This is a genomic window from Streptomyces sp. NPDC088554, assembly GCF_044752945.1.
GTDB lineage: Bacteria > Actinomycetota > Actinomycetes > Streptomycetales > Streptomycetaceae > Streptomyces.
Map to the genome: position 1 here is coordinate 1 of NZ_JBIVMF010000003.1, position 54,987 is coordinate 54,987.

Sequence of the window (54,987 nt, forward strand, 5' to 3'; positions counted from 1 at the left end):
GTGCGATAACGCACCAGCCGGGTCTCGACCAGCTCCCCCTCCCCGGCACCACCCCAGCCACCCGGAGCCAGCCACATACCGGCGCGCCGGAAGACTTCGCGTTCGTGGGCGAAGTAGATCCGGGGCAGTTCGATGTTCTCGCGGGCGATGTACTGCCATATGTCCAGCTCGGTCCAGTTGGACAGGGGGAAGACCCGGACGTGTTCGCCGGGGGCGTGCCGGCCGTTGTAGAGCTGCCACAGTTCGGGCCGCTGGCGGCGGGGGTCCCACTGGGAGAACTCGTCGCGCAGGGAGAACACCCGTTCCTTGGCGCGGGCCTTCTCCTCGTCGCGGCGTCCGCCGCCGAAGACCGCGTCGAACCGTTCGGTCTGGATCTTCTCGGTGAGGGGCAGGGTCTGGAGCGGGTTGCGGGTGCCGTCGGGGCGTTCGCGCAGTTTCCCGGTGTCGATGTACTCCTGTACGGAGGCGATGTGGAGCCGCAGTCCGTGGTGGGCGACGGTGCGGTCGCGGTATTCCAGGACCTCGGGGAAGTTGTGGCCGGTGTCGACGTGGAGCAGGGTGAACGGTACCGGCGCGGGCGTGAACGCCTTCAGTGCCAGGTGCAGCATGACGATGGAGTCCTTGCCGCCGGAGAAGAGGATCACCGGCCGTTCGAACTCGCCCGCGACCTCGCGGAAGATGTGCACGGCCTCGGACTCCAGCGAGTCCAGATGACTGAGCGCGTACGGGGCGTCCGTGCCCTCGGCGACGGCGGCGACGGTGGTGTTCACACGAGACCCCTCTCGGTGAGCAGCGCGTGAAGCGCGGCGGCGGACTCCTGCACGGTCTGGGTGTGGGACTCGATCCGCAGGTCCGGCGACTCGGGAGCCTCGTAGGGGTCGTCCACCCCGGTCAGCCCGGACAGCTCGCCGGCCGCCTGCTTGGCGTACAGACCCTTCACATCGCGTACGGAGCACACTTCGACCGGGGTGGCCACATGGACCTCCAGATAGCCGGTGCCCTTTGCCGCGTGGCGCTCGCGTACGGCCGCACGGCTGTCGGCGTACGGGGCGATCACCGGGACCAGCGCCTTGACACCGTTGGCCGCGAGCAGTTCGGCGACGAAGCCGATCCGTCGCACGTTGGTGTCCCGGTCCGCGCGGTCGAAGCCGAGGCCCGCGGAGAGGAACGCGCGGATCTCGTCGCCGTCGAGCACCTCGACCCGGTGGCCCTCGGCGCGGAGCCGTCCGGCCAGCTCGTACGCGATGGTCGTCTTGCCCGCGCTCGGCAGTCCGGTGAGCCAGACCGTGGCGCCCTGCTCCGTGACACTCAAGCTTCTCTCCTGGTCGTCGGTCATCAGTGCAGCCCGCATTCGGTCTTGGACCGGCCGGCCCAGCGTCCGGCGCGCGCGTCCTCGCCCGCCAGCACCCTGCGGGTGCAGGGCGCGCAGCCCACGGAGGCGTAGCCGTCCATCAGCAGCGGGTTGGTGAGGACGCCGTGCTCGACGACGTACGCGTCCACGTCGTCCTGGGTCCAGCGGGCGATCGGCGAGATCTTCACCTTGCGGCGCTTCTCGTCCCAGCCGACGACCGGGGTGTTCGCCCGGGTCGGGGACTCGTCGCGGCGCAGCCCGGTCGCCCAGGCGTCGTACCCGGTCAGACCCTCTTCGAGGGGCTCGACCTTGCGCAGGGCGCAGCACAGGTCGGGGTCGCGGTCGTGCAGCTTCGGACCGTGCTCGGCGTCCTGCTCGGCGACGCTCCGCCGGGGCGTGAGCGTGATGAGCCGGACGTCCATCACCGCTTCCACGGCGTCGCGTGTCCCGATGGTCTCGGGGAAGTGGTAGCCCGTGTCGAGGAAGACCACGTCGACTCCGGGGCGTACCCGGGAGGCGAGATGGGCGACCACCGCGTCCTCCATCGAGGAGGTGACGCAGAACCTCGCGCCGAAGGTCTCCGTGGCCCAGGTCAGGATCTCCAGGGCGGTCGCGTCCTCCAGGTCGCGTCCCGCCCGTTCGGAGAGCGCCCTGGGATCGTCCGTCTCCGTCGGTGCCGTCATATCTCTTCCCCTCCGTCCCCGTGTCGCAGCCCACGGGCGAGCAGCCCGAGGAACTTCAACTGGAAGGCCCGGTTGCACGCCCCGCATTCCCAGGCGCCATGACCCTGCTCATGGGGACGCAGGTCCTCGTCGCCGCAGTACGGGCAGTAGAAAGGGGCCGCTCGCTCGCTCATACGGTCCTCCCGCGCCGCCGGTCGAAGGTGGCCGTCATGACAGCGCCTCCTCGGAGGCCCGAGCGGCCCAGGTGGCGAAGCGCTCGCCGGCCTCGCGCTCCTTCTGGAAGCGTCCGAGGACCCGCTCGACGTAGTCGGGCAGCTCCTCGGAGGTGACCTTCAGCCCGCGCACCTTGCGGCCGAAACCGGCCTCCAGGCCCAGGGCGCCGCCCAGATGCACCTGGAACCCCTCGACCTGCTCGCCCTTGCCGTCCAGCATCAGCTGGCCCTTGAGACCGATGTCCGCGGTCTGGATACGGGCGCAGGCGTTCGGGCAGCCGTTGATGTTGATGGTGATCGGCTCGTCGAACTCCGGGATCCGGCGCTCCAGCTCGTCGATCAGGGTGGCGCCGCGCTGCTTGGTCTCGACGATGGCGAGCTTGCAGTACTCGATTCCGGTGCACGCCATGGTGCCCCGGCGGAACGGCGACGGGGTGACCCGCAGATCCAGTGCTTCGAGGCCGGCGGTCAGCGACGCGACCCGGTCCTCGGCCACATCGAGGACGATCATCTTCTGCTCGGCGGTGGTGCGCAGCCGGTCCGAGCCGTGGGCCCTGGCCAGCTCGGCGATCTTCGTCAGGGTGACGCCGTCGACCCGGCCGACCCGGGGCGCGAACCCGACGTAGAAGAGCCCGTCCCGCTGCCGGTGCACCCCGACGTGGTCGCGCCACCGCGCCACGGGCTGCTCGGGCGCGGGCCCGTCGACGAGCGCGCGCTCGAGGTACTCCTCCTCCAGGATCCGGCGGAACTTCTCCGTACCCCAGTCGGCGAGGAGGAACTTCAGCCGGGCGCGGGTGCGCAGCCTGCGGTAGCCGTAGTCGCGGAAGATCGAGATGACCCCGGTGTAGACGTCGGGGACCTCCTCCAGCGGCACCCAGGCGCCGAGGCGCTGGCCGATCTTGGGGTTGGTGGAGAGTCCGCCGCCCACCCACAGGTCGAAGCCGGGGCCGTGCTCGGGGTGGTTCACGCCGACGAAGGCGATGTCGTTGATCTCGTGGGCGACGTCCAGCGACGGCGAGCCGGAGATCGCCGACTTGAACTTGCGCGGCAGGTTCGAGAAGTCGGGGTTGCCCACGATCCGGCGCTGGATCTCGTCGATCGCGGGGGTGCCGTCGATGATCTCGTCCTCGGCGATCCCGGCGACGGGCGAGCCGAGGATGACGCGGGGGGTGTCACCGCACGCCTCGGTGGTGGAGAGCCCCACCTCTTCCAGCCGCCGCCAGATTTCGGGGACGTCCTCGATCCGGATCCAGTGGTACTGGATGTTCTGCCGGTCGGTGAGGTCGGCCGTACCGCGCGCGAACTCCTGCGAGATCTCGCCGATGACCCGCAGCTGCGCCGTGGTCAGCCGCCCGCCGTCGATCCGTACCCGCAGCATGAAGTACTTGTCGTCCAGCTCCTCGGGCTCCAGGATCGCGGTCTTGCCGCCGTCGATCCCGGGCTTGCGCTGGGTGTAGAGGCCCCACCAGCGCATCCGGCCGCGCAGATCGTTGGGGTCGATCGAGTCGAACCCCGCCTTGGAGTAGATCGTCTCGATGCGTGTCCGCACGTTGAGACCGTCGTCGTCCTTCTTGAACTGCTCGTTGCCGTTGAGCGGAGTGAAGTGACCCACGGCCCACTGGCCCTCGCCGCGGTGACGGCTCACCTTGCGACGGGGCGTGGGGGCGGACGGCTTTTCCGGGGTGGCGGCCATGACGAATACGTCCTTCGAGACATGCAGGAGCGCGGCTTTGAGCCACGCACTCACGTGGGAGACACGAGGATGCGCGGCAGGAGCAGGGAGAGTGATCGCGGCAGTGCTGGGAGTCCTCAGCAGGCCGGACAGATGGCGCTGGACATGCGGCCGAGGTCGACGTGAAGCCGACTCACCAAGGCAATTCCAGCGCGTGACATGAAGGAAGCGTGTCACGCGGATCTCGGGGCAGTCCACCATCTTCCAACATGTGGACACAGTCGTCTCGCATATCGAGAACGGACCTTCTTCGCAGTGTGCCCGTACGGTCACGGTGGGCCCGTACGCCCACGGCGGTCATGACGCCCACGGCCCGCCATGACCGGTCATGGCGGGGCATGACCGATTCCTTCAAGACCGTCCGGCCCCGCCCTTCCTACGGTGGAGCCATGACCACCACACCACATATTCCCCGTTTCGACTCGGTCGGCCTGGTCGTCTCCGACATGGCCGCCTCCCTCGCCTTCTACCGCCTGCTCGGCCTGGACCTCCCCGCCGACGCGGACACGGCCCCCCACGTCGAGGCGTCCCTGCCCGGCGGACTGCGTCTGCTGTGGGACACCGAGGAGACCGTACGGTCGTACGATCCCGGCTGGACCAGGCCCACCGGCGGCGAGCGGACCGGCCTCGCCTTCCGCTGTACGGGCCCCGCCGAGGTGGACGCCACGCACGACGCGCTGGTCGCGGCCGGGTACCGGAGCCACCTCACGCCGTGGGACGCCGTCTTCAGTCCTTGCCGCTCTTGTCGCGTCCGGTGATCCGGGACCGCAGGTCCTCCGGCGGCAGGAACTTGGACCAGCGCTCGGGGAACTCGGAGGGCATGTCGGGGTCGGTCACGTCGTCGTCCTGCACCCCGTCCGTCCCCTGCGGGTCGACGGTCGCGCGGGCGACCAGCTCGGCGGCGTGGGCGGCGCGCAGCCGGTCGTTGGCGGCGCGGGCCGCCGCCGTGGCGACCGAGGGCCAGACCCGGTCGATCGCGGCGTTGACGGCGGCGCCGACCAGGACGGCGAAGGCGGAGACCCCTATCCACAGCAGTACGGCGATCGGCGCGGCCAGCGAGCCGTAGATGGTGGGGCCCTCGACGGCGTTGGTCAGGTAGATACGGAGCAGGAAGCTCCCGAGCACCCACATCCCGAGGGCGACGAGCGCGCCGGGGACGTCCTCTATCCAGGGCGACCTGGCCGGTACGGAGACGTGGTACAGCGTGGTCAGGAAGGCGATGGACAGCACGATCACCACCGGCCAGTACAGGATGGAGACGACCTCCGTCCCCCAGGGGATCAGTTCGACGACCCGGTCGGGGCCGACGACCGCGAGCGGCAGCACCACGGCGCCGATCACCAGGGCCACCAGGAAGAGCAGGAAGGCGAGCAGCCGGGTCGCGACGATGCCGCGCCGGCCGTCGAGCCCGTACATCACGGTGATCGTGTCGATGAAGACGTTGACCGCGCGGGAGCCCGACCAGAGGGCGATGGCGAAGCCCAGGGACACCACATCGGGCCGGCCGCCCTGGGTGATGTCCTCCAGCAGCGGTTTGGCGATCTGGTTGACCCCCCGGTCGGAGAGCACGGTGCCGACGGCCGCCAGCGCGTTCTTCTCGAACGAGGCGACGGTGGCGGTATTGGTCCAGTCGTCCACGTAACCGAGCAGCCCGATCAGCCCGAGCAGCAGCGGCGGCAGCGAGAGCAGCGTGAAGAACGCCGCCTCGGCCGCGAGCCCCAGAATGCGGTACTCGATACACGAGTTGACGGTGTCCTTCAGCAGCAGCCAGGCCATCTTCCGCTTGGAGACGTTGCGGTAGAGGACTCGGGCCCGGTGGAGCCGACCCGTTGGCGGCTCGGGTGTTTCTTTTGCTGCCTGCACCTCCTTACCGTATCGGCATGGCAGCCAGCACCCACACAGTGACCAATCAGGTTCCGCCCCTGGTCGGATACGACGTTTTCGGTACGGACCAGGTCCTCACCGAAGCCGTCGAACGGCACAGCGCCCCCGCCCTGCTCGACACCGTCCGCGCGGAGCTGACGGCGCTCGGCACGGCGGCCGGATCCGCCGAGGTCCAGGAGTGGGGTGCGCTGGCCAACGAGAACCCGCCGAAGCTGCGCACCCACGACCGGTACGGCAACCGGATCGACGAGGTCGACTTCCACCCGGCCTGGCACCAACTGCTCGGCGGGGCCGTCTCCGCCGGGCTGACCGACGCCTGGGGACGGCCGGACGGCCACCTGCGGCGCGCGGCCGGTTTCCTGGTGTGGTCCCAGGCGGAGGCGGGCCACGGCTGCCCGGTGTCGATGACCCACGCGGCGGTGCCCGCGCTGCGCGCCGAGCCGGAGCTGGCGGCCGAGTGGGAGCCGAGGCTGACCTCGCACCGGTACGCACCGGGGCTGCTGCCCGCCGCCGCCAAGGCCGGTGCGCTGCTCGGGATGGGCATGACGGAGAAACAGGGCGGCAGCGACGTACGCGCCAACACGACGGCGGCGCTCCCGCTGGACGTGGCCGGGGAGTATCTGCTCACCGGGCACAAGTGGTTCTGCTCGGCGCCGATGTGCGACGGCTTCCTCGTCCTGGCACAGGCGCCCGGCGGGCTCACCTGCTTCCTCGTGCCCCGGGTCCTGCCGGACGGGACGCGCAACGTGTTCCGTATCCAGCGCCTCAAGGACAAGCTGGGCAACCGCTCCAACGCCTCGGCCGAGGTCGAGTTCGACGGGACCTGGGCCCGCCGGGTCGGCGAGGAGGGGCGCGGGGTGTCCGTCATCATCGGGATGGTGGCGGCGACCCGGGTCGACTGCGTGCTCGGTTCGGCCGCGCTGATGCGCCAGTCGGTGGCCCAGGCGGTGCATCACGCCACGTACCGGAGCGCGTTCGGCGGGGAGCTGATCGACAAGCCGCTGATGCGCAACGTACTGGCGGATCTGGCGCTGGAGTCGGAGGCGGCCACCACGCTCGGGCTGCGGCTGGCGGCGGCCCAGGACGCGGACACCGACGCGGAACGGGCCTTCCTGCGGCTGGCGGTGCCCGCCGCCAAGTACTGGGTGACCAAGCGCTGTACGCCGGTCGTCGCCGAGGCCCTGGAGTGTCTGGGCGGCAACGGCTACGTCGAGGAGTCGGGCCTGCCCCGGCTGCTGCGCGAGTCCCCGCTCAACTCGATCTGGGAGGGCTCGGGGAACGTACAGGCCCTCGACGTGCTGCGGGCGCTCCAGCGGGAGCCCGACGCGCTGAACGCCTTCCTCCAGGAGATCGGCCGGGCCCGCGGCGCCGATCACCGGCTGGACGCCGCGATCAAGGACCTGCTGACCGAACTGGCCGACCTGTCGGGGATCGAGGCGCGCGCCCGGCGGCTGGTGGAGCGCATGGCGCTGGTGCTCCAGGGCTCGCTGCTGGTGCGGTGGGCGCCGCCCGAGGTGGCGGATCTGTTCTGCGCGTCGCGGCTCGGCCGCGACTGGGGTACGGCCTTCGGCACGCTGCCCGCCACCCTGGATCTGGCCTCGGTGGTGGAGCGGGCCCGGCCCGTCTGACCGGGGCGCGAGTGCCAGAGGGGGTGCCGCGCCGACACGGCACCGCCTCTGACGTGTAGTCATTTTCGAGCGGTCGCGGGTCATCTGCCAGAGTTGCAAGCGGTTGCACGACCGATGATCAGAAGATACCGCTGGTTACAGGGGGGTGGCTCGATGGGGAACGTACCGTCGGGGGGCGTACGGCAGGGGAACCCGAGGCTCGATCTGGCACGGCTCATGGCCATGGACCAGGTGAGGGCGGCCCAACTGCTCCGGCAGGCACGGGACGCCGCCCTCGCCGGAAAACAGCCGCCGGTCGCTCCCCGGCCGGTGATCGACGCGTCCTGGCAGCGGGTGCTGCGGATGGGAATCGACCCCGAGCGGCCGCTCGACGAGGTGGCCACGCTGGAGCGGGACGAGCTGGAGCACCGGCGCCGCGCCTCCGCGCTCGGCGAGACGGTGCGCATACTCAGCGAGTCCCTCGGCGGGATCGTCGACGCCTCGCGCCAGATCATGGTGGTGAGCGACGCCGAGGGCCGGGTCCTGTGGCGGGAGGGCAGCGTCGGGGTGCTCCGCCGAGCCAGCGGGATCCGGCTGGAGGAGGGCGCGGCCTGGTCGGAGCGGGCCACCGGGACCAACGCCATCGGTACGGCGCTGACCCTGCGCAGACCCGTACAGGTCCACTCCGCCGAACACTTCCTGGACACCCTGCGCGACTGGACCTGCGCGGCGGCCCCGGTGCACGACCCCCGGGACGGGCGGCTGCTGGGCGTCGTCGATGTGAGCGGCCCCGCGGGGGGCTTCCACCCGACGACCCTGGCGCTGGTCAGCTCGGTCACCCGGCTCGCCGAGAGCGAGTTGCGCGAGCGGCACGGCCGGACCGTCGAGCGGCTGCGCTCGGTGGCGGCGCCGATCATGTGCCGGCTGGGCGGGCGCGCCCTGGCCGTCGACGCGCACGGCTGGACGGCGGCCGTCACCGGCATGGCCCCCATGGACCGGCTGCCGCTGCCGAAGTCATTCCGGGCCGGCCGGGTCTGGCAGCCCTCGCTGGGCATGTGCACGGTGGAGCCGCTGCCCGGCGGCTGGCTGATCCAGGTGGACGAGGAGCGGCGGCCCGGCGGCGAGCCGAACCGCGTGGTGCTGGACCTGAGCCGCCCCCGCCGCTGGTCGGTCGCCGTGTCGGGCCCCGCCGGAAGCTGGTCGCAGGAGCTGACCCCGCGCCACGCCGAGCTGCTCTACGTACTGGCGGTACGCAGGGACGGCCGCAGCGCGGCGGAGCTGGCCGCCGACGTCTTCGGCGACCCGACCCGCACGGTGACGGTACGGGCCGAGATGTCCCGCGTACGCCGTCATCTGTCGGGGGTGCTGGCGCACCGGCCGTACCGGTTCAGCGAGGAGGTGGAGGTGGAGGTGGTCACCCCGGAACGCCTCGCGGACCTGCTGCCGCACTCCACGGCCCCGGCGGTGCTGAACGCGCGGGGCCTGCCGTACCCGTCCTGACCGGGGTACCCCTCTGACCGGCGTATCCCTCCTGACCGGCTTGGAGTACGAATCGGCCATATGTTCTCCTGGGCGTATGACCATCGCCGCGACCTCTGTGACCACCTGGCACCTGGAGCAGACCTCCCCCGCCGACCTGCGGCCCGCCACGCGGACCCCGGGTGAGGTACGGATCGTACGGGCCGAGGTGCCCTCTCCCGAGTACAGCCGGTTCCTGTACGCGTCGGTCGGCCAGGACGTCAGCTGGACCGACCGGCTCTCCTGGCCCCCCGAGCGCTGGCACGAGACCCTGAACCGGCCCGGTGTCGAGACCTGGGTGGCGTACGAGAAGGGCACCCCGGCCGGATACCTCGAACTGGAGGCGCAGCCGGACGCGACGGTCGAGATCGTCTACTTCGGCCTGCTCCCGGTCTTCCGAGGCCGCCGCATCGGCGGCCACCTGCTGTCGTACGGCGTCGCCCGCGCCTGGGACCTGGCCGAACGCTGGCCCGAGCTGACCCCCACCCAGCGGGTCTGGCTGCACACCTGCTCCAAGGACGGCCCGCACGCGATGGACAACTACCTGCGCCGAGGTTTCCGGCTCTTCGACACGAAGACCGAGCCGGACCCGGCCGCCTGAGCGCCCGGGTCCGCCGGGGTCCGTCCGGGTCCACTCTGCCGGTCAGCCCCGGGCGAGCCCGCCATCGCCGCCGACCGCCGTGACGAAGGCGGCCCAGGCGGCGCGGGAGACGCGGGCGGCGGGGAGGGTCCGGTCCTTGGTGTCGCGGAAGGCGATGCCGGTGGTGGGTAGCGGCGCGACTTCGACGCACCTGCCGTCGCCGGCAGTGTAGGAACTCGTGCGCCAGGCGGCGGACGTGAGATCGGCAGCGTACTGATTGGCCAGCTCATTCATTTCTGCCCAGCTCTTTCTCGATGTCTTCGATCAGCTTCCGGCTATCGTCCTCCGGGAGCGCGGCCCTGGACAAGCCGATAAGCAGGCGGCTCAAGCGCTTGAGGACCAGCGGATCGTCACGGTAGACGGCGGTGTTCTCTGCCGAGTCAGTGAAGGCGACGTCTGCTTCGGAGTCTCTGCCTATATCCGAGCTGAACAGGATGAACGTCCCTGTGGTGATTCCCCTTTCACCCGCATGGAAGGGGATGACTCTGATCCGGACGTTGTCCGATGCGGAGACGTCAAGCAGATGCCGCAACTGTCCGCGCATGACATCAGCGCCGCCGACGAGCATGCGCAGAGCTGCCTCGGCGAGCACAACGTTGAGGATCAACGGTTCTTTCTCGTGAAGTCGTTCCTGCCGACGCATCCTCACCTCGACGAGGCTGTCCACCTGGTCGGGACCGAAAACGGAGACGCCGATGCCCGTCACCGCGCGTGCGTAGTCGTCGGTCTGGAGAAGCCCGGGGATCAGGGTCGACTGATACTCGGAGGACTCGACTGCCTCCGCCTCGTACGCAAGGAACTCGGCGTAGTTGAGGCTGATCACATCGCTGAACGCGTGCCACCAAGGTGGGACGCGTTGGCGTCCCTTGATCATCAGTGACGTGAGTTCGGAGAGCAACGGCTCCTCAACCGAGAACAGCTCCATGAGCCCGTCGAAGTCCTTCTTCGTGCAGCCGCGTTTTGCGTTCTCTATACGACTGACCTTGGAGTTATGGCAGTTGAGGTGTGCTCCAACCTCTTCAGTGGTGAGCCCGTGCTGATCGCGAAGCTTATGCAGCGCAGCGCCCAGCCGTCGGCGTGCGGTAAGCGGGCTCACGCTGGCAACAACCGCCATCGCTCCTCCATCTCCCTTGTCCGTGAATGTGGTTGAGGCTACCGCTTCGTCCCCCTCCAGCTAAGCGGTCTCCCTCTAACGGGTGGCGCCACGCATTAGTTTGGCAGATCTGCCACGCAATGGCTTGACGTTCCGATGAAGCGTCCCACACCATGAGGCGCTGTCACGCAGTGCACTCAAAGCGTGACCAACCGTTGATCAACTCTGCTCTGGAGTCGAAGAGGGCCTGGAGGCGTCATGTCACCCCCCAACACACAACGTCCCGATCACCAGTACCGCTTACTGCTGACCGTCCGTCCGGCCGAACTGCCCGGTATCCGGCGCAAGATCGGTGCCCGGCTGGGCTGTTGGGGACTGGAGGACCTGGCGGGTGACACCTGCGTGATCGTCACGGAACTGCTGGCCAATGTGCACCGGCACGCCGACGGCCGGGCGGTGTTGCTGCTTCAGAAGTGGCCGGACCGGCTCGTGATCACGGTCAGTGACCGGTCCGGGGAGTTGCCCGTGGTCAAGGAGCCGGACTGGGCCGCCGAGTCGGGCCGGGGGCTGTGTGTCATCGCGGCGCTGGCGGACTGGTGGAGGGCCGAGCCCACCGCGACGGGCAAGGACATCAGTGCGTCGCTGATGTACCCGGAGACGGTCAAGGTCCCGTCGTGAACGGGGAGTTCACCCCGGAAGAGCTGTGGGAACTCGCCGCGTGGGCTACCGGTTACTGCTTCCGGTGCGACGAATACACCGAGGTGACGGTTGTCGGGGAGTCGGTCACGGACGCCGGAACCAGCTCGTTGAGCGCGTGCAGGTTGTGCCACTGGCGGCTGTACGAAATGCACTGGCTCAGCGTCCTCCGTACGTCCGGAGCACCGCAGCCGCAGCCGTTGTCGCCGTAGCCCGTCCACGAATCGGAGAACTGACGTGATACCCGAGACGCCGGAGTCCGATCGGCACAGCCTGCGCATCGGAATGATCGTCTTCGACAAGCGACAGGACATGGTCGCCGAAGTCATCGCTTTCACCGGCCCGTTGGTCCACCTGATCCGCCCCTCGGGGCTCCACTGGTACACGTCCTGGGTCTCGCTGCGGCCCGGGACACCGTACGAGCGACGCCAGATCGCGGCCCTCGCCAAGTTGCACCGTCAGCGCCAGCCGAGGCGGTGACCCGTCCCGGGTGAGTGCTGGGGCGGCGGGCTGTGCGAGCGGCCTTGGATCGCCGCAGGATTCAGGGGAAGCGAAGGGGGTAATTTCAGTCACGTGTCCGCATCGGCTTCGCTACGCTTCATACCTCAGCGTCCGGAAAGGCAGGGGTCCTGTGGCGTCCCAAGTAACGATCAATGAAGGTGTGTTGTGGGTGGATGGTGAGGCGTATCCGCTGCGCAACATCTCCCACGTCGGCCAGAGACAGCTGACCGTCGACAAGGCCGCCGCGTGGAAGCAGTTCATCCTCCGGACCATCGGCTGGTTGATCCTGGGCGGCACTCTCGCCGCCCTGATGGACAACGTGGGAACAATCATTTTCCTCGCCGTCGAGGCGCTTCTGATCTGGAAGTTGGTCTCAGCCCTGGGGAAGCCCCCGGTATACGGCCTGGTCCTGAACACCTCCGGCATCCAGCATGAGGCCATCTGGTCCACGCGGCATGAGGAGATCCAGCAGCTGGTCTACGAGATCACCAAGGCGATCGGCAACCCCGACGTCGCGCAGACGATCATCAACGTGGAACACGTGGTGCAGGGCGACGTCATCAAGCAGTACGGCGCGAACGCCATTGGCAAGGCCGTTCACAGCGGCAGCGGAAGCATTGGGGGATCATGAGCGGCGACTATATTCAGCAGTACGGCGCGGGCAGCATCGGCAAGGCCGAGCACACCGGTTCCGGTGACATCGTGGCCGGAGGCAAGACCGTCGGCTCGACTGCGGGAGGGCCCGCGGTGGAGGCCCTCCTGCGGGAGATCGAGAAGCTGCGCCCGCACCTGGGCGAGAACGACCGGGCAGAGGTGGACGCGGCGGCCGACTCGATCGCCGAGGAGACATCGTCGGAGGGCCGGCGTGGCCTGGTGCAGCGCATCTCGGGTATCGCGGCGCTGGTTGGCGAGGTGGGCGTACCGGTGATCACGGCTGCGAGGGCACTGCTGGCGGGCTGAGGCGGCCGGTCGGTCCGAGTTCCCGAAGCAATGGGGCGTGTCCCGGGTGTGCCCGGGACACGCCTTGGCCGTACTGGGGGCAGTGCGGCCATGGGACGTGCTGGTGGGGGACCGCTCTTAAAGATCCCAGTGCCAGGCATGCCCGTCCGGAGCCGTGTAACTGACCGTTTGGCTGTCCGGCGTGGCGCTGATGGTGAACCACTCCCGGCGTGGCCTGTGGAGACCGAGCCAGTGTTCACGCGCCTTCTCGATCGGCTCCCACAGGTCCCGCCGCCCGGAGACGATCACTGTCGCGCCAGGTCCCGAAGCGCGGTCCGAGACGCGCGCGTATGACTCGTCGTGTGGGTCGAAGAGGGTGGTCACGTGGGTGCCGTCCGGTTCGCGGTGGTGGTCGCGAACCATGCTCTCGGACATGTGCGGTTGGGCGAAGAACGAGAAGGTCCAGTCGTCCAGAACACTCCCCGACACGTCCGACGTGCGCTGTGTGCCCGTCATGGACCTCGGAATCTTCGGGGCTTGCCAGGAGTCGGACAGCAGAGGCATGAACGAGGCCGGTGTGTGCAGGACCCGTCCGGCCGCCGTTCCGTCGGAGAACTTCTGGAGCCAGGCGATCGAGCCCCCGGCGGTGGTCGCCCTGGATACATGCGGTTCGCACGCCACCGTTCGGGCGGGTAGGTCAGGAATGGTGTGATCCGTGAGGGTCCTCGGTTCCACGGGGTGGGGCCGGGATTCCATAACGCGTGCGTGATCGCTGTACGGGTCGTAGATCCGCCCGGCGAAGCAGCCAGCACGGAAGGCGGCGTCTCCGTGGTCACGGCAGGGACATCGCCGAACCGGTAGAACTCGATCGTGGCGACATCATCCTCTGAGTACTCCCATGTGCCCCCCTCGGGCACACTTCCGTGGTGGATACCGAGAGACGGGCCGCGCACCAGGTGCGCGGCCCGTCCGGGGTGGGGGGAATGCAGTGGGGAAGGGTTAGAAGACGCTCACGCCATAGGTGTTGAGGGCCTCCACGACCGGCTGGAAGAACGTGGTGCCGCCGGAGGTGCAGTTGCCGCTGCCGCCCGAGGTCAGGCCCAGCGCGGTGGTGCCGGCGAAGAGGGCGCCGCCGCTGTCGCCGGGCTCTGCGCAGACGTTGGTCTGGATCAGGCCGGAGACGATGTCACCGCCGCCGTAGTTGACGGTCGCGTTGAGCGCGGTGACCGTACCACTGTGGAGGCCGGTGGTGGAGCCGCTGCGCTGTACTCTCTGGCCGACGGTGGGGTTGGCGGCCGAAGTAATGTCCTGGTACGAGCCGTTGTACAGGGAGACCCGGCCGTCGGCGAGCGCCGAGGTGCTGTTGATCAGGCCGTAGTCGTTGGTCGGGAAGCTGCTGCCGGCCCGGGAGCCGAGCGTGGCCGTCTGTCCGGAGTTGGTGTACCAGGTGGAGCTGACGTCGGTGCAGTGGCCCGCGGTCAGCGCGTAGTACGTGGAGCCGCTGCGGACGTTGAAGCCGAGGGAGCAGCGCCCGCCGCCGCCGGCGTAGATGGCCTCGCCGCCCGCGATGAGCTTGGAGAACGTGCCCTCGGTGTGCTTGATGGTGATGCCTGCGGCGGTGTCCGCGACGGATGCCTTGATCCGGTTGATCTCGGCGTCGGTGACCGTGTTGTCGACGGTGACGACGATCTTGCCGGACGCCTTGTCCGTGTACCAGGCCGTACCGGCGATGTCCGCGTCGCCGACGGCGTCGTTGGCGACGGCCAGCTGGGCCGTGGTGGGGGCGGGGGCCGGCGCGGGCAGGGCGACGGCGCTCGGGGCCGCAAGCGCGACAGCGGTCACCAGACCCGAGGCGACGGCGATGAGCCGTGCTCGTCGGGATGCCGCGCCGAGGGGGGAGAAGCGCTTGAAGGTCACAGAATCCTCCGTAAGTGGGGGAAGTACGCGGCCCGCTGGGTGGGCGGGCCACAGTTGTGCGGTCGTGCACCGTCCTTCGTTTTAGCCGTGCACCTGTCAAAACCGCACGTCTGAAGCCTCGGCTCCGTTTGCTCCGGAGACAAGGCCGACTTCTGGCCCTGGGTGATGGACCGAGCGTCACCGGGGTGAATTCGGGACGAATTTCCGCGCCGGGTGCCGCCGTGGCCCGGGTGGGACGGGTCCGCTGTCCTGCTCGGTGGGGGCTATACGTAACACCCTGGGCGCCACGGGGATTTTCGGTGGGAGATGGTCAATGTCCTTTCCCTGCAAGGGCTTTGGCGACTGACGCCATTCGGCCATGCGGTAGGGATGGTGCGATCGCACATAGGTCGCCATGGGTGGTGAGGGTGTGACGTGATGAGTCTTGTGTTCCGGGATGGTGAGGGCGGACGGCCGTTGTCTACGCGCGGCACTCGTCCACTTGTGCGAGGTACCACCGAAATGCACCCGAGTTGATCATGGCCGAATCTTTACCATCTCAAGGGGGAACGGATACGGAATGCCGCCGAACCGCCCGCGCTTCGCCGCTCCTGACCACTCCTCGGCGGCCGGTGACCCGTACCTGACGACCCGTACCTGATGCGTACGGACGAGGCGCGGATCAGGTACGGATCACGGCCGTTCCGGAACGACCCCTACAGTGCGCTGTACACCGCGTCGATCAGCGCCATCTTGCGCGGATCGTTCGCGATCTCCGACCCCATCCGGTTCGGTACGTAACCGATGGCGACCCCGCCCTCCGGGTCCGCGAGCCCGAAGGAGCCGCCGAAGCCGTCATGGCCGAGCGCCCTCGGGTTGGGACCGTAGGCTCCGTTCGGACCGCTCAGCCAGAGCCCGAGGGCCAGCTCCGTCTCATGGCCGAAGGCAGCCCCGACCAGCCGGTCGTAGCACTTTCCCTGGCCCGCGCGGACCCGCTCGACGGTCTCGGGGGAGAGCACGCGGTGGCCGCCGGACAGACCGCGCGTGGCGAGGATTCCGTACAGCCCGGCGATCCCGCGCGCCGTGGCGTGGCCGTTCGCCGCCGGGATCTCGGCGGCCCGCCAGGCGGCCGTGTTGGCCTCGTCGGCGCCGGTCACCGGGTTGCTCAGAGCGGCCAGTACGACCGGCTCCAACTGGGCGTAGATGGCGGCCTGTTCGCTGCTGATCGGCGCCGGGGTGTGTACCAGTTCGGCGACGCGCCCGGCCTCCTCCTCGGGCAGTCCGATGGTGAAGTCGATGCCGAGCGGCTCGGCTATCTCCTGGCGCAGGAACGCGCCGGGCAGCAGTCCGGTGACCCGCCTGATCACCTCACCGACCAGGAAGCCGAAGGTCAGCGGGTGATAGCCGGACTGAGTACCGGGCTCCCACCAGGGCTCCATAGCGGTGATCCGGGAGGTCGTCAGCTCCCAGTCGTAGAGCTGCTCCAGCGAGTGCGGTTCGCGCAGCGCGGCCAGCCCGGCGCGGTGCGAGAGCAGCTCCCGTACGAGGACGGACTCCTTGCCCGCCGCCGCGAACTCCGGCCAGTACGTGGCGACCGGCGCGTCCGGGTCGAGGAGCCCCCGGTCGATCAGCAGATACGCGCACAGGGCCGTCGCGCCCTTCGTCGTCGACCACACGTTGGCCACGGTCTCCCGCTCCCACGGCCTGCTGCGCGCGGTGTCGGCCCAGCCGCCCCACAGGTCGGCCACGCTCTCCCCGTCGACCAGTACGGTCACGGCGGCGCCCAGTTCGTCGCGCTCGCGGAAGTTCTGCTCGAAGGCGGCGCGTACGGCGGCGAACCGTTCGTCGCAGTGCCCCTGGATCCGGGGTACGGGCTGTGTCATCGGTCGCTCCATGGTTCCGGCCAGGCCGGGTGGCCTGCGGTGATCCGGCTGCTCGGAACGTACCGACTGCTCGGATCGGTGCGGAAGGTGGGGTGCCGGTACAACGGGCTTGTGTTCAAGGGTAGTTGGTGCCTTCTGTCCCCCCGCGGTCCGCTCGCGGTGCCGGGAGGGCGCGTCGTCGTCGGCGCACCGCGCCGAGCGCTGCACGTCGCCCGCCGTCGCGGATCCGTGGTGATACTGGTGGAAAGTCCGTGATCCGCGGTCCGTGATCCGCAGCCCGCAGCCCGCAGCCCGCAGCCCGCAGCCCGCAGCCCCGAGACTTGAACCCGATCCCCCTGAACCCCGACCCCTCGAACCCCGAACCCCAAGGAGGAGACCGCCATGAGCGACCTCCAGATTCTCGCCGTCGTGGCCGTCCTGCTGGTGGCGCTCACTCTCGGTGTCGCGATCACCCTGACCGTACGGCTCGTCCGGACCCGTAAGGCGCTGAGCGAGGCGGGCCTCCCGGTCACCAAGCGCTGGGTGTTCTGGGCGGCCCTCGCCTATCTGGTGTTCCCGGTCGATGTGCTGCCCGACCCGGTGTTCATCGACGACATCGGGGTCCTGCTGCTGGCGCTGCGTTCGATGCGCTCCTCGGCCGGCTCCTCGGCCAAGGAGGGGGAGCGGCTGCCGGCCAAGGGATGATCGCATCGCGCTATTACAGTTTCAGCGGATGTCCATCCCGGCACGAGAGGTTTCAGTGACTCAGCACGCGTACCCGGACGGCAAGGGTGTCCACGGACTCGGCAGCGGTGCCCATGGCGACGACTGGTGGCGGGAATCCGTTGTCTACCAGGTCTACGTCCCCAGTTTCGCCGATGCGGACGGCGACGGAATGGGCGACCTCCGGGGCATCGCCGACCGGCTCGACCATGTCGCGCGGCTCGGCGCGGACGCCGTCTGGCTCACGCCGTTCTACCGTTCCCCGCTGGCGGACGGCGGCTACGACGTCGCCGACTACCGGGACGTGGACCCACGCCACGGCACCCTCGACGACTTCCGTGCGCTGCTCGCGCGGGCGCGGGTGCTCGGGCTGCGGACCATCGTCGACATCGTGCCCAACCACTGCTCCGACCGGCATCCGTGGTTCACCGAGGCGCTGGCGTCCGCGCCGGGATCGGCGGCGCGCGACCGGTTCGTCTTCCGGGACGGCCGGGGCGCGGACGGCGCCGAGCCGCCCGCCGACTGGCAGTCGAAGTTCGGCGGCGCGGCCTGGACACGGGTCCCGGACGGTCAGTGGTACATGCATATCTTCGCGGCCGAGCAGCCTGATCTGAACTGGGAGAACCCGGACGTCGTCGCCGACTTCGAGCGCACCCTGCGCTTCTGGCTCGACCTCGGCGTGGACGGTTTCCGTATCGATGTCGCCCACGGGCTGCGCAAGGACCTCGCCCCGCCGCTGCGCGACACGCGCGGTGGCGACAGCGTCTCCCTCAACTCCCCGCCCAGCGGCGAGAACCACCCCTTCTGGGACCGCGACGAGGTGCACGACATCTACCGCGTGTGGCGGAAGATAACCGACTCGTACGTCCCCGCCCGGATCATGGTCGCCGAGGCGGGCGTCAGCGCAGCCCGGCTGCCGCTCTACACCCGGCCCGACGAACTCCACCAGGCGTTCAACTTCTTCCATCTGCGCTGCCCGTGGGATGCCGACTCCTTCCGGAACGTCATCGACACCTCCCTCCGGGGCGCGGCCCCCACCGGATCCCTGCCGACCTGGGTGCTCTCCAACCACGATGTGGTACGCCACCGCACCCGGTACGCGCTGCCCGCGGGCACCGATGTCCCCGCCTGGCTGCTGACCGGTGGCAACACCCCCCGGCCCGATGAGGAACGCGGTCGTCGCCGCGCGCGGGCCGCCGCGCTGCTGACTCTGGCGCTGCCCGGTACGACCTACCTCTACCAGGGAGAGGAACTGGGGCTGCCCGAGGTGGCCGACCTACCGGAGGACGCGCTGCGCGACCCGATGTGGGAGCGCACCGGACACGCCCTGAAGGGCCGCGACGGCTGCCGGGTGCCGCTGCCGTGGACGGCGACGGGATCCTCGTACGGCTTCGGACCCGGCGGCAGCTGGCTGCCGCAGCCCGAGGGGTGGGGCGACCACTCGGTCGAGGCGCAGACGGGCCGGCCGGACTCGTTCCTGGAGCTGTACCGTACGGCGCTGGCGCTGCGCCGGGGTTTCCGCGGCGACGAGAGCTTCGCCTGGCTGCCGTCGGCCCCGGGCGAGCTGGCTTTCGCGAAGGGCGCGGGCCTGGTGTGCCGGGTCAATCTCTCCGGTGAGCCGCTGCCCCTGACCCTGCCCGCCGGTACGAGCCTGCTGCTGTCCAGCGACGCGCCGGCGACGACCGAGGACGGGAGCGGCCCGCTGATCCCCGTGGACACGGCGGTCTGGCTCGATGCCCGGGGGATGTGACCCGTACCGCCGTACTGAACCGACGGTCCTGAACCGCGCTGAACACACTGAACCCACTGCCGTACTGAACCGCGCCGACCGTACGGCGAAGGCCCGTCGGCCGGGTGCGGCTGACGGGCCTTCGTGCGGGGTGCCGACCTGGCGGGGAGAGCGGCCCCGTCATGTCGCGTACGTACGCGTGGGTTACGGCTGGGCCGGGGCGTACTTCGGGTTCTGGCCGTGCGCGTTCGGGGCCTGCTCACCCTCGAGGACGAGGAAGACGAGGAAGACGATCCAGCCCACCAGCGGTACCAGGTTGATGAGCAGCCACCAGCCGCTCCGGCCGGTGTCGTGCAGACGGCGCACGGAGACGGCGAGGGTGGGGACGAGGATGCCGAGGGAGTAGACGTTGCCGAGGAAGTTCACCCCGAGCACGGTGTCGAGGATGGCCAGTACCAGGGCGGCGAGGACGCTGAAGAGGGTGAACATCCAGTATTCCTGGCGGCGCGCGCGCCCGCTGAACGCGGCGTAGTTCTTCAGGACATGCAGGTACCAGTTCATGTGATTCCCCCAGGGACGCAGAAGTGCGAGAAGGCGTTTTAAGCCAAGGTGTGCAGAACATAAGTGGCTTGAACTGCACGGGTCAAGTTGTTATCGAACGCCCCTCGGGCACCTCCCGCCCCGATGCCTCCCGCTCCCCCTCGCGGAGATCCGCGCGGGAGTCGGAAGCGCCCGGATCCATCCGGAAACGGCGGGAAATCGGCTACCGGTGGAAGCCTCTCCCGCGCTCGTGACGGACACGTGAACGGCTACGGAAAACGTCGGTGTGTTTTTCCGCGAAGTCCCCGGTGGCGGCCTTGCCGGAGCCCATCTCCCCACCGGCCGGAGGACAACGGGTTTCACGTTGTCGCGATCAACTCCGAACAAGACGGCCGTGGCGCACGTAATGAACAGGCAAGCAGGCCGGAACGGGCGCGATGACGGACGAAGGACGGACGAGATGACCGCAATCACCAAAAGCGGGCGGAGCACCAGTCGAAGGCGCGGTGTCGCCCTGCTCACGAGTGGAGCGCTGGCCGCGGGAGCGGTGACCGCCTTCGGCGTGGCAGCCCTGGCACCGCAGGAGGCGAGCGCTTCCAGCCACCGCGAGGCCCCCCTGATCTCGGGGACGCCGCAGTACGACAACACGGATCTGTACGCGTTCGTCAGCCCGGACCACAAGGACACCACGACGATCGTGGCGAACGTCCTGCCGTTCCAGGAGCCGACGGGCGGCCCGAACTTCTTCCCGTTCGCCAACGACGCCCAGTACGACATCCACATCGACAACAACGGCGACGCCCAGGACGACCTGGTGTTCCGCTACACGTTCAAGGACCACCGCAAGAACGAGCACACGTTCCTGTACAACACGGGCGTGGTGAAGAGCCTGTACGACGAGACCCTCAACTTCACCCAGACCTACGAGATCGAGCTGCTGCGCCTGGAGCACGGCAAGGTCGTCTCGAAGCACGCCCTCGCCAAGGACGTACCGGTCGCCCCGTCCAACGTCGGCAAGGCGTCGATGCCGGACTACGAGAAGCTCCGCAACCAGGCCGTCAAGAAGATCACCGGCGGCTTCAAGACCTTCGCGGGCCAGGCCGACGACCCGTTCTTCGCCGACCTGCGCGTCTTCGACCTGCTGTACGGCGCGGACCTGTCGGAGGTCGGCAACGACACTCTCAAGGGCTACAGCACCAACTCGATCGTCCTCCAGGTGCCGACCTCGTACATCCAGGAGTCGAAGAAGCAGCCGATCGTCGGCATCTACACCACGACCCAGCGTCAGAACGCCTACGGCGACTACGCCCAGGTCTCCCGGCTCGGCATGCCGCTGGTCAACGAGGTCGTCAACCCGCTGAAGGACAAGGACAAGTTCAACGCGTCCAAGCCCGAGAACGACGCGGACTTCCTGAAGAACGTCACCGAACCGGAGCTCCCCAAGCTCATCGAACTGATCTACAAGATCAAGGCCCCGGCCGAGCCGCGCGACGACCTCGTCTCGGTATTCCTGACCGGCGTCAAGGACCTCAACCAGCCGCCGTACGTCAAGCCGTCCGAGATGCTGCGCCTCAACACCTCCATCGAGCCCGCCAAGGACCCGAAGCGGCTCGGTGTGCTCGACGGTGACACCGCCGGCTTCCCCAACGGCCGTCGGCTGTCGGACGATGTGATCGACATCGCGCTGCGCGTCGTCGAAGGTGAACTCCTCGGCCAGAAGACCGACTTGAGCGACGGCGTCGACGCCGACGACAAGGGCTTCGAGAAGAAGTTCCCGTATGTCGCGCTGCCCACCTCCGGCTCCGATGTCCGGGGCTCCGGAGCGGAGACCAAGTCCGCGGCCGGGTTCGCGGGCGGGATGACCTCGTTCGCCTCCGGCTGGAGCAACGACAAGGTGATGCTCGTCTCCGCCGCGTCCGGCGCCCTCGTGGTGATGGTGGTCGGTGGCGGAATGATGTTCCTGCGCTCGCGCCGCGCCGAGCGTCAGTTCCGCTGACCCCGGCTGTCCGGGCGTCCGGGCCGTGAACCGGCCGGGCCGCCCGGCCGCTCCGCGGCCCGGCCCGGCGCCGTAACCCATCACCCCACGGCATGGCCGGGGCCCCACCGAGAACACTGAGGAAGGCGAGAGGCGATGCTCGTACGGAAGCCGCGGTTCACGCGGGTGCGTGAACAGGGTGAGGCCACCGGCCGGACCCCGCGCCGGCGCTGGCGGATCGCGGCGGTCGTGGCGGTGGCCATGGGTCTCACCGCCACCTCGGTGGTGCTCGGAGCGGGCGGGGGCACGGACACGGAGACCCGGGCCCGCCCCGCCCTCGCGGCGGACGTACCCGTCGAGCGGCTCGCGGCGGGAACCCTCACCCAGAGCATCGAGTCCCTCCAGAAACACCTCAGGGCACAGCCCGAGGATGCCACCGGCTGGGCGACGCTGGGCGCCGCCTATGTCGAACAGGCGCGCACCAGCGGCGATCCGACCCGCTACCCGCAGGCGGAGAAGGCGTTCGCGCGGTCGCTGAAGCTGAAGTCCGCCGCCGACAACGACACCGCGCTCGCCGGCCGGGCAGCGCTGGCCGCCGCCCGCCATGACTTCGGTACGGCGCTCGCCGAGGCGGACCGGGCGCTGCGCGTCAATCCGTACAGTGAACGCGCCCTGTCCAGCCGGGTCGACGCCCTCGTCGAACTCGGCCGCTACGCCGAGGCGCGCGAAGCCGTCGAACTCGCCGACCAACGGCGCCCCGGCATACCGGTCTTCACCCGGTTCGCCTATGTCCTGGAGCTGACCGGCGACCCGAAGGGCGCGCGCGAGGTGCTGCTGCGCGCGCAGAACTCCGCTTTCGGCAACGCCGATGTGGCGTACGTCGCCACCGCGCTCGGCCAACTCGCCTGGAGCCAGGGGCAATACGACCGGGCGCTCGGCCACTACGCGGCCGCCCTGCGCGCGGAACCCAAGAACCTGGCGGCACTTGAGGGCCGGGGCCGCACCTACGCGGCACAGGGAAAGACCGGGCGCGCGCTGGCCGATCTCGAAGAGGTCGTCCAGCGCTACCCGCTCCCCGGTCAACTCGCCGCCCTCGGCGAACAGCTGGAGGCGGGCGGAGACCGCGACCGCGCCGAGGAGAACTACGAACTCGTCAGTATGTGGACGAAGTTGGCCCGCGCCAACGGCGTCGCCACCGACTTGGAGTCCGCCCTCATCGAGGCCGACCACGGCGACAGGGCCGAGGCGCTGAAGTCCGCGCGCGCCGAGTGGTCCCGCCGCGAGAGCGTCCACACGGCCGACGCGCTCGCCTGGGCACTCCACGCCAACGGCAAGGACGAGGAAGCCCTGACGTACGCGAAGAAGGCCACGGCGAAGTCGCCCGGCTACCGCAACGCGTCGTTCCTCTTCCACCGCGGCATGATCGAACGAGCGCTCGGCGACGACAAGGCCGCACACCGCGATCTGACGGCCGCGCTCGACCTGAATCCCGGCTTCTCGCCCACGGGCGCACGTGAGGCCACCACCGCACTCGCCGCCCTTTCCGGGGCCCGGGGGGAATCATGAACCGCCGTACCGCCGCTTCCGCGCTCGCCACCCTGGTGGCGGGGACGGCCCTGGCCCTGCTCCCCGGCCAGGCCGCCCAGGCCCACCCGCTGGGGAACTTCACCGTCAACCAGTACGACGGTCTGGTGGCCGCCCCCGGGCAGCTGCGCGTGGACCACGTCGAGGACCTGGCGGAGATCCCCACCGCACAGGAACACAACCGGATCGACACCGACGGGGACGACAAGCTCTCGTCCGGCGAACTGTCCGCCTGGGCCCGCGCCCGTTGTGACACCGCAGCGAAGGACGCCCGCCTCACCATCGGCGAGAAGGACACCGCGGCCGTCTCCGCGGGCAGCGCCAAGGCCGAAGTCCGCCCGGGACAGGCCGGGTTGCAGACCCTGCGGGTGACCTGCGAGCTGACGGCCCCGCTGCCGGAGGACGGCGGCGCCCACATCGCGTACCGTCCGGCCGCCGCCGCGACCGGCACGGGCTGGCGGGAGATCACCGCGCGCGGCGACCGGATGACGCTCTCGGGGACGGAGGCACCGGAGAAGTCGGTGTCCCGGCGGCTGACCGCCTACCCCGACGACCTGCTCTCCTCGCCGCCCGAGGTGAAGGAGGCGTCCTTCACCGTACGCACCGGCGGACCCGCGCTCGACGGGAGCCGGGACGAGGAGACCGGCTCACCCGTGGCGGGCGTCCTGCCGCGCGGCGCCGACCGCTGGGCGCAGGCGCTGACCAGTCTGGTGGCCCGGCACGAACTGACCTTCGGCTTCGCGGCGCTCGCGCTCGGCGCCTCGCTGCTGCTGGGCGCCATGCACGCGGTCGCCCCCGGCCACGGCAAGACCATGATGGCCGCCGCCGCCACGGCGGGCGGCCGCAGCTCCCTGCGCGATGTGCTGACCCTCGGCATCTCGGTCACCCTGACCCACACCCTGGGCGTCTTCGCCCTGGGCGGCCTGATCGTCGCGGGCTCGGCGGCGGCGCCCACGGTGGTGTCCTGGCTGGGCATGGCGAGCGGGGTCCTGGTGATGATCGCGGGCGCGATGCTGATCCGCAGGGCGTGGCGCCGGCGGCACCTTTCGCATGGACACAGCCACAGCCACGGACACACTCACGGCCACAGCCATGACCACGGCCACGGTCATACGCACGAACACGAGCCCGAGCACAAGCGCGGTGGTGAGGACACCGAACACGCGCTCACCCACCCGGTCGGCCACCGCCACGCACACAACGGCCACGCACACGCGCCCGCAGCAGCGGTGGCGACGCTCACGGCGGACCACACGCACGACACGCATGACACGCACACGCACACCCACGAGAAGAAGGACAGCGCGCCCCACAGCCACGGTCACAGTCACGGCGACCACGGCCACAGCCACGGCGACGGTCACACCCACAGCCATGTCCCCCCGGCCCCCGGTCTGCGCGGGATCGTCCTCATGGGCTTCGCCGGTGGACTCGTCCCGAGCCCGTCCGCCGTTGTCGTCCTGGTGGGCGCCGCCGCCCTCGGCCAGGCATGGTTCGGGTTCCTGCTGGTCCTGGCGTACGGCGCCGGGCTGGCGCTGACCCTCGCCGCGGCCGGTTTCGCGGTGGTACGGCTGCGCGAGACCACCACCCGCAGGCTGGCCGAGCGGCCACGCGGCCGGATCCTTTCGCTGGTCCACCGTGCGGCCCCGATGTCCTCGGCCATGATCGTCTTCATCCTCGGCTGCGGACTGCTGCTCAGGGGCGCGCTCACCGGCATGGCCTGAGCGGCCCGGACCCCACGGCCGGCACACCACCACGACCCGCAATCTGCTGGCGATGCCCGGCGGCGGTGTGCTCATCGACACCCCCGGACTGCGCGGCGTCGGGCTCTGGGACGCCGAGGAGGGGGTCGGGCAGGTGTTCTCGGAGATCGAGGCACTCGCCCGGGGGTGCAGGTTCCACGACTGTGCCCATACGGCGGAACCGGGCTGCGCGGTGCTCGCCGCCGTGGCGGACGGTTCGCTGCGGGAACGGCGGCTGGAGAGCTACCGCAAGCTGCTGCGCGAGAACCAGTACATCGTCGCCAAGACCGACGCCCGGCTGAGGAGCGAGCTGCGGCGCGACTGGAAGCGCAAGGGCGCGGAGGGCCGCGCGGCGATGGAGGCCAAACGGGGCCGGGTCCGCTGACGGCGGCCCGACCACCGCTGAGCCGGCCACCGCTGAGCCGGTCCCCGCCCCCGGGGACCGCTCGGTGCCTCAGTCCAGGCCCCAGCTGTGGATCTTGCGGGGATGGATCCGGATCAGCTCCTCGCTGAAGTGCGGCCCCAGCTCGTGCGGACCGGTCAGCAGCTCCGCCTCGCCCCGGATGTCCACCCCGCGCACCGTCCAGGGGGAGAGGCTCACCACATCGTCCACGACCAGTGCCACCCGTGGATTGGCCTGGAGATTGCGCCACTTCTTGGTCGTGCCCAGGGCGAAACCACCGATCAGGATGGTCCCGTCCTCCTGGGGGAAGAAGCCGACCGGGTTGGCCTGCGGCTGCCCCTTGGGATCGACGGTCGCCATCCGTCCCAGCCGCTGGGTCCGCAGATACGCGCGCTCGGCCTCGCTGAATTCGGTCATGATCCCGAGTCTCTCAGGCCCCGGTCCCTCAGGCCCAGAACACCGCGCCCAGCCACGCGCCCACCACCAGCAGACACGCGAACAGCTCGACCAGCAGCGAATAGCCCGCCGCACGCATCACCGTACGGGCCGAACCCCACCCCGCCCGGTGGCCGCCCAGCCGTACGCGCTCCGCGCCGTACACCCCGCCGAGGAACCCCAGGATCCCGCCCACCACCGGCACCACGAAGAACCCCACGATCCCGGCCGCCCCGCCCACCACCAGCGTGCGGTGCGGGGCGCCGGTCCTGCGCGTCCTGCGGGCCGGGAGCAGGGCGCGCAACGCCTGGTTGAGGAGCAGCAGCGCCGTCGCCCCGATCAGTACGCCCCAGGCGGTACGGCTGGTGTCGGTGAGCGCCCACCAGAGCACCGCGGCCCAGACGATCGCCTGCCCCGGCACGCCCGGGACGAGTACCCCGCACAGCCCGAGCAGCATGACGAGGCCCACCAGTACGAGCTGCCACACTTCCATCTGCCAACTGTGCGGGATCCGGCTCATTCCCGCAGGTCGCGCGCCACCCAGTCCTTCTCGTACGCGTGCCAGCCGAGCTGGAGCCTGGTGGTCACGCCGCTCAGCTCCATCAGCCCCTTCACCCGGCGCTGTACGGTCCGCAGCCCCAGGTCCAGCCGCTTGGCGACCCGGGCGTCGGTCATCCCGGCGAGCAGCAGCGACAGGATCTCCAGATCGGTGGCGTCGGGACCGGGAGGACGCTCCTCGACCACAGGGCCGTACGGGCCGCCCCGCACACCGCCCTCTTCCCCGGCCGCCTCCCCGTCCTCGGCTCCCCGGAGGCGCAGCGGCAGTCCCTCGCGCCATGCCGCCTCGAAGAGCCCCAGCAGCGACTCCAGCAGCCCGCTGGCGTGGACGACCAGCGCCGCCGGTTCCGTACCGCCGCGCGTCAGCGGCACCATGGCCAGGCTCCGGTCCGCGATCACCAGCTTGGTCGGGACGCGTTCGGTGACCCGTACCCGCTCGTCACGGTGGAGGGCCGCGGTCAGCTCGCTGATCCCGGTGGGCAGTGAGAGCACCTCGCGCTCGATCACCACCCGGAACGTGACCCCACGGGCCGCCGCCCGCTCCTCCTCGGCCTCGTTGTCCCGCCCGGCCACCGCCATGGGCTGCCCGGTGACCAGGGCACAGACCTCGCGGGTCGCGCCGAGCTGGAGCTGACGGAACCGGTGCGCCACCGCGCTCGCGCCCGTGACGACCTCGATCAGATCGTGTACGGCGGTCTCGGTGCTCTCCGCGCGGTACTCCTCGGCGAGCACCACCGCCGCCAGCTCGGCCTGTTCCAGCTCATGGCGGTGCTGGGTGAGCAGTGCGCCCAGGGCGACGGTGGGCGGCGCGGCCACCCACCGTCCCGTACGCGCCGAGGACTGTGCGGCCAGCCCGTGCCGCTCCAGCTTGCGCAGGGCCCGCTCGGTGTCCGGTTCGGGCAGCGCGAGCCGGTGGGCCAGATCCGCCACCTCCGCGGCGCCGATCGCCACCAGCGCGCGGTACGCGGCTTCCTGCCTCGCGTCGAGACCTATCGCTGCCAGCACCCCTGAGACCCCTCCCTGTCGACCGGCCCGCCGCCCGGACGTGCCCGTTCCCCGGCGGGACTGTGGCGGATACCGGCCACGGCGTAAACCCGCCGCCCCCATCATCCCTGTAGGGCCCGCGACTCTGCGAGGGTGGGCGCCATCACAGCGGCAACAGACCTCGGTCATATGCCTTATGGGCAGTGTTGACCCGGTTCCGCCCGGGACGGTGATACGTCGGGCCGTGCGCCCACGGATCCGCCCGCGGCGCGCCTGTGATGGTTCGCCGGACGTCCTTCCCGTGGGGGGTGGGGTCGTCCGGCGGACCCACTAATTTCCGGATGCCCCGTTCACGTACCCCCGGCACGGTCGACAATGGTTGCATGAGCCAGCAGGGGGAGAAGCCCGCCGCCGACGCCGCCGACGACTGGTGGCCCCGGTTGTACGAGGAGACCGCGCCGGACACCGGCCCCGACACGGCGGAGACACCGCGCTTACCGGCGGAGAGCCCACGGAACCCACCGGGGCGTGCCCGGACCGGCGACCGGCGGCCCGCCGACGACCCCGAGCCCGCCACGCTGCCCGCCGCCCACGCCGACCGGCTGGACGAGCTGGTCGCCGACACCGTCCTCGACGGCGCGTCCTACGGGACGTACACCCTGCGGGCCGTGTCCGTACGGGGGGACTCCGCGCGGTACCGGGGCGAGCCCCGGCGGGACGCGCTGCTCACCGCCCGCTTCGGGGAGGGCCCCGGCGCGCTCGTACTCGTCGCCGTCGCCACCGGCGCCCGTGACTCCGAGGGCACGCACCGGGCCGCCGCCGATGTCTGCCACTGGATCGGCGCCGCTGTCGGACGCAGCCACAGCAGGCTCTCCGACGACATACGGGCGGGCCGCAGGGGCGACCTCAAGTCGGGGCTGCACCGCCTCACCGACCGGAGCTTCGGCAAGCTGCGCGCCACCGCCGCCGAACGGGGGCTGGAGCCCGAGGAGTACACCGCGAGCCTGCGCTGTCTGCTGCTCTCCGCCGACCCGGAGTGCCGGATCCGGGTGTTCTTCGGGATCGGCGCCGGCGGCCTCTTCCGGCTGCGGAACGGCGCCTGGCACGACCTGGAGCCGCTGCTCCCCCCGCCCGCCGTCAGGGGCGAGCCCGTCGTGAGCTACGGCTCCCCGTCCTCCGTACCGGCCGAGACCCCGGCGGGGGACCGGCCCACCACGGAGCCGGCAATCGCGAGGACCGGGGCTTTCGCCCTCGACGCCCCGCCGCCCGCGGCCGAGCCCTTCCGGTTCCGCGCCTCGGTGGCCCGCCCGGGGGACACGCTCCTGCTGTGCAGCACCGGTCTCGCCGAACCGATGCGCGGGGAACCGGCGCTCGCCGGGGAGCTGGCCGACCGCTGGGGCGGCAAGGAGCCGCCGGGGCCCGCCGGTTATCTGGAGGACACCGGGATCCGGGTGAAGGGCTACACCGACGACCGTACGGCGGTGGGGGTCTGGGAGACGTAACGCCCGCCGGGACGGCTTCGTGACGATGAGGTGACGAACGCCATGAGTGGCCCCTTGGGGGTGGGGCATGCATCTCTTGTACACACGGGGGAAACAGCGCCATCACCGGTACAGGCCGAGTTCGAGTGATTCGAGCGGGGGGACAGAGTGATGAGAGGGCTACGACGGAGAGTCGGAGGCGCGGACCTCGCGGCGGTACCCGAAGTGCGGCACGCCCTGCGGGAGATGCTGCGGCACTGGGAGGAGCGGGATTCCGCCGAGGTGGCCGAACTGCTCATGAGCGAGCTGGTCACCAACGCGCTGGTCCACACGGAGACCGGGGCCGTGGTGACGGCGACGGTCGCCGACTCCCACCTGCGGGTGGAGGTACGGGACTTCGTCGCCGCCCTGCCCCACCGGCTGCTACCGGACCGGCCGGCGCCCGACGACGCCACTCATGGGCGGGGGCTGGCCCTGGTCCGGAGTCTGGCGGACGACTGGGGGATACGCGCCAGGCCGGTCGGCAAGGTGGTCTGGTTCGAGCTGAACGGCGAAGCCGCGTAAGGAAGACGAGGTATGGAAACCGGCCTGCGGGGGTAGATCGACAGGCGGGACGGGATGGGGCGGGCGCATCGGAAGCTATCGGGAAACGGAGACAGCGCGGGGGCGGGGGCGCCACAGGGTTCAACAAGTGACGGATCGACGGGACCGGCGGGGGGGCAGCCGGATGGCGGGGAACGAAACAGCGGACCGGCATGACAGTCGTTCGTCACACCGGTCCGGTTGCCCGTGCGGGCGGTAGAGCTCAGCCGAACTGCTGCTCCATCTCCTTGAGCTTGCGCTCCAGGGAATCGAGCCGCGGCAGGGCCTGGGTGTCGTCCTCAGCGGTGAGATCCACGGTACGGGTCTCGCCACCCTTGACGGGCTGGAGAGAGAGCCGAGAGCGCTGAGGCAGCTGTCCCGGCTCTGGTATGGCAGGCTCCGCGGCGGCCTCGACGGCCGGCTGGGAGCCAGAACCCCCGTTCGCGGGAGGCAGCGCGACCTGACGGCCGCTCCGGCCCCAGGCGCGGTGCTGACGGTTGAGCGCCTTGATCTGAGCGCGCTCCATCTTCTCCTGCTCCCGGCGCAGGCGTCGGTTCTGCTCCTTCTGGCGGCGGTCGTCACGGACCTCGTCGACCGCCTCGTCCAGCGTCCGCACACCCTCCAGGAGCATCAGCGACCAGGCGGCGAAGGTCTCGCGGGGCGCGCGGAGCCACCGTACGATCCGGATCTGCGGCAGCGGGCGGGGGACGAGCCCCTGCTCGCGCAGTGCCGCGACCCGGGTCTGCTTCAGCGCGCGGTCGAACAGCACCGCGGCCGAGAGGGACATGCCGGCGAAGAAGTGCGGAGCGCCGGCGTGGCCGAGACCCCGGGGCGCGTGCACCCAGTTGAACCAGGCGGCCGCTCCGGCGAACGTCCACACGAGCAGACGGGAGCCGAGCGCCGCGTCGCCGTGGCTGGCCTCACGCACCGCGAGCACGGAGCAGAACATGGCCGCGCCGTCGAGGCCGAACGGGACGAGATACTCCCAGCCGTCGGTGAGGCCGAGGTTCTCTTGGCCGAAGCCGACGAGGCCGTGGAAGGAGAGCGCCGCCGCGACAGCGGCGCAGCAGAAGAGCAGCGCGTAGGAGGCGACGCCGTAGATCGCTTCCTTCCGTCTGCGGCGCTCCTCGGTGCGTTCCCAGGAATCCTCGGCGGCCGAGGACTTCTGTCCGGCGCGCTTGCCGCGCGCGAGCAGAGCCACCGCCACCAGGATCCCGACGAGCAGCACGACGCCGGGAAGCAGCCAGTTCAGCGATATGTCGGTCAGTCGCATGCGGTGTTCCTTGCATCGCAGTAGGGCGTTTGGGACGCCATTTTGGCGGAAGTGCGGTGCCTCTCAGGGGGTTTTGGGACAAGAGAACACCAACGAGGCGGTGCGGCACACAAATATGCACGATCGGCTAGCGTTACCGTTCGGCAGGCGACTGTCATGTTCGATTAATATCACCCCTGCGGGTGGCGTGGAATTCGAGGTGACGCGGGGTCAAACTCTCGCACTGAGCTTGCGAACCCGGTCGTCGTCGCAGGTACGCGGACACGTGACACAGGTGTCCGCGGGGCGCAGGGTGTAGAACAGGCAGCAACTCGCCCGGTCACGGGTCGGCAAAGTTTCGCCGTTCGGTCCCGTCAGCTCCCGGAAGCCCGCCGTCCCGACGTACGGCTCGACCGCGCCCGGCAGCAGTTTCTCCAGCTCGGCCATGGCGAACCGCTCCTCGCCGAGCAGATGGGCGATGTACCAGAGCCCCTCGGCGATCTCGTCGGTCGCCATGCCCCACAGCGCCCGCTTGCCGCGCCGCATGCGCGGGGCGAAGCCGTCCAGGATCGGTTCGAGATGCTCGGCGACGGCCGCCCGCACCTCGGCACGCAGCGCCTCCTCGTCCGGTACGACCCGGGCGCCCGGCAGCGCGGCGGCGGGGTCGTCCGGGAGGCAGGCGAACGCGCCGACCCGGACCGCCATCCGGCCCAGGGCGCGCTGGAAGGAGACGGCCCCGACGGGCATCCGGGGCACCCGGCGCAGCAGGAACCAGGGCACGGTGATCAGCAGACAGGCGGGCCAGGCGTAGCGGTGCAGCGCGAAGCCGGCGACGACATCGGGGCGCGCCCGCTGTCCGTAGTCCCGCTGGATCTGCTCCTCGTCCCAGGTGAGGAAGGTGTCGAGAGCGGGGCCGCCGGCCGCCAGATCGGCGGCGCCCACCCAGCCCGCGCCGAACGGGGGCTGCTCGCCGTCGCCGAGCTGGACGACACCGAGGGAGGGAAACACCTCGGTCAGCCGGGCGTACGCGTCCGTCACGGGAGAGGCGAGGAGGCCGGGCAGCACTGCGGGGACGGTCATGCAGGGGACCACCGAATCGGGATCGTGTGCAGGTAAGCCTTACCTTACCCGAGGTGATCGAGGTGTGAACCACGGCCCGGTCGGCCTATCGTGCATCCGGAGGAGCCGGACCGCCCGAGAGCGGGGCTGACCGGGCGGCGGAGGAGGACCCGAGTGGAGCAGAGCAGAGCGCGTGACACCCCCGCGCCGCCGCCGTACGCCCCCGGGCTGTGCGTCGGCGTACCGTACGCGCCCGGCGGGGCGGTCGCCCGTCACGTACCGGAACAGGCGCGGGCGGTGGTACGGGCCGACGGCCCCGGGGCCGGTTGCGTCCCCGGCGGGCGCGCTCCGGCGGGCGCGCCGGAGCAGGCGCGCGGGGAGCACACGCACAGTGAGCCCCCCGCGCTCCCGCCGGCGGGCGGTCATTCCGTACGCCGTCATTCCGTACGCGGACAGATCCTGGCCGCGCTGCGGGCCGCGCTCGCCGGGGGCGAGCTCATCCCGGGCGAGGTCTACTCGGCGCCCGCGCTGGGGACGCGCTTCGGGGTCTCCGCGACCCCCGTGCGGGAAGCCATGCAGCAGCTCGCGCTGGAGGGGGCGGTCGAGGTCGTGCCCAATCGGGGGTTCCGGGTCGCCGAGCGCGGTCCGCGCGAACGGGCCGAGCTGGCGGAGATCCGGGCGCTGCTCGAAGTGCCGGTGATGCTGCGGCTGGCCCGTACCGTGCCCGCCGAGCGGTGGGCGGAGCTGCGACCGCTGGCGGAGGCGGCCGGGGCGGCCGCGGCCACGGGGGACCGGGCCGCCTACGCGGAGAGCGACCGCGCCTTCCACCGCGCGATGCTCGCCCTCTCCGGCAACCGCCAGCTGGTCGCGCTCGCCGACGATCTGCACCGCCGCTCCCAGTGGCCGCTGGGAGCGGTCGCGGCGTGCCACGCCGATCCGGTCGCGGACGCGGCGGAGCACACGGCGCTGCTGGACGCGCTGACCGCCAGGGATCTGACGGCGGTGGAGACGTTGGTACGGGAACATTTCGCGGGTGCCGAGGGCTGAGAGGGCGTCGGCGGCCCGGGTGGGTCAGCGGGCCCTGGCCGCCTGGGCGGCGACGGCGGCCGTCAGCAGCTCGGCGTCGAACAGGGGGCCGTCGGCGAGCCGGTGGGCTCCTGCGTAGGCGTTCAGCATGGCCTTCGTGGCGCGCAGGGCCGAAGGGGAGCGGCGGAGCAGCGGCTTGGTCCAGCGGTCGATGGTGGCGTCGAGCTGGTCCTCGGGCACGACTTTGTGCAGGATGGCCAGCTCGGCGGCGGTGGCGGCGTCGAACTTCTCGGCGGTGAGGAGCAGTTCCCGGACCCGGGCCGCTCCGGTCTCGTACAGCATCCGCGCCGTGATCCCGCCCCAGGCCGGCGGAACACCGAGCCCCAGCTCCGGTATCCGGTAGTGGCTGGTGTCCGTGCCGACCCGCAGATCGCAGAAGACCGCGAGCCCCAGCCCCGCACCCACCACACCGCCGTGCAGCCGCGCGATGGTGACGACCCCGGTGTTCGCCAGCAGGTCGCACATCCGGCGCGCCTTGTTGGCGAGCGCGCGCATGCTCGCGTTGCCGGTCTCCGGGGAGAGCAGCGAGGGGAACTCGGCGCGGTCTCCGCCGAGGCAGAAGTCGGCGCCCGCTCCGGAGAGGATCAGCACCCGGAGGGTGGGGTGGTCGTCGAGCGCGCCGAGGACGGTGAGGAGTTCGTCGAGGAGCAGGCCGGATAGGGCGTTTCCCGTCTCCGGGCTGTTCAACCGCACTCTCACCACCGCATCGTCGGACTCGACATGCAGGGCCTTGAGATCATCAATCATGTTTTTCTTGGTTCCTGACGGACGGTTCTTGAGGCGGGGCGGTGATGAAACGATTCTTCAACTTCTGCCGAACTCGGCTCAGGATGCCGTCACCATGAGGTGATTGAGTCGGCGGAAGGAGACCCGGGGCTCCCAGGAGGGCGGTTCGCTCATGCGCAGCCGGGGCATCCGCTTGAGCATCGAGGTCAGCAGCAGTTTCCCTTCCAGCCGGGCCAGCGGGGCGCCGAGGCAGTAGTGGATGCCGCTGCCGAAGCCGAAATGGGAGGGCCTGCGGCGGACGTCGAAGTCCTCGGGGTCGGTGTACTGCCGCGAATCGTGCTGGGCGGCCCCGACCATCAACTGCACCATCTCGCCCTCGCGTACCCGGGTGTCCCCCAGCACGGTGTCGTGCGGCGCTATCCGGCTGATCGCGTGGATCGCCGGGTCGTACCGGAGGGTCTCGTCGACCACATTCGGCAGGTACTCGGGATGGGCGCGCAGCCGGTCCAGCTGCTCGGGGTGGGTCAGCAGCAGCCGGACCATGCTGGACAGCAGATGTTCCGTGGTCTCCAGCGCGGCGACGATCACGAAGACGGCCATGGAGTGGGCCTCCTCGTCGGCCCTCTCCCGGTCCGGCTCCAGGGTGTCCCAGGTCGCGATCCACGAGGAGATCGGATCGTTCCCCGGCGCCGCGCGACGTTCTCGTACGACCGCGGTGAAGTACTCCTGGAGGCCATGGGCGGCCGCGTCCGCCCGCGCCAGCTGGCTGGGGGACGGGAAGAATTCCTGGCTGAGAGTCTGATCGTTGGTCAGGGACCTCAACAGAGAATAATCCGAGGCAGGAAGTCCCAGCCACTGTCCGATCGACATGACGGGCAACTTGTCGGCGACCAGGGAATTGAAATCGGCCGGGCCTTCGAGCAATTCCTTCTCGAAATGATCGAGGACTTCCTCGATATTACCTGCGATCGTTTTCTTGATTTCTGCCAGTGAGGTTCGGTCGAACATGCTGCCCGCCGAACGCCGCACTCTCGTATGCTGTGGCGGATTGAGCATGGGAAGTGATTTCGCCGTCTGCAGCGAGGCCGGTGTGTTCCAACGGGCCGTGTTTCCCTGGCTGGTCCGCCACTGGGTATCCGGCACTCTCCACGTTCTGCTTCTCAGGACCTCGTCGCAGAGAGCGTACGAGGTGACGAGGTGTCCGCCCCAGGGGGAGGGGAATATGTCGCCGAGATTCCTCAGCTCCGCGTAGAGGGCCTGAGGGTTCGACTGGCCTTTCTTGGTGCGTAGTCGAGAGAAGAGAGAGGCCACGGTGCGGCGGTCGACGGCTGGCATGGTCAGGGTGGGTTCCACGAGGATCTTTCTCTCAAAGGATCACGTAAAGGTTCCAGCCCTGACTACCCTTCGCGCGGAACGCCCATGCGGCTACGGCCGCCCCTGTGGTGTTGCGGACATCACCCCTTCCACCAGGAGAGGAATCCGCTCCAGAACGCCCCCTTCTGGGGCCGCCGCTGCTCGACTACCGGAGTTTTCGCAGTGAAACGGGCATCGATCGGGAAACGCGTGGCGGCCGGATTTTCCCTGCGTATCGGGGTGAACCGGGCGGGGAGTGCGGTGAGCGCGCGGTGGAGCGGACCCGGCCGCCAGGTCAGCGAGGTGACCGGAACGCTCAGCTCGATGTCCGGCAGCTTGTTGAGGAGCTTCTCGATCGTCAGGATGGAGATCAGCAGCGCGGGATCCTTGGCGGGGCACGCGTGCGGGCCCGCGCCCCAGGCCAGATGGGCGCGCTTGCTGAGCGTCTGACGGCTCGTGGAGAGATTCGGATCGCTGTTGGCGGCGGCGAAACTGATGAGGACGGGGTCTCCCGCGTTCAGGTTCGTTCCCGAGAGATCCACGTCGTACGTCGGGTAGTGGCCGGCCCAGTTGGCTATGGGCGGGTTGTTCCAGAGCACGTCGTTGATGGCGTCCTCGACCAGCAGGCTCGCGCCGTGCGGGCCCCCCGCGTACTTCTCGTCGGAGAGCAAGAGCCGCAGAGCGTTGCCGATGAGGTTCTGGGTGGGCTCGGCGCCGCCGCCGATCAGGGTCATGATCTCGGAGATCAGCTCTTCGTCCGTCAGCCGTCCCGGATGCTGCATCAGCCAGGAGGTGATGTCGTCGCCGGGCTGGGCGCGCTTCAGGGCGATCAGCTCCATCAGCGTCTCCGTCAGCAACGCGATGGCCTTGTCCGCCTCGACGCCGTCCATGAGGCAGGAAATGCTGAAGACCAGCTGGTCGCCCAGTTCCGCGGGGCAGCCGAAGAGTTCGTTGAAGACCAGCAGCGGTACCAACTGGGCGTAATCGGCGACCAGATCCACTCGGCCCCGGCCGTTGAACTGGTTGATGAGGTAGTCGGAGACCCGGTCGACATGCCGGCTCAGCCGGTGCGTGTCTATCTTGGCGAACGTCTCCGTCACCACCTGGCGGTGCCTCATGTGCTCGGCGCCGTCCGAGTAGAGCGAGTTCGGCCGGTAGAGCATCATGGGGACGATCGCGCTGTCCAGAGGGACCTCGCCCGCGTTGAGCGCGCGCCAGCGCCGCGCGTCCCGGACGAAGGTCTCCGGGTTCTGGAGGACGTGCAGCGCCGCCGCGTAGTCCGTGACGAGCGAGGCCTCCACGCCGGGCGACAGCTCGACGGGGGCGGCGGGCCCGAACTGCCGCAGGTACTCGTAGAAGGCGTTCGGGTCGGCGGCGAATTCGGGACCGTACAGAGGAACGCTCTTGCCACTGCCGTGTGCCGGGCAGCCCGGTGGTGGGGAGGGGAAGTCCGAAGGGGATTGCATGGGCCGGGCTCCTAGGCGAGGCGTGACTGGAGATAGCGGACGAGCGAGATGAGCGCGTTCGCCGAGGAACGCTGGTCGCGCGCGTCGCAGTTGACGAGAGGTGTCTCGGGGAGCAGATCGAGTGCCTCCCGGATCTCCTCGTCCGCGTGATTCGGGCGGTCGTCGAATCGGTTCACCGCGATGGCGTACGGGATGCCGTAGTGCTCGACCAGGTCCATCACGGGGAAGGACTCCTCGAGGCGCTCCGGATCCACCAGCACCAGCGCCCCGAGCGCACCCCGGGACATATCCTCCCAGACCTGTACGAAGCGCTGCTGCCCCGGCGTCCCGAAGAGATAGAGGACCAGCCGCTCGCTGAGCGTGAGCCGGCCGAAGTCCATCGCCACCGTCGTCGTGGTCTTGCCGATGGTGCCCTTGAGGTCGTCGATTCCCGCACCCGCCTGCGTCATGACCTCTTCGGTGCGCAGCGGCGGAATCTCGGACATCGTCCCGATGAATGTGGTCTTTCCTACGGCGAAATGACCGACCACCAGGATCTTCGCCGCGGTCTGCACCGATTCGCGCAGATAGACACTGTCATCCAAAGCGGGCTTGAAGGCCATGCAGCACCTCCTCCAATATGTTCCGGTCGACGAGCTTCGCGCCAGGGATCGGGGCCCGGGTGATGAGGTACCCCCCCTGGGTGAGATCGGACAGCAGAATCTTGACGACGCCCACCGGGAACTGGGTGTGCCCGGCGATTTCGGCGACCGAGAGATGGCCCCCGGAGCACAGCTCCAGAAGGCGGCGCTTCTCGGGGTCGAGATGCTGGGTCGACGGAGAGTCGTGCGCCGTTGTCACCAGGGTGATCAACGAGAACTCGTCATCGTCCAGCAGGCTGCGCCCGTTTGTGATGACATACGCCGGAACTAATGGGGTGGCGGCCTGTTCCAGATCCTGTTCATCCGGTGTCGTCATGCCTTGGTGTCAGCAATCTCGCGAGGGGGACTGGTCAGGGATTTGCCGAGCTGGCCGACGAGCTGTTGCATACGGAAGGTGATCTCGGCCATGTCGACCTCGGGCGTCGCGGAGACCGCGAGATAGGCACCCTCGCCGGCGGATATGAGGAAGACCCAGCCGTGGTCGAATTCCACCAGGGTCTGCCGCCACTGCCGCCGCTGGTTTCCCGGCGCACCACAGAAATCCACCACCGTACGGCTGAGCGACTGCATTCCGCTCATCGCGGCGGCGACTGTATCGGCCTGGTCCTTGCCGACATCCTTCGACCGGGCCATGAGGAGGCCGTCGGCGGAGACAAGAATCGCGTGCTGTGCTTCAGGAACTTCCAGGGCACTGTCAAGCATCCATGACAGGTCGTAATTCACTGAGTCTCATGCCCTTCGCTGCTTGCGTTGGTGGAACGGCGGCCGGACTGCGTGCCCCGCTGGAACGCTCCCATGACGGAGGCGGCCTGCTCGCTGGAGCGGGTGGGGGTGTCCGTGTCTGTGGTGTCGACGGTGGGGACGATGGAGATCGCGCCCCTGCGACGGCGTTTCGGCAGGCCGCCGAAGGTGGTTGACGGCGCCACCGGGTTCTCCGCGGGGGGCATCGGGGAAGACGCTGCCACCGTGGGGAACTCCTTGGGCTTCGGCTCGGGCGCTGGCTCGGGCATGGACGTGAGGAGCTCCTCCGGAAGAAGGACGACCGCGCGCACGCCACCGTAGGGAGAGGTGGAATCGACCGAGACGGTGAAGCCGTAGCGGGCGGCGAGCACGCCGATCACGGCGAAGCCGAACTGCGGCGGATTGCCGAGCCCCGAAACACCGGGAGAGCGCTCGCTGGACAGGAGCTTGGACGCCCGGTTCTTCTCTTCCTCGTTCATACCGACACCGGCGTCGTCCACGATGATGCAGACGCCCTTGGGCACGGGCCGGATATTGATCTCGATCATTGTCTCGGGCGCCGAATAACTCGTGGCGTTGTCGAGCAGTTCGGCGAGCGTGAGCGCTACGGGCTCAACGGCGCGGCTGACAATGGCGAAATTGCTCTGGGCCCGGATTTCGACCCGGGTGAAGTGCCGGATACGGCCCTTCGCGCTGCGGACCACATCGTAGAGGGAGGCGGCCGCACGCTGTCGGCCGAGCCATCCGTCGCAGAGCACGGCGATGGACTGGGCGCGCCGCGCGAACTGCGAGTTCATGTGGTCGATATCGAGGAGGTCCTGGAGAATCTGGAGTTCTCCGTACTTGTCCTGAAGCTTGGTGATGGCCAACTGCTGCTCGCTGGCGAGACCCTGGAGCGTCCGCATGGCGGACTTCAGGGCCGTTTTCGTGGACTCCTCGGCCCGGTCCTTGGCCTCTTCCACCGCCTCGGTGTAGTGCTCCTCGAGGTTGGTGTAGTGAGTCTTGAGCTCTTGTTTCTCCTTGCGCAGCTCAGCAATTGTCTTTCTACCGCGAATGATCGCGGCCGCGGCGACGGGAGTACCAGCGATCAGACCCCAAAGCGCTGGATCCTGGAGATATTGCGTCATAAGGCTCTCTTCGGGCGACTGGGCCACCGGGTGCTGAATGTCTGGGGAATGCATACGAGCGCGCCCGCGTATGACAGACATCTTGCAGCCGCGGAGGTGTGGGATCGGCCGCGCACGCTCGCCGGGCCGGACTGCCTCAAAAGGCCCGGCTGATGGCATAGTTTTCCCCCGGGGTGGCGGATTTCTGGGCCGATGCGCTGACTTTCCTGTTGCCATAGCGGGTTTGGCACCGCTTGGCAAGCTTGGTGATCTTAGCATCACGCGATGATCCGGTGATCATGTGATCTGTTCCTTTTTTGCTGTCTGACGGTTATTCAGCAAACCTCCCGTTTGCGGCTGTTGATGCTCGTTCTCGGCGGCTCCGGGGCGTGTGAAGGCCAAGGGTGATGTCTGGTTGTCGGATGAATCGCCCCTTATGCGCCCCATCGGAGCACGTGCCACGGGCACAGTCGTGATGAGGTCGTGATGAGGTCGTGCGGGGAGCGTGCGAATACGCGCACCCCCGTGCGCCCCGGACATGGCCGTGGTGCGGGACGGGAAACGGGGGCGCGGGGGCTCGTGGCACGGCAGCCGGCGCCGTCCTGGAGTTTTGGCGCGGTACGCCAGTCCGTCCTGGCTGCCGGGCCGAGGCGCCGGCCGGGGGCGTCAGACGGCGGGGGCGGACGGTGGTACGAGCTGGTCGGCCAGCCAGGTCGGCACCCCGCCGAGCAGCCGGAAGAGCCGGGCGGCCTCCGCGCGCAGCCGGGTTGCCTCCGGCTCCGGTTCGGCGTCGGCGAGGGCGGCCAACGCCGGTGCCGTACCGACGAGATAGCCCAGCTCCTCGCGGATCCTCAGGGACTCGGTGAAGCCGTGTCTGGCCTCCGCCAGCTCGCCGTCCCGTAAGGCCAGCCCGGCCAGATGGCGCCAGGTGAAGGAGAGCAGCAGTGTCTGGCCGTGCGCCGTCGCGGCGGCGTGGGCGCGGCGGTAGGCGGCGCGGGCGGACTGCGGCGAGCCGGCGAGATGCTCGGCGACCAGCCCGCGCCGGAAGTCGAGCAGCGCGCGGCCCGGGGCCGTCGGGTGGAGCAGGGCCGCCGCCCGGCCGAGCGCCGAGCGGGCCTCGTCCGCGCGGTCGCGTACGCCGAGGACGGTCGAGGCGTAGGCGAGATGGCCGCGTTCGCAGGCGGCGGCGCCGCGTTCGTGGTCCTCCTGGGCGGTCGCCTCGGCGGAGCGGAGCGCGTCCTCGGCCTCGGGCCAGCCGCCGCCGGTGAACAGACAGCGCTCGACGAGCAGCGCGGCCCGCTGGAGCGCCGGGGCGGGGGCGGTGGCGTGCGGGGCGAGCAGGGCCGCCGCGTCGGTCCAACAGCCGCGTGAGCGCAGCCGCCATATCGCGGTCTGGAGAGGATCGTCACCAGAGATGGTTCCGGAACCAGACATGGCGGAATACGCCACATTGCCCTCCCCGAGCGCGCCATTGTGCTGTTGGGTGTGGACGCATCTCAACATGGATCAGTACGCCCGGCCAAGGGGACAGGTGAAAAAATTCACAATCCCGAGGCGGCCGGGGGCGGTTCACCGTGCGGGCCGGTCACGCTTCCCGACACCGCCGTACATCCCGGGCGACGGCCCCGGAACCGCCCCCACCTGGGACGACAGGGCGGCGGCCCGTCCGGTCCGGTCGCGGCCACGGAGCGCCCGCACCGGGCCCGGCGGGAGATCGCCGCAGAGAGCGATGAGGCGTGAACTCGGCGCGCGCGACCGGCGCGTGTCGGCCGGGACGCGTGCGTCGCTCATCGGCAGGGCCGGGGGGACGTGCCCGTCAGCTCATCCGCAGGGCCAGGAAGAAGTCGAGCTTGTCCTCCAGCCGCGCCAGATCACGGCCCGTCAGCTGCTCGATCCTGCCGACCCGGTACCGCAACGTGTTCACATGCAGGTGCAGCCGCGCCGCGCACCGCGTCCACGAGCCGTCGCAGTCGAGGAACGCCTCCAGCGTGGGGATCAGCTCCGCGCGGTGACGGTGGTCGTAGTCGCGCAGCGGGTCCAGCAGCCGGGCGGTGAAGGCCCGGCGCACGTCGTCGGGGACGAAGGGCAGCAGCAGGACGTGCGAGGCCAGCTCGTGATGGCCCGCCGCGCCGACTCTCCCCGGCCGTGCCGCCGCCACCCGGCGGGCGTGCCGGGCCTCCTCCAGGGCGCCCCGCAGCCCCTCCGCCGAGTGCACCACCGCGCTCACCCCCACGGTCAGCCGGCCGTCGTCGGCGAGCCCGGCCGACAGCGGCGCCCGTACGGTGGCGAGCAGCGTGTCCGCGTGCAGACCGGCCGCCGGTACGGGGGCGTCCGGCGCGCCCGCGTCCGGCGTCGGAGCCATGGGCAGCGGCACCAGCGCGACCGCCTCCTCGCCGGTACGGGCCACCGCGATCCGGTCGGAATCCGCCCAGGGAATCGCCTCCGCGCCCACCGGATCGACCAGGATCTCCTCCAGCAGCGACCGGGCCGCCCCGGAGTCCGTGACCGGGCCGTCCGCCGGGTCCGCCCCGTCGCGCGCCCACTCGACCCGGGCCACCACGACCTGCCAGCGCGGCGCCGTGCTCGCCCCCGGCAGGAGTACGGGCGCGGCCACCCGCAGCCGCGCGGCGATCTCGGCGGGGGCCGCGCCCGCCTGGACCAGCTCCAGGACCTCCTGGGCCAGCCGGCGCCGTACCGTACGGGCCGCGTCGCGGCGGTCGCGTTCGACCGCGATCAGCTGGGTGACGCCCTGGAGCAGATCGAGCCGGGCGGTCGGCCAGTCCGCCGGATCCGCCTCGACCGCGAGCAGCCAGTCGGACAGCACGGCCCCGCGCGCGTCCGGCGCCGGGCCCGCCGCCGTACCGCCGCGGCCGGTGTTCCGTACCGGGAACAGGGCGTAGACCGTCCCCTCGATCGCCGTACGGTACGGGCTGCGGCGGCCCGCGCGGACGGCGGCGAGCTGGAGGCCGGCGAGCGCGGCGGCCCGCGCGGTGGGCAGCGGCCCGTCCCCGGCGCCCGCGATCGTCCGGCCGGTGGGGGAGAGCACCCAGGCCCGCAGATCGAGATCGGCGCGCAGCAGATCGAGGACCACCTCGGGGCCACCGCCCGCCGGGCCCGAGGTCATCAGCCTGCGGTGCCGGTCCACGACCGCGGCCAGATCCCCGGCCCGCTCGCCGGAGACCTGGCGGACCACATGCTCGGTGATCGTCGCGAACGCCACGTTCTCGTCGACCGCGAAGAGCGGCAGCCGGTGGCGTACACACGCCGCGACCAGATCGGCCGGGACGTCGCCCAGCTCAGCCTCGCCCGCCGCGAGCCCGGCCACCCCGGCGCCCGCCAGGATCCGGACGAACGGCTCGGAGTCCTCGGCCGCCCGCCGCCAGGCGAGCCCGGACAGGACCAGCTCGCCGCCGGACAGATAGCGGCTCGGGTCGCGCAGATCGGTGGTCATCACCCCTCGGATGGTCCGGTCCAGCTCCTCCGCGCCGCCGAGCAGCCGCAGCCCCAGCGCGTCGGTCTCCAGCAGTGCGCGCAGCCGCATCTCGTCGCCGCCGATCTCTCTTGTGGTTTTGGGGGTCCCGGGGTGGCCGGACACGCCTGTGGGCAGCCGAAAGGGCCACACGTTTCGGGTGGAAGACCTTTTCGTTACCGCTGTCCCGTCTTTCGTTCGAATCTACAAGACTCGGAAGGCGGCCAGTCAATTCCTTCATGGTTTCGGTGACTGCACCGGGCGGAAGCACTGCTTGTGTACTGGTGAGGACCGAGTCGTCGAGAAGAGAGCCACCCATGGAGTTTCTTCGCCCCGCCAGCTGGCAGGAGGCGCTCGCCGCCAAGGCCGCGCACCCCACCGCTGTGCCCATCGCGGGTGGCACGGACGTCATGGTCGAGATCAACTTCGACCACCGGCGGCCGGAGTATCTGCTCGACCTGAACCGTGTCGAGGAGCTGGCCGGCTGGACGGTCGGCGAGGACAGCGTCGAGCTGGGCGCCTCGGTCCCGTACAGCGCCATCATGGAGCACCTCCGCACACCGCTGCCGGGGCTGGCGCTCGCCTCGCACACCGTCGCCTCGCCCCAGATCCGCAACCGCGGCGGCGTCGGCGGCAACCTCGGCACCGCCTCCCCGGCCGGGGACGCGCATCCGGCGCTGCTCGCGGCGGGCGCGGAGGTCGAGGCCGAGTCGGTACGGGGCAGTCGGCGCATCCCGATCGACGCGTTCTACACCGGGGTGAAGCGCAACGCGCTCGCTCCCGACGAACTGATCAGGGCCGTCCACATCAAGAAGGCGGAGGGCCCGCAGCAGTACTCCAAGGTCGGCACCCGCAACGCCATGGTCATCGCTGTCTGTGCCTTCGGCCTCGCCCTGCACCCCGCCAGCCGGACCGTGCGGACCGGTATCGGCTCCGCCGCGCCCACCCCCGTACGGGCGAAGGACGCCGAGTCGTTCCTCAACGCGGCGCTCGACGAGGGCGGCTTCTGGGACAACGGGAAGATCATCACACCGTCGATCGCCAAGGAGTTCGCCCTGCTCGCCGCGGCCGCCTGCAACCCCATCGACGACGTACGCGGCACCGCGAAGTACCGCCGCCACGCGGTCGGCATCATGGCGCGCCGCCAGCTCGGCTGGACCTGGGAGCAGTACCGCTCCGCCCGGCGCCCCCTCGAAGGAGCTGCATAACCCATGCGCGTCACTTTCACGGTCAACGGGCGCCGGCAGGAGGCCGACGACGTATGGGAGGGCGAGAGCCTGCTCTACGTCCTGCGCGAGCGGCTGGGGTTCCCCGGCTCGAAGAACGCCTGTGAGCAGGGCGAATGCGGTTCTTGTACGGTACGGCTCGACGGCGTCCCGGTCTGTTCCTGCCTGGTCGCGGCCGGTCAGGCCGAGGGCCGCGAGGTCCTCACCGTCGAAGGGCTCGCGGAGTACGCGGGACACCGCGACGGCCCGGCCGGCGGGTCCGGCGCGCTCGCCCCGGTCCAGCAGGCGTTCATCGACGCGGGCGCCGTACAGTGCGGCTTCTGCACCCCCGGACTGCTCGTCGCCGCCGACGAGATGCTGGAGCGCAACCCGTCGCCCTCCGACGCGGACATCCGTGAGGCGCTCTCCGGGAATCTCTGCCGCTGCACCGGCTACGAGAAGATCCTCGACGCGGTCCGCCTCGCCGCCGCCCGCAAGGAGAGCCGCGGAGAGGGGGTGCGGCCCGCATGACCACCACCCCGCGCACCCCGCTCGGTGTTCCCGGCCATCTCACGCAGGGCGCCGCCACCAAGGGCGGCATCGGCGAGTCCACGCTCCGCCCCGACGGCACCCTCAAGGTCACCGGGGAGTTCGCCTACGGCTCCGACATGTGGCACGAGGACATGCTGTGGGGCCACACCCTGCGCTCCACCGTGGCCCACGCCGAGATCCGGTCCATCGACATCGCCGAGGCCCTGGCCACCCCCGGTGTCCACGCCGTGCTGACGTACGACGACCTTCCTACGGCCGTCAAGCACTACGGGCTGGAGCTCAAGGACACTCCTGTCCTCGCCCACGGCAAGGTCCGCCACCACGGCGAGCCGGTCGCGCTCGTCGCCGCCGACCACCCGGAGACCGCCCGCCGGGCCGCCGCGAAGATCCGCGTCGACTACGCCGAGTTGCCGGTCGTCACCGACGAGGCATCGGCCACCGCCCCCGGCGCCCCGCTGATCCACGAGGGCCGCGACGACCACCTCATCGGCCATGTCCCGCCCCCGGAGGGCGAGCATGCCCCGCACCCGAACATCGTCCACCGCCAGCCCGTCGTGCGCGGCGACGCCGCCGCGGCCGCCGAACGCGCGGATGTGATCGTCACCGGTGACTACGTCTTCGGCATGCAGGACCAGGCGTTCCTCGGCCCGGAGGCAGGTCTCGCCGTACCCGCCGAGGACGGCGGGGTCGAGCTGTACGTCGCCACCCAGTGGCTCCACTCCGACCTGTGGCAGATCGCGCCCGTCCTCGGCCTGCCCGAGGACAAGGTCCGGATGACGCTCTCGGGTGTCGGCGGGGCGTTCGGCGGCCGGGAGGACCTGTCGATGCAGATCCACGCCTGCCTGCTGGCGCTGCGCACCGGCAGACCGGTGAAGATCGTCTACAACCGGTTCGAGTCCTTCTTCGGCCATGTCCACCGCCACCCCGCCAAGCTGCACTACGAGCACGGCGCGACCCGCGACGGCCGGCTCACCCACATGAAGTGCCGGATCGTGCTGGACGGTGGCGCCTACGCCTCCTCCACCCCGGCCGTCGTCGGCAACGCCGCGTCGCTCGCCGCCGGACCCTATGTCATCGAGGACGTCGACATCGAGGCGGTCGGGCTCTACACCAACAACCCGCCCTGCGGCGCGATGCGCGGCTTCGGCGCCGTCCAGGCGTGCTTCGCGTACGAGGCGCAGATGGACAAGCTGGCCGCCGCGCTGGACCTGGACCCGGTCGAGTTCCGCCGGCTCAACGCCATGGAGCAGGGCACACGCCTGCCGACCGGGCAGGTGGTCGACTCCCCGGCCCCCGTCGCCGAGCTGCTGCGCCGGGTCAAGGCCCGGCCGCTGCCGCCGGAGCGGCAGTGGGCCGCCGCAGGCGAGGCCGCGGATGTACGGGCGCTGCCGGGTGGTCTGTCGAACACCACGCACGGCGAAGGGGTGGTCCGGGGCGTCGGCTACGCGGTCGGCATCAAGAACGTCGGCTTCTCCGAGGGCTTCGACGACTACTCGACCGCGCGGGTCCGGCTCGAAGCGATCAACGGGGTGCCGGTCGCCGTGGTGCACACGGCGATGGCCGAGGTCGGCCAGGGCGGGGTCACCGTCCACGCGCAGATCGCCCGTACCGAACTCGGGGTCGCCCAGGTGACCATCGCGCCCGCCGACACCAAGGTCGGCTCGGCGGGGTCCACCTCCGCCTCCCGGCAGACCTATGTCACGGGCGGCGCGGTGAAGAACACCTGCGAGCACGTCCGGGAGCGGGTCCTGGAGCTGGGGCGCCGCAAGTTCGGCACGTACCACCCGGCCTGGGCCACCGCCGAGCTGCGGCTCGAAGGCGGCAGGGTCGTCACCGACGGCGGCGAGGTGCTGGCCGAGCTGGCGGACGTACTGGAGGACGAGGCGGTCGACCTGGAGCTGGAGTGGCGCCACCGGCCCACCGAGGCGTTCGATCTGCGGACGGGACAGGGCAACGGCCATGTCCAGTACTCGTTCGCCGCGCACCGGGCGGTCGTCGAGGTCGATACGGAGCTGGGCCTCGTCAAGGTCGTCGAACTGGCCGTGGCGCAGGACGTCGGCAAGGCGCTCAACCCGCTGTCGGTCCTCGGCCAGATCCAGGGCGGCAGCACCCAGGGGCTGGGCGTGGCGGTGATGGAGGAGATCATCGTCGACCCCGTCACGGCGAAGGTCCGCAACCCGTCCTTCACGGACTATCTGATCCCGACCATCCTCGACACGCCGACCATCCCCGTCGACGTACTGGAGCTGGCCGACGAGCACGCGCCGTACGGACTGCGCGGTGTCGGCGAGGCGCCGACCCTGTCGTCCACCCCGGCGGTGCTGGCAGCGATCAGGGACGCGACGGGGCTCGAACTGAACCGGACCCCGGTACGGCCGGAGCATCTGACGGGCGGCTGAGGGCCGGTCGCGGGCGCTCCCCGGGGCGGGGTCCGGGCCTCGTCACGCTCCGCCCCCCGGATCGCACCCGGCCGGGTGTCTCCCGGCCCCCTGCCGCCGCCTCCGTAACCGCCCCCGTAGCCGCCCCGAGGAGACCGACATGCTCGACATCGCACAGGAGCTGACCCGGTGGCTCGGGGAGGGGCGCGAGGTCGCCGTGGCGACCGTCGTGACCGTCACCGGCAGCGGGCCCCGCCCGGCGGGCGCCGCGCTCGCCGTCGACGGCGAGGGCACCGCGATCGGCTCGGTCTCCGGGGGCTGTGTGGAGGCGGCGGTGTACGAGCTGTGCCGACAGGCCCTGCGGGACGGGCGCACCGTCCTGGAGCGGTTCGGCCACAGCGACGAGGACGCCTTCGCCGTGGGTCTGACCTGCGGCGGGACCATCGACATCCTGGTGACGCCGATACGCGTCGACGCGCCGGGCCGGGCGGTGTTCGCCACCGCGCTCCGGGCCGCCGCCGAGGGCCGGACGGCGGCGCTCGCCCGGATCACCGATGGGCCGCCCGCGCTGCGGGGCGGCGCGCTGCTGGTGCGTCCCGACGGTTCGTACGAGGGCGGGCTCGGCGGCGGTCCGGAGCTGGACCGCACGGCGGCGGCCGAGGCGCGCGCCCTGCTGGACGCCGGGCGTACGGGCACGGTGACCGTCGGGGAACGGGGAGCGCGCTGCGGCCGGCCGGTGACGCTCCTGGTCGAGTCGAGCGTCCCGCCCCCGCGCATGATCGTCTTCGGTGCCATCGACTTCGCGGCGGCGCTGGCCCGCGCGGGGAAATTCCTCGGCTACCACGTGACGGTCTGTGACGCGCGGCCCGTCTTCGCCACCCGGGCGCGCTTCCCGGAGGCCGACGAGATCGTCGTCGACTGGCCGCACCGCTATCTGGCCTCGACGGCGGTCGACGGCCGAACGGTCCTGTGCGTACTGACCCATGACGCCAAGTTCGACGTACCGCTGCTGAAGCTGGCGCTCGGGCTGCCGGTCGCGTTCATCGGCGCGATGGGCTCCCGGCGTACCCACGAGGACCGGGGCAGACGGCTGCGCGAGGTGGGCGTCGGGGAGGCGGAGCTGGCCCGGCTGCGCTCGCCGATCGGCCTCGACCTCGGGGCCCGTACGCCCGAGGAGACCGCGCTGTCGATCGCGGCGGAGATCGTGGCGGCCCGGCGCGGCGGCAGCGGGGTCCCGCTGACGGGCGCGCGCACCCCGATCCACCACGAGGGGCCCCGGGCGCGGGGCGCGGTGGTGGGGTCCGCCGCCTGACGCAGGGCTGGTCGGCACGGGCTTTCCGGGCGGCGCCGCTCCCTGCCGTGTCCCCCACGGATACGGCGGAGAACGGCGCCGTCGTCTGCCTTGTGGGCAGAGTCGACGCTCCCTCACCGGGTGCGGCAGCCCGAGCGGGGCGGCATTGGAGGAGCCGCCTCCTCCGGTGTGGGAGCGCTCCCATGAGTCTTGTCGAGTCCTCCGCTCTCGTCAAGGGGAGGCCCGGCCGCGCCTCGGTACGCCTGGCCCGGATGGCCTGTTCGCGCTGGTCCACGGCGCGCGGCCGGGGCGACGTCACCCCGAGGCCCGCTGGACCAGCTCCGTACGCAGCACCACATGCTGCCAGGCGGCCGAGGAGTCGTTCAGGGTCTCCAGCAGGACCCGCGCCATGGTCCGGCCCATCTCCTCCACCGGCTGGCGCACGGAGGTCAGCTGGGGGTCGGTGTGCCGGGCCACCGGGGAGTCGTCGAACCCCACCACGGCCACATCCTCCGGGACCCGGCGGCCCAGCGAACGCAGGGTGTGCAGGGCGCCCACCGCCATCACGTCGGAGGCGGCGAACACCGCGTCGAGCTCCGGGTCGCGCGCCAGCAGTTCGGCCATCGCGCGGCGCCCGCTCTCCTCGGTGAAGTCGCCGTGGGCGACCCGGGAAGGGTCGGGGCCGGTGCCCGAGGTGTCCCGTACGGCCTCCTCGTACCCCCGTAGCCTGCACTGCGCCACATACATGTCCAGCGGGCCCGTGATGGTGCCGATCGCGCGGCGGCCGGACATGGCGAGATGGCGGACGGCGGCGCGGGCGCCGCCCACGTTGTCGGAGTCGACGTAGCTGACGGACTCGTCCCCCGACCTGCGGCCGCTCAGGACCGTCGGCATCTCCATCTCGGCCAGCAGGTCGGGCAGCGGGTCGTCGCCGTGGACGGAGACGAGCAGGACGCCGTCGATGCGGCGGGCGCGGGCGTACTGGAGGAAGCGCTCCCGCTCCTTCTCGTTGCGGACCAGGGTGAGGAGCAGCTGCAGTTCGGTGTCGGCGAGGCCGTCGCCCACGCCGTGGACGATGTCGGAGAAGTACGGCTCGGCGAAGAACCGCTTCTCGGTCTCGGGTATCACCAGGGCGACCGCGTCGCTGCGGCTGCCCGCCAGTGCGCGCGCGGCCCGGTTCGGTATGTAGCCGAGCTGGGCGATGGCCTGTTCCACCAGGTGTCTGGTGGTGTCCTTGACGCGCGGCGAGTTGTTGATGACGCGGGACACCGTGCCCCGGCCGACGCCCGCGAGCGCGGCGACCTCCTCCAGTGTGGGCTGGCCCGTACGTGCCTTCGCCACCATCGTGCGACCTCCTGTCGATCTGGGCCCGTCCCCGGCCGTCCGGTGCCGATCATCCGGTACTGATCGGCCGGTTCCGACCAGGGGGACGCTGGTCGGCGGGCCGGGGTGCGGGCTGTGGCCATCCAACCACTGGGAGCGCTCCCATGCACGGAAAAGCCCGGTCAGGCAGGATAAGGGGCTTCACCGCGGGTCTCCCGGCGGGCGTTTCGGGGCGTCGCGTTTGACGGAATAACAGCTGACGGACCGTCAGTTTCCGTTTGGTGCCGTGCTGTCGTTCTCACTATCATCCGGCGATGATCATAAGTAGACGGTCGGCAGCCGCCGTGTGCGGTCTGGTGGCCACCCTGGCCGTAGGGCTCTTCCCTCCCGCCGCGTCCGCCGCCGACGAACCGGCGGGGACCCCCGCGCCGAAGGTCGATCTCGTCCTCGACGTCAGCGGCTCGATGCGGACCCGCGACATCGACGGCACGTCCCGGATGGCGGCGGCGAAGCAGGCGTTCAACGAGGTGCTGGACGCGGTGCCGCAGGAGGTGGAGCTGGGGATCCGTACCCTCGGGGCCGACTACCCGGGCAAGGACACCAAGGTCGGCTGCAAGGACACCCGGCAGCTGTACCCGGTGGGCCCGCTGAACCGTACGGAGGCGAAGACCGCGATCGCCACGCTCGCCCCCACCGGCTGGACGCCCATCGGGCCCGCGCTCCTCGGCGCGGCCGGCGACCTCGGGGAGGACGGCGACGCCACCCGCCGGATCGTCCTCATCACCGACGGCGAGGACACCTGTGCCCCGCTCGACCCGTGCGAGGTCGCCCGGGAGATCGCGGCCAAGGGCATCCACCTCACCATCGACACCCTGGGGCTGGTGCCCGACGAGAAGACCCGGCGGCAGCTGACCTGCATCGCCGAGGCCACCGGCGGCACCTTCACCTCGGTGCAGCACAAGGACGAACTCGCGCGTCGTGTCACCCAGTTGGTGGACCGCGCCGCCGACCCGGTCGTCAACCCCGTGGCCACTGAGGGCGCTTCGCGCTGCGCGGACGCCCCGGAGATCAAGCCCGGCCTCTACAGCGACCGCGAGAAGTTCTCCGAGCACCGCTGGTACCGCGTCAACGTCCTGCCGGGGCAGGAGCTGCGCGCCTCGGTGAGCGTCGGCGCCGACCGCGCCGTCGACCAGGACTACGGTGTGCTGCTGCGCGCCGTGACCGTGAGCGGCCGGGAGATCGTCCGCGGCTCCGAGGCGGGCGACGGGCGTACCGATGTGATCTCGTCCGGGCTGCGCTACCCGAAGCCCGAGGCGGACGGCGAGGACGACGGCGACGGCAGGCCCGCCGCCGAGGTCGTCTGCCTCCAGGTCGGCAACTCCTTCTCGGCGCCCGCCTCCGTACAGAGAACTCCTGGCCTCCCCGTCGAACTGACCGTCGACCTGGTCGACGCGCCCGACACCGCCGCGGACCTCGCCTCGTTCGGTCTCGGTCGCGGCTGGTGGCTGCTCGGTGTGCTGGCCCTCACGGGTCTGGCCGCCGGACTGCTGTGGGGCTGGATCTCGCGCCTGCGAATCGTCTGGAGCAACTGATGCGTATCACCGGCATGTTCACCGGTTCCCTGCTGGCGGGGGCGCTGCTCCTCGGTACGGCGGGCAGCGCGGCGGCGGACGAGAGCCCGACCCCCTCCGGCGCCTCCCCGGAGTCCGCCGACAGCGCCGACGCGCCGACCGAGGCCGGTACGTCGTTCCGTACGGCCACCGCCTTCCGGCCGGGACAGCGGGCCACGGCCGGCGCCTCCACGGGCGACTACCTGTACTGGGTGTTCCCCGTCGACAGCGCCCAGCGCGCCACCGTGACCGCCAAGGTCACCCTGCCCGAGTCCGCCGCCGCGCGGAAGGGCCCGATGGTCTGGCAGGTGGACGTCTACGACGGGCTGCGCCGCCACCAGCCGTGCGTGTACGGCGCGCGGACGAAGCCGCTCGCCGCCGACGCGTCCTCGGTGGAGCTGCGCTGTGTGCTGCGTACGGTACGGGGCTGGGCCGAGCCCTGGTCCAACGATCCGCTGCCCGGCAGCTACTTCGTCCGGCTGACCGTCCTCGACGCGCAGGAGGAGGATCTCGGCCTGCCCGTACAGACCGAGGTCGAGGCCGAGACCCCGGACCAGGGCGGCGCCCACGCCGTCGACGGCAAGCTGTCCGTACCGCTCACCCCCGGCCGTACCACCGTCGCGCGGAGCGGCGGCGGCGCGTCCGGGGAGGGCGCGCGGCTCGCGGCGTCCGGGGTGGAGCCGGAGGGCGGCTGGTCCTCGGGCCGGTGGTCGGACCGCTGGCTGTGGACCGTGGGCGGCGGGGTGCTCGCCGCGCTCATGGGCATCGCGGGCTACCGCCTCGCCCGGCCCGCCCGGCGCCCCGCGGCGGCCTGAGGGACGGTCCGTACGGAGCGGGCGGTCCGGGTTTCTCCCCCGGGCCGCCCGCTCCGTACGGACGTATACGCGGGTCGGCTCACGCCATGGCGGCGTCCTTGTACAGCGAGTCCAGGAACGCGTCCAGGTTCGTACGGGCCCTGGCGAGCTTCTCCTCCAGCGTGAGGGACTCCTCCAGACGGCGGGCGAACACGGGCGTGCGCTTGCCCCGGACGTACAGCGAGCACGCGAGATCCGCGCACATGTACATCCCCACGGTGTTGCCCTGCCGGCCCGCGACACCGACCTTCGGCGCGGTCATGAGATCGATGCCCGAGGCGCTCTGGGGCGTCACACAGATGGAGCAGATGCTCGACTTCAGCAGCCCCCTGCGCCCGGACGCCGACCCGCGCAGCGCGAAGCCCGTCCATCCGCCGTCGCGCTCCGTCACGAGATAGCCGCGCTCGGGGGCCCCGGGGTCACGCCACCCGAGGAAGTCCAGATCCGCCCACGGAAGCCCGGCGAACTCCCGGGGGAGGCCGAGCCGCTGGGCCTCGCCCTTGGAACAGTTGACGAACGACCCGCGGATCTCTTTCTCACCGAGCGCCTTCATACCGGGAAACTAACAAGCGGGCGGGTCGGGTGTCGCGGGATTTCCGCGTCCCTCGTGTCCTTCGCGTCCTTCCTTTTTTCCGCGGGCCGGCGGGCCGACGTGCCAGTGGGCCCGCCGGCCTTTCGCCGTACGTCCCTACGGCAGCAGCCCCGCCCGCCGCGCCGCCACCACCGCTTCCAGCCGGGTGTGCGCGCCCAGCTTCCGCATCGCCGACCGCAGATAGCCCTTGACCGTCTCGGGCCGCAGCTCCAGCAGTCCGGCCGCCGTCGTATTGGTCGCGCCCGCCGCGACACAGGCCAGCACGTCCACCTCGCGCGGCGCGAGCGTCACCGGGATATCGCGCCGCCGCTCCCCGAGCGGGCCCGGCGCGCCCGCCAGCCGCCCGCAGACGGAGAGCAGCTCCTCGCGCAGCCGGGCGTCGACGATCCGCGGTGCCAGCGCCCGCAGTTCGGTATGGGCCGCGCGGACCTCCTCCCAGGCGCCGGGCCCCGCCACCGGTTCCTGGGTCACCGACAGCAGCCGACGCGCCTCGTCCCGTACGACCAGGGACTGTTCCACGTCCCGCGCGGCGGCGACCACCGCGTCGAAGGTGCGCTCGCCCATCGGCAGGGCGGTGCGCAGGGCGCCGTACAGCACTCCGCGCACCGTACGGCGTACGACCACGGGTACCGCGATCACGGAGCGCAGCCCCTCGGCGGCCACGGCGGCGTCGTACTCATGGCTGATGTGCCGCGCCACCGGGTAGTCGGTGACCGCGCAGGGCCGGGCGAGGGCGATGGACTTGCCGCCGAGCCCGCTCCCCGACGCGATGCCGAGGCCGCGCAGCGAGCTGGTCGCGGTGCCGTTCAGCTCGGCGATCCGCAACTGCCCCACCTCGTACAGCAGCCCGCCGAAGGCCACCGGCAGCCCGGTCGTCCTGCGCAGCCCCAGCAGCGCCGCCCGCATCTCGGCCGCCCCGACCACACCCGGGGTTCCGTCCGCTCCGACCGCTTCGGCCATGCGCCTGTCCTCCTGTCGGCGGGGCGACCACCCCCGTCCGGGGGTAGTGAGACCCAGGTCACTGATTACACGATGCTAATGAACGGTCCGGCAATGAGGAGGACACGATGACGGCACGGAAGAGGCCGCGCGATCAGGTCGACCCGGTCGAGGAGTTCAGGGCGGCCCGGGACTTCCTCCTGGCGCACCGGGAGGACTACGCGACGGCGTACGAGGGCTTCTCCTGGCCGCGTCCCGACCGGTTCAACTGGGCGCTCGACTGGTTCGACGGGATCGCGGCGGGCAATGACCGGATCGCCCTGCACCTCGTCGAGGAGGACGGCAGCCGGACGCGGATCACCTTCGCCGAGATGTCCGCCCGCTCGAACCGGGTCGCCAACTGGCTGCGCGCGCGGGGGGTCCGGGCCGAGGACCGGATCGTCGTCATGCTCGGCAACCAGACCGAGCTGTGGGAGACCGCGCTCGCCGCGATGAAGCTGCGGGCCGTGGTCATCCCCGCGACACCGCTCCTCGGCCCCGCCGATCTGCGGGACCGGGTCGGGCGCGGCCGGGCCGGGCATGTGCTCGTACGCGCCGAGGACACCGGGAAGTTCACCGGGATCCCCGGCCGGTTCACCCGGATCGCGGTGGGCGGCCCGGTGGACGGCTGGCTGTCGTACGAGGACGCCCACACCGCGTCCGAGGTCTTCACGCCGGACGGCCCCACCCACGCCGACGACCCGCTGATGCTGTACTTCACCTCCGGTACGACCGCCCGGCCCAAGCTGGTCGAGCACACTCACGCCTCGTATCCGATCGGGCACCTGGCGACGATGTACTGGATCGGGCTCAAGCCGGGCGACATCCATCTGAACATCGCCTCGCCGGGCTGGGCCAAGCACGCCTGGTCGAATCTCTTCGCGCCCTGGAACGCCGAGGCGACCGTCTTCATCCACAACTACACGCGCTTCGACCCGGTCAGGCTCATGGCCGAGATGGACGCGGCCGGGGTCACCAGCTTCTGTGCCCCGCCCACGGTCTGGCGGATGCTCATCCAGGCGGATCTGTCCCGGCTGCGCACCCCGCCGCGTGAGGTCGTCGCGGCGGGCGAGCCGCTCAACCCCGAGGTCATCGAGACGGTCCGGCGCGAGTGGGGGGTGACGATCAGGGACGGCTTCGGCCAGACCGAGACGGCCGTGCAGGTCGCCAACTCGCCGGGGCAGCTGCTCAAGGCGGGCTCCATGGGGAGGCCGACGCCCGGCTTCAAAGTCGTGCTGCTCGATCCGGTCACCGGGGCGCCCGGTGTTGACGAGGGCGAGATCTCCCTCGATCTCTCCGTGCGTCCGGTCGGTCTGATGACCGGCTACCACGGCGACCCGGACCGGACCGCCGAGGTGATGGCGGGCGGCTACTACCGGACCGGTGATATCGGCGCGCGGGATATGGATGGATATATCACTTATATCGGGCGATCTGATGACGTATTTAAGTCCTCGGATTATAAGATTTCCCCCTTCGAGTTGGAGAGCGCCCTGCTGGAGCACGAGGCAGTCGCCGAGGCCGCCGTCGTCCCCGCGCCCGATCCGCTGCGGCTGGCGGTCCCCAAGGCGTATGTCGTCCTCGCCGAGGGCTGGGAGCCCGGCCCCGGCACCGCGAAGCTGCTCTTCGCCCACTCCCGGTCGGTCCTCGCGCCGTACAAACGCATCCGCAAGCTGGAGTTCGCGGACCTGCCCAAGACCGTCTCCGGGAAGATCCGCCGGATCGAGCTGCGCGAGCTGACGGCGGCGGGATCGACCGCCGAATACGAGGAGGGGGAGCTGCGATGACTGCGCTCCGCGCACTGCATCGGCGATCCGAGCCGGGGTGAACTGCTCACTTCCGCAACGATGGTGACGGATCGTCAATTCATAGTGAGAGAAGCCATGTTGTCCTGCGGCGACCCGATCGGCATCCAGTGCGCCTCGGGCGCCACCGGCTTCGCCAGGGTGCCACCC

55 protein-coding genes and 2 pseudogenes (1 of these 57 only partly in view) are annotated in these 54,987 nt (G+C 70.6%); 26 read left to right on the forward strand and 31 right to left on the reverse strand.

Going from position 1 to position 54,987, the window contains the following annotated elements:
- The 6 genes from cysD to ACIP8W_RS03870 form a co-directional block, all read right to left on the reverse strand.
- The coding region (cysD, locus tag ACIP8W_RS03845; RefSeq protein ID WP_402201847.1) for a sulfate adenylyltransferase subunit CysD at positions 1-770 on the reverse strand (770 nt) is incomplete at its 3' end.
- Positions 767-1,312, reverse strand: coding sequence for an adenylyl-sulfate kinase (gene cysC, locus ACIP8W_RS03850; protein WP_401958748.1), 546 nt, complete (start codon positions 1,310-1,312; stop codon positions 767-769). The genes cysC and cysD, both read right to left, overlap by 4 nt.
- Before the next feature lie 23 nt (positions 1,313-1,335).
- Entirely contained in the window at positions 1,336-2,034 is a 699-nt protein-coding gene (locus ACIP8W_RS03855; protein ID WP_401958750.1) for a phosphoadenylyl-sulfate reductase, read from the reverse strand.
- Complete coding sequence (locus ACIP8W_RS03860; protein WP_401958751.1) at positions 2,031-2,207, reverse strand: hypothetical protein; 177 nt, start codon at positions 2,205-2,207, stop codon at positions 2,031-2,033. Before ACIP8W_RS03860 ends, ACIP8W_RS03855 begins: the two co-directional genes overlap by 4 nt.
- Positions 2,208-2,241: 34 nt before the next feature.
- The gene (locus tag ACIP8W_RS03865) at positions 2,242-3,939 is read right to left on the reverse strand and encodes a nitrite/sulfite reductase (protein ID WP_401958778.1); all 1,698 of its coding nucleotides are present in this window, start codon (positions 3,937-3,939) and stop codon (positions 2,242-2,244) included.
- A gap of 116 nt (positions 3,940-4,055) precedes the next feature.
- Entirely contained in the window at positions 4,056-4,139 is an 84-nt protein-coding gene (locus ACIP8W_RS03870; protein WP_401958780.1) for a putative leader peptide, read from the reverse strand.
- A 228-nt stretch (positions 4,140-4,367) separates the two neighbouring features.
- On the opposite strand from ACIP8W_RS03870, the gene ACIP8W_RS03875 reads away from it, so the two are divergent.
- Complete coding sequence (locus ACIP8W_RS03875; protein WP_402201849.1) at positions 4,368-4,736, forward strand: VOC family protein; 369 nt, start codon at positions 4,368-4,370, stop codon at positions 4,734-4,736.
- Here ACIP8W_RS03875 and ACIP8W_RS03880 read toward each other — a convergent pair.
- Complete coding sequence (locus ACIP8W_RS03880) at positions 4,705-5,841, reverse strand: YihY/virulence factor BrkB family protein (RefSeq protein WP_401958757.1); 1,137 nt, start codon at positions 5,839-5,841, stop codon at positions 4,705-4,707. The two genes, ACIP8W_RS03875 and ACIP8W_RS03880, sit on opposite strands and share 32 nt — an antisense overlap.
- 17 nt (positions 5,842-5,858) lie before the next feature.
- On the opposite strand from ACIP8W_RS03880, the gene ACIP8W_RS03885 reads away from it, so the two are divergent.
- The 3 genes from ACIP8W_RS03885 to ACIP8W_RS03895 all read left to right on the forward strand — a co-directional run bounded on the left by ACIP8W_RS03885 (position 5,859) and on the right by ACIP8W_RS03895 (position 9,588).
- Positions 5,859-7,490 (forward strand): acyl-CoA dehydrogenase family protein, encoded by a 1,632-nt coding sequence (locus ACIP8W_RS03885; RefSeq protein ID WP_401958758.1) that lies wholly within the window; start codon positions 5,859-5,861, stop codon positions 7,488-7,490.
- Positions 7,491-7,643: 153 nt separating this feature from the next.
- Complete coding sequence (locus ACIP8W_RS03890; protein WP_401958759.1) at positions 7,644-8,969, forward strand: GAF domain-containing protein; 1,326 nt, start codon at positions 7,644-7,646, stop codon at positions 8,967-8,969.
- A 76-nt stretch (positions 8,970-9,045) separates the two neighbouring features.
- Positions 9,046-9,588, forward strand: coding sequence for a GNAT family N-acetyltransferase (locus tag ACIP8W_RS03895; protein ID WP_401958760.1), 543 nt, complete (start codon positions 9,046-9,048; stop codon positions 9,586-9,588).
- Positions 9,589-9,630: 42 nt separating this feature from the next.
- Here the strand turns inward: ACIP8W_RS03895 and ACIP8W_RS03900 are convergent, their stop codons facing one another.
- Both ACIP8W_RS03900 and ACIP8W_RS03905 read right to left on the reverse strand, forming a co-directional pair.
- Positions 9,631-9,861 (reverse strand): DUF397 domain-containing protein, encoded by a 231-nt coding sequence (locus ACIP8W_RS03900; RefSeq protein WP_402201852.1) that lies wholly within the window; start codon positions 9,859-9,861, stop codon positions 9,631-9,633.
- Complete coding sequence (locus ACIP8W_RS03905; protein WP_402201854.1) at positions 9,854-10,741, reverse strand: helix-turn-helix domain-containing protein; 888 nt, start codon at positions 10,739-10,741, stop codon at positions 9,854-9,856. Before ACIP8W_RS03905 ends, ACIP8W_RS03900 begins: the two co-directional genes overlap by 8 nt.
- Positions 10,742-10,978: 237 nt before the next feature.
- Here ACIP8W_RS03905 and ACIP8W_RS03910 point away from each other — a divergent pair, with 237 nt between their 5' ends.
- The 5 genes from ACIP8W_RS03910 to ACIP8W_RS03930 all read left to right on the forward strand — a co-directional run bounded on the left by ACIP8W_RS03910 (position 10,979) and on the right by ACIP8W_RS03930 (position 12,877).
- Entirely contained in the window at positions 10,979-11,398 is a 420-nt protein-coding gene (locus ACIP8W_RS03910; protein ID WP_401958767.1) for an ATP-binding protein, read from the forward strand.
- Positions 11,395-11,628, forward strand: coding sequence for a hypothetical protein (locus ACIP8W_RS03915; protein ID WP_401958768.1), 234 nt, complete (start codon positions 11,395-11,397; stop codon positions 11,626-11,628). The genes ACIP8W_RS03910 and ACIP8W_RS03915 overlap by 4 nt, the downstream gene beginning before the upstream one ends.
- Positions 11,629-11,653: 25 nt before the next feature.
- Positions 11,654-11,896 (forward strand): hypothetical protein, encoded by a 243-nt coding sequence (locus tag ACIP8W_RS03920; RefSeq protein ID WP_401958770.1) that lies wholly within the window; start codon positions 11,654-11,656, stop codon positions 11,894-11,896.
- A gap of 151 nt (positions 11,897-12,047) precedes the next feature.
- Positions 12,048-12,548 (forward strand): DUF6232 family protein, encoded by a 501-nt coding sequence (locus ACIP8W_RS03925; RefSeq protein ID WP_401958771.1) that lies wholly within the window; start codon positions 12,048-12,050, stop codon positions 12,546-12,548.
- Positions 12,545-12,877 (forward strand): hypothetical protein, encoded by a 333-nt coding sequence (locus ACIP8W_RS03930; RefSeq protein WP_401958773.1) that lies wholly within the window; start codon positions 12,545-12,547, stop codon positions 12,875-12,877. Before ACIP8W_RS03925 ends, ACIP8W_RS03930 begins: the two co-directional genes overlap by 4 nt.
- 117 nt (positions 12,878-12,994) lie before the next feature.
- Here the strand turns inward: ACIP8W_RS03930 and ACIP8W_RS03935 are convergent, their stop codons facing one another.
- From ACIP8W_RS03935 to ACIP8W_RS03945, 3 genes are all read right to left on the reverse strand, one after another.
- Positions 12,995-13,537: a hypothetical protein gene (locus tag ACIP8W_RS03935; RefSeq protein ID WP_401958775.1), complete on the reverse strand. Its 543-nt coding sequence runs from the start codon at positions 13,535-13,537 to the stop codon at positions 12,995-12,997.
- A gap of 318 nt (positions 13,538-13,855) precedes the next feature.
- Positions 13,856-14,773, reverse strand: a complete 918-nt coding sequence (locus ACIP8W_RS03940) for a S1 family peptidase (RefSeq protein WP_402201857.1) — start codon at positions 14,771-14,773, stop codon at positions 13,856-13,858.
- 695 nt (positions 14,774-15,468) lie between these two features.
- Entirely contained in the window at positions 15,469-16,635 is a 1,167-nt protein-coding gene (locus tag ACIP8W_RS03945) for a serine hydrolase domain-containing protein (protein WP_402201859.1), read from the reverse strand.
- Between the two features lie 381 nt (positions 16,636-17,016).
- On the opposite strand from ACIP8W_RS03945, the gene ACIP8W_RS03950 reads away from it, so the two are divergent.
- Together ACIP8W_RS03950 and ACIP8W_RS03955 are read left to right on the forward strand one after the other, a co-directional pair.
- The gene (locus ACIP8W_RS03950) at positions 17,017-17,319 is read left to right on the forward strand and encodes a YkvA family protein (protein ID WP_401957024.1); all 303 of its coding nucleotides are present in this window, start codon (positions 17,017-17,019) and stop codon (positions 17,317-17,319) included.
- A gap of 55 nt (positions 17,320-17,374) precedes the next feature.
- On the forward strand, positions 17,375-19,087 hold the full coding sequence (locus tag ACIP8W_RS03955; protein WP_401957021.1) for an alpha-amylase family glycosyl hydrolase: 1,713 nt from the start codon (positions 17,375-17,377) through the stop codon (positions 19,085-19,087).
- Between the two features lie 183 nt (positions 19,088-19,270).
- On the opposite strand, the gene ACIP8W_RS03960 is transcribed toward ACIP8W_RS03955, so the two are convergent.
- The gene (locus ACIP8W_RS03960; protein ID WP_401957018.1) at positions 19,271-19,627 is read right to left on the reverse strand and encodes a DUF805 domain-containing protein; all 357 of its coding nucleotides are present in this window, start codon (positions 19,625-19,627) and stop codon (positions 19,271-19,273) included.
- A 439-nt stretch (positions 19,628-20,066) separates the two neighbouring features.
- Here ACIP8W_RS03960 and ACIP8W_RS03965 point away from each other — a divergent pair, with 439 nt between their 5' ends.
- The 4 genes and pseudogenes from ACIP8W_RS03965 to rsgA form a co-directional block, all read left to right on the forward strand.
- On the forward strand, positions 20,067-21,602 hold the full coding sequence (locus tag ACIP8W_RS03965; RefSeq protein ID WP_401957016.1) for a DUF4331 domain-containing protein: 1,536 nt from the start codon (positions 20,067-20,069) through the stop codon (positions 21,600-21,602).
- Positions 21,603-21,737: 135 nt separating this feature from the next.
- Entirely contained in the window at positions 21,738-23,147 is a 1,410-nt protein-coding gene (locus tag ACIP8W_RS03970) for a tetratricopeptide repeat protein (RefSeq protein WP_402201862.1), read from the forward strand.
- Positions 23,144-24,889: a nickel transporter gene (locus tag ACIP8W_RS03975; protein WP_401957012.1), complete on the forward strand. Its 1,746-nt coding sequence runs from the start codon at positions 23,144-23,146 to the stop codon at positions 24,887-24,889. The genes ACIP8W_RS03970 and ACIP8W_RS03975 overlap by 4 nt, the downstream gene beginning before the upstream one ends.
- Before the next feature lie 16 nt (positions 24,890-24,905).
- Positions 24,906-25,292: pseudogene (rsgA, locus tag ACIP8W_RS03980) on the forward strand (GTPase RsgA); the annotation flags it as partial.
- A 69-nt stretch (positions 25,293-25,361) separates the two neighbouring features.
- On the opposite strand, the gene ACIP8W_RS03985 reads toward rsgA, so the two are convergent.
- Genes ACIP8W_RS03985 through ACIP8W_RS03995 form a run of 3 tightly spaced genes read right to left on the reverse strand, consistent with a single transcriptional unit; the run spans position 25,362 to position 27,308 of the window.
- The gene (locus tag ACIP8W_RS03985) at positions 25,362-25,727 is read right to left on the reverse strand and encodes a PPOX class F420-dependent oxidoreductase (RefSeq protein ID WP_401957010.1); all 366 of its coding nucleotides are present in this window, start codon (positions 25,725-25,727) and stop codon (positions 25,362-25,364) included.
- A 28-nt stretch (positions 25,728-25,755) separates the two neighbouring features.
- Positions 25,756-26,238, reverse strand: a complete 483-nt coding sequence (locus ACIP8W_RS03990; protein ID WP_401957009.1) for a DUF456 domain-containing protein — start codon at positions 26,236-26,238, stop codon at positions 25,756-25,758.
- A 23-nt stretch (positions 26,239-26,261) separates the two neighbouring features.
- The gene (locus ACIP8W_RS03995) at positions 26,262-27,308 is read right to left on the reverse strand and encodes a helix-turn-helix domain-containing protein (protein WP_401957006.1); all 1,047 of its coding nucleotides are present in this window, start codon (positions 27,306-27,308) and stop codon (positions 26,262-26,264) included.
- Between the two features lie 362 nt (positions 27,309-27,670).
- Between ACIP8W_RS03995 and ACIP8W_RS04000 the strand changes: the two genes are divergently transcribed.
- A complete protein-coding gene (locus ACIP8W_RS04000) occupies positions 27,671-28,789 on the forward strand; it encodes a protein phosphatase 2C domain-containing protein (protein ID WP_401957003.1) in 1,119 nt (372 codons plus the stop codon).
- A gap of 150 nt (positions 28,790-28,939) precedes the next feature.
- Positions 28,940-29,332 carry an ATP-binding protein gene (locus ACIP8W_RS04005; protein ID WP_401957000.1) on the forward strand — a complete coding sequence of 131 codons (393 nt, stop codon included), beginning with the start codon at positions 28,940-28,942 and terminating at the stop codon, positions 29,330-29,332.
- A gap of 241 nt (positions 29,333-29,573) precedes the next feature.
- Here ACIP8W_RS04005 and ACIP8W_RS04010 read toward each other — a convergent pair whose 3' ends face one another.
- Both ACIP8W_RS04010 and ACIP8W_RS04015 read right to left on the reverse strand, forming a co-directional pair.
- Positions 29,574-30,623, reverse strand: coding sequence for a DUF2637 domain-containing protein (locus ACIP8W_RS04010; RefSeq protein ID WP_401956997.1), 1,050 nt, complete (start codon positions 30,621-30,623; stop codon positions 29,574-29,576).
- 210 nt (positions 30,624-30,833) lie between these two features.
- The gene (locus ACIP8W_RS04015) at positions 30,834-31,682 is read right to left on the reverse strand and encodes a (2Fe-2S)-binding protein (RefSeq protein WP_401956996.1); all 849 of its coding nucleotides are present in this window, start codon (positions 31,680-31,682) and stop codon (positions 30,834-30,836) included.
- 153 nt (positions 31,683-31,835) lie between these two features.
- Here ACIP8W_RS04015 and ACIP8W_RS04020 point away from each other — a divergent pair, with 153 nt between their 5' ends.
- Entirely contained in the window at positions 31,836-32,708 is an 873-nt protein-coding gene (locus ACIP8W_RS04020) for a GntR family transcriptional regulator (protein ID WP_401956993.1), read from the forward strand.
- 24 nt (positions 32,709-32,732) lie between these two features.
- On the opposite strand, the gene ACIP8W_RS04025 is transcribed toward ACIP8W_RS04020, so the two are convergent.
- From ACIP8W_RS04025 to ACIP8W_RS04070, 10 genes are all read right to left on the reverse strand, one after another.
- Positions 32,733-33,494 (reverse strand): enoyl-CoA hydratase/isomerase family protein, encoded by a 762-nt coding sequence (locus ACIP8W_RS04025; protein ID WP_402149188.1) that lies wholly within the window; start codon positions 33,492-33,494, stop codon positions 32,733-32,735.
- 78 nt (positions 33,495-33,572) lie between these two features.
- The gene (locus tag ACIP8W_RS04030; protein WP_401956989.1) at positions 33,573-34,481 is read right to left on the reverse strand and encodes a cytochrome P450; all 909 of its coding nucleotides are present in this window, start codon (positions 34,479-34,481) and stop codon (positions 33,573-33,575) included.
- A 446-nt stretch (positions 34,482-34,927) separates the two neighbouring features.
- The gene (locus ACIP8W_RS04035; RefSeq protein WP_401956987.1) at positions 34,928-36,292 is read right to left on the reverse strand and encodes a cytochrome P450; all 1,365 of its coding nucleotides are present in this window, start codon (positions 36,290-36,292) and stop codon (positions 34,928-34,930) included.
- 11 nt (positions 36,293-36,303) lie between these two features.
- Positions 36,304-36,894 (reverse strand): GTP-binding protein, encoded by a 591-nt coding sequence (locus ACIP8W_RS04040; RefSeq protein WP_401956984.1) that lies wholly within the window; start codon positions 36,892-36,894, stop codon positions 36,304-36,306.
- Entirely contained in the window at positions 36,869-37,249 is a 381-nt protein-coding gene (locus ACIP8W_RS04045; protein WP_401956982.1) for a DUF742 domain-containing protein, read from the reverse strand. Before ACIP8W_RS04045 ends, ACIP8W_RS04040 begins: the two co-directional genes overlap by 26 nt.
- A complete protein-coding gene (locus ACIP8W_RS04050; RefSeq protein WP_401956979.1) occupies positions 37,246-37,656 on the reverse strand; it encodes a roadblock/LC7 domain-containing protein in 411 nt (136 codons plus the stop codon). Before ACIP8W_RS04050 ends, ACIP8W_RS04045 begins: the two co-directional genes overlap by 4 nt.
- The gene (locus ACIP8W_RS04055; RefSeq protein WP_401956976.1) at positions 37,653-38,801 is read right to left on the reverse strand and encodes an ATP-binding protein; all 1,149 of its coding nucleotides are present in this window, start codon (positions 38,799-38,801) and stop codon (positions 37,653-37,655) included. Before ACIP8W_RS04055 ends, ACIP8W_RS04050 begins: the two co-directional genes overlap by 4 nt.
- A 136-nt stretch (positions 38,802-38,937) precedes the next feature.
- Positions 38,938-39,081 carry a hypothetical protein gene (locus ACIP8W_RS04060; protein ID WP_401956974.1) on the reverse strand — a complete coding sequence of 48 codons (144 nt, stop codon included), beginning with the start codon at positions 39,079-39,081 and terminating at the stop codon, positions 38,938-38,940.
- Between the two features lie 365 nt (positions 39,082-39,446).
- The gene (locus ACIP8W_RS04065) at positions 39,447-40,229 is read right to left on the reverse strand and encodes a hypothetical protein (protein WP_402201868.1); all 783 of its coding nucleotides are present in this window, start codon (positions 40,227-40,229) and stop codon (positions 39,447-39,449) included.
- Between the two features lie 367 nt (positions 40,230-40,596).
- Positions 40,597-42,321, reverse strand: coding sequence for a PucR family transcriptional regulator (locus tag ACIP8W_RS04070; protein ID WP_401957039.1), 1,725 nt, complete (start codon positions 42,319-42,321; stop codon positions 40,597-40,599).
- A 245-nt stretch (positions 42,322-42,566) separates the two neighbouring features.
- Between ACIP8W_RS04070 and ACIP8W_RS04075 the strand changes: the two genes are divergently transcribed.
- From ACIP8W_RS04075 to ACIP8W_RS04090, 4 genes are all read left to right on the forward strand, one after another.
- A complete protein-coding gene (locus ACIP8W_RS04075) occupies positions 42,567-43,457 on the forward strand; it encodes an FAD binding domain-containing protein (RefSeq protein ID WP_401956969.1) in 891 nt (296 codons plus the stop codon).
- A 3-nt stretch (positions 43,458-43,460) separates the two neighbouring features.
- A complete protein-coding gene (locus tag ACIP8W_RS04080; protein WP_401956967.1) occupies positions 43,461-43,985 on the forward strand; it encodes a (2Fe-2S)-binding protein in 525 nt (174 codons plus the stop codon).
- Positions 43,982-46,405 (forward strand): xanthine dehydrogenase family protein molybdopterin-binding subunit, encoded by a 2,424-nt coding sequence (locus tag ACIP8W_RS04085; RefSeq protein ID WP_401956965.1) that lies wholly within the window; start codon positions 43,982-43,984, stop codon positions 46,403-46,405. The genes ACIP8W_RS04080 and ACIP8W_RS04085 overlap by 4 nt, the downstream gene beginning before the upstream one ends.
- 139 nt (positions 46,406-46,544) lie before the next feature.
- A complete protein-coding gene (locus tag ACIP8W_RS04090; protein WP_402201870.1) occupies positions 46,545-47,696 on the forward strand; it encodes an XdhC family protein in 1,152 nt (383 codons plus the stop codon).
- A gap of 294 nt (positions 47,697-47,990) precedes the next feature.
- Here ACIP8W_RS04090 and ACIP8W_RS04095 read toward each other — a convergent pair whose 3' ends face one another.
- Positions 47,991-49,019 (reverse strand): LacI family DNA-binding transcriptional regulator, encoded by a 1,029-nt coding sequence (locus ACIP8W_RS04095; protein WP_401956959.1) that lies wholly within the window; start codon positions 49,017-49,019, stop codon positions 47,991-47,993.
- Between the two features lie 293 nt (positions 49,020-49,312).
- Between ACIP8W_RS04095 and ACIP8W_RS04100 the strand changes: the two genes are divergently transcribed.
- Entirely contained in the window at positions 49,313-50,590 is a 1,278-nt protein-coding gene (locus ACIP8W_RS04100) for a VWA domain-containing protein (protein WP_401956957.1), read from the forward strand.
- Positions 50,590-51,423 carry a hypothetical protein gene (locus ACIP8W_RS04105; protein WP_401956955.1) on the forward strand — a complete coding sequence of 278 codons (834 nt, stop codon included), beginning with the start codon at positions 50,590-50,592 and terminating at the stop codon, positions 51,421-51,423. Before ACIP8W_RS04100 ends, ACIP8W_RS04105 begins: the two co-directional genes overlap by 1 nt.
- A 79-nt stretch (positions 51,424-51,502) precedes the next feature.
- Here ACIP8W_RS04105 and ACIP8W_RS04110 read toward each other — a convergent pair whose 3' ends face one another.
- Both ACIP8W_RS04110 and ACIP8W_RS04115 read right to left on the reverse strand, forming a co-directional pair.
- Entirely contained in the window at positions 51,503-52,015 is a 513-nt protein-coding gene (locus tag ACIP8W_RS04110; RefSeq protein ID WP_402201873.1) for an FBP domain-containing protein, read from the reverse strand.
- Between the two features lie 135 nt (positions 52,016-52,150).
- Positions 52,151-53,014, reverse strand: coding sequence for a LuxR C-terminal-related transcriptional regulator (locus ACIP8W_RS04115; protein WP_402201875.1), 864 nt, complete (start codon positions 53,012-53,014; stop codon positions 52,151-52,153).
- Positions 53,015-53,121: 107 nt separating this feature from the next.
- On the opposite strand from ACIP8W_RS04115, the gene ACIP8W_RS04120 reads away from it, so the two are divergent.
- Complete coding sequence (locus ACIP8W_RS04120) at positions 53,122-54,819, forward strand: AMP-binding protein (protein WP_402201877.1); 1,698 nt, start codon at positions 53,122-53,124, stop codon at positions 54,817-54,819.
- Positions 54,820-54,987 (forward strand): annotated as a pseudogene (locus ACIP8W_RS04125) (AMP-binding protein) (its annotated part continues 129 nt past the right edge of the window); the annotation flags it as partial.

Bases quoted from the DNA above. Each gene is read 5' to 3' on its own strand.
- ACIP8W_RS03855 (WP_401958750.1), bottom strand. From the start codon at position 2,034: ATGACGGCACCGACGGAGACGGACGATCCCAGGGCGCTCTCCGAACGG.
- ACIP8W_RS03860 (WP_401958751.1), bottom strand. From the start codon at position 2,207: ATGAGCGAGCGAGCGGCCCCTTTCTACTGCCCGTACTGCGGCGACGAG.
- ACIP8W_RS03865 (WP_401958778.1), bottom strand. From the start codon at position 3,939: ATGGCCGCCACCCCGGAAAAGCCGTCCGCCCCCACGCCCCGTCGCAAG.
- ACIP8W_RS03870 (WP_401958780.1), bottom strand. From the start codon at position 4,139: ATGTCACGCGCTGGAATTGCCTTGGTGAGTCGGCTTCACGTCGACCTC.
- ACIP8W_RS03875 (WP_402201849.1), top strand. From the start codon at position 4,368: ATGACCACCACACCACATATTCCCCGTTTCGACTCGGTCGGCCTGGTC.
- ACIP8W_RS03885 (WP_401958758.1), top strand. From the start codon at position 5,859: ATGGCAGCCAGCACCCACACAGTGACCAATCAGGTTCCGCCCCTGGTC.
- ACIP8W_RS03890 (WP_401958759.1), top strand. From the start codon at position 7,644: ATGGGGAACGTACCGTCGGGGGGCGTACGGCAGGGGAACCCGAGGCTC.
- ACIP8W_RS03895 (WP_401958760.1), top strand. From the start codon at position 9,046: ATGACCATCGCCGCGACCTCTGTGACCACCTGGCACCTGGAGCAGACC.
- ACIP8W_RS03900 (WP_402201852.1), bottom strand. From the start codon at position 9,861: ATGAATGAGCTGGCCAATCAGTACGCTGCCGATCTCACGTCCGCCGCC.
- ACIP8W_RS03905 (WP_402201854.1), bottom strand. From the start codon at position 10,741: ATGGCGGTTGTTGCCAGCGTGAGCCCGCTTACCGCACGCCGACGGCTG.
- ACIP8W_RS03910 (WP_401958767.1), top strand. From the start codon at position 10,979: ATGTCACCCCCCAACACACAACGTCCCGATCACCAGTACCGCTTACTG.
- ACIP8W_RS03930 (WP_401958773.1), top strand. From the start codon at position 12,545: ATGAGCGGCGACTATATTCAGCAGTACGGCGCGGGCAGCATCGGCAAG.
- ACIP8W_RS03945 (WP_402201859.1), bottom strand. From the start codon at position 16,635: ATGACACAGCCCGTACCCCGGATCCAGGGGCACTGCGACGAACGGTTC.
- ACIP8W_RS03950 (WP_401957024.1), top strand. From the start codon at position 17,017: ATGAGCGACCTCCAGATTCTCGCCGTCGTGGCCGTCCTGCTGGTGGCG.
- ACIP8W_RS03960 (WP_401957018.1), bottom strand. From the start codon at position 19,627: ATGAACTGGTACCTGCATGTCCTGAAGAACTACGCCGCGTTCAGCGGG.
- ACIP8W_RS03965 (WP_401957016.1), top strand. From the start codon at position 20,067: ATGACCGCAATCACCAAAAGCGGGCGGAGCACCAGTCGAAGGCGCGGT.
- ACIP8W_RS03970 (WP_402201862.1), top strand. From the start codon at position 21,738: ATGCTCGTACGGAAGCCGCGGTTCACGCGGGTGCGTGAACAGGGTGAG.
- ACIP8W_RS03975 (WP_401957012.1), top strand. From the start codon at position 23,144: ATGAACCGCCGTACCGCCGCTTCCGCGCTCGCCACCCTGGTGGCGGGG.
- ACIP8W_RS03985 (WP_401957010.1), bottom strand. From the start codon at position 25,727: ATGACCGAATTCAGCGAGGCCGAGCGCGCGTATCTGCGGACCCAGCGG.
- ACIP8W_RS03990 (WP_401957009.1), bottom strand. From the start codon at position 26,238: ATGGAAGTGTGGCAGCTCGTACTGGTGGGCCTCGTCATGCTGCTCGGG.
- ACIP8W_RS04000 (WP_401957003.1), top strand. From the start codon at position 27,671: ATGAGCCAGCAGGGGGAGAAGCCCGCCGCCGACGCCGCCGACGACTGG.
- ACIP8W_RS04005 (WP_401957000.1), top strand. From the start codon at position 28,940: ATGAGAGGGCTACGACGGAGAGTCGGAGGCGCGGACCTCGCGGCGGTA.
- ACIP8W_RS04010 (WP_401956997.1), bottom strand. From the start codon at position 30,623: ATGCGACTGACCGACATATCGCTGAACTGGCTGCTTCCCGGCGTCGTG.
- ACIP8W_RS04015 (WP_401956996.1), bottom strand. From the start codon at position 31,682: ATGACCGTCCCCGCAGTGCTGCCCGGCCTCCTCGCCTCTCCCGTGACG.
- ACIP8W_RS04025 (WP_402149188.1), bottom strand. From the start codon at position 33,494: ATGATTGATGATCTCAAGGCCCTGCATGTCGAGTCCGACGATGCGGTG.
- ACIP8W_RS04030 (WP_401956989.1), bottom strand. From the start codon at position 34,481: ATGTTCGACCGAACCTCACTGGCAGAAATCAAGAAAACGATCGCAGGT.
- ACIP8W_RS04035 (WP_401956987.1), bottom strand. From the start codon at position 36,292: ATGCAATCCCCTTCGGACTTCCCCTCCCCACCACCGGGCTGCCCGGCA.
- ACIP8W_RS04040 (WP_401956984.1), bottom strand. From the start codon at position 36,894: ATGGCCTTCAAGCCCGCTTTGGATGACAGTGTCTATCTGCGCGAATCG.
- ACIP8W_RS04045 (WP_401956982.1), bottom strand. From the start codon at position 37,249: ATGACGACACCGGATGAACAGGATCTGGAACAGGCCGCCACCCCATTA.
- ACIP8W_RS04055 (WP_401956976.1), bottom strand. From the start codon at position 38,801: ATGACGCAATATCTCCAGGATCCAGCGCTTTGGGGTCTGATCGCTGGT.
- ACIP8W_RS04060 (WP_401956974.1), bottom strand. From the start codon at position 39,081: ATGATCACCGGATCATCGCGTGATGCTAAGATCACCAAGCTTGCCAAG.
- ACIP8W_RS04070 (WP_401957039.1), bottom strand. From the start codon at position 42,321: ATGCGGCTGCGCGCACTGCTGGAGACCGACGCGCTGGGGCTGCGGCTG.
- ACIP8W_RS04075 (WP_401956969.1), top strand. From the start codon at position 42,567: ATGGAGTTTCTTCGCCCCGCCAGCTGGCAGGAGGCGCTCGCCGCCAAG.
- ACIP8W_RS04080 (WP_401956967.1), top strand. From the start codon at position 43,461: ATGCGCGTCACTTTCACGGTCAACGGGCGCCGGCAGGAGGCCGACGAC.
- ACIP8W_RS04085 (WP_401956965.1), top strand. From the start codon at position 43,982: ATGACCACCACCCCGCGCACCCCGCTCGGTGTTCCCGGCCATCTCACG.
- ACIP8W_RS04090 (WP_402201870.1), top strand. From the start codon at position 46,545: ATGCTCGACATCGCACAGGAGCTGACCCGGTGGCTCGGGGAGGGGCGC.
- ACIP8W_RS04095 (WP_401956959.1), bottom strand. From the start codon at position 49,019: ATGGTGGCGAAGGCACGTACGGGCCAGCCCACACTGGAGGAGGTCGCC.
- ACIP8W_RS04100 (WP_401956957.1), top strand. From the start codon at position 49,313: ATGATCATAAGTAGACGGTCGGCAGCCGCCGTGTGCGGTCTGGTGGCC.
- ACIP8W_RS04105 (WP_401956955.1), top strand. From the start codon at position 50,590: ATGCGTATCACCGGCATGTTCACCGGTTCCCTGCTGGCGGGGGCGCTG.
- ACIP8W_RS04110 (WP_402201873.1), bottom strand. From the start codon at position 52,015: ATGAAGGCGCTCGGTGAGAAAGAGATCCGCGGGTCGTTCGTCAACTGT.
- ACIP8W_RS04115 (WP_402201875.1), bottom strand. From the start codon at position 53,014: ATGGCCGAAGCGGTCGGAGCGGACGGAACCCCGGGTGTGGTCGGGGCG.
- ACIP8W_RS04120 (WP_402201877.1), top strand. From the start codon at position 53,122: ATGACGGCACGGAAGAGGCCGCGCGATCAGGTCGACCCGGTCGAGGAG.